General features: G+C 61.1%; 42 protein-coding genes and 6 pseudogenes. 16 read left to right on the top strand and 32 right to left on the bottom strand.

Annotated features, from left to right (window positions below; all coding sequences use genetic code 11):
* Positions 1 to 189: 189 nt before the first annotated feature.
* Positions 190 to 1,596, bottom strand: coding sequence for a 7,8-didemethyl-8-hydroxy-5-deazariboflavin synthase subunit CofH (cofH, locus tag FEJ81_RS22755; RefSeq protein ID WP_229504841.1), 1,407 nt, complete (start codon positions 1,594 to 1,596; stop codon positions 190 to 192).
* A gap of 574 nt (positions 1,597 to 2,170) precedes the next feature.
* On the opposite strand from cofH, the pseudogene FEJ81_RS24075 reads away from it, so the two are divergent.
* The 4 genes and pseudogenes from FEJ81_RS24075 to FEJ81_RS24070 all read left to right on the top strand — a co-directional run.
* Positions 2,171 to 2,385, top strand: a pseudogene (locus FEJ81_RS24075) (zinc ribbon domain-containing protein); the annotation flags it as partial.
* Between the two features lie 158 nt (positions 2,386 to 2,543).
* Positions 2,544 to 3,740, top strand: coding sequence for an MFS transporter (locus FEJ81_RS22745; protein ID WP_138247462.1), 1,197 nt, complete (start codon positions 2,544 to 2,546; stop codon positions 3,738 to 3,740).
* 12 nt (positions 3,741 to 3,752) lie between these two features.
* Positions 3,753 to 3,992 (top strand): annotated as a pseudogene (locus tag FEJ81_RS22740) (hypothetical protein); the annotation flags it as partial.
* 35 nt (positions 3,993 to 4,027) lie between these two features.
* Positions 4,028 to 4,269 (top strand): annotated as a pseudogene (locus tag FEJ81_RS24070) (RNA-guided endonuclease TnpB family protein); the annotation flags it as partial.
* A gap of 99 nt (positions 4,270 to 4,368) precedes the next feature.
* On the opposite strand, the gene FEJ81_RS22730 reads toward FEJ81_RS24070, so the two are convergent.
* Positions 4,369 to 4,815, bottom strand: coding sequence for a universal stress protein (locus FEJ81_RS22730; protein WP_138247461.1), 447 nt, complete (start codon positions 4,813 to 4,815; stop codon positions 4,369 to 4,371).
* Positions 4,816 to 4,941: 126 nt separating this feature from the next.
* Here FEJ81_RS22730 and FEJ81_RS22725 point away from each other — a divergent pair, with 126 nt between their 5' ends.
* Complete coding sequence (locus FEJ81_RS22725) at positions 4,942 to 6,354, top strand: GntP family permease (RefSeq protein WP_138247460.1); 1,413 nt, start codon at positions 4,942 to 4,944, stop codon at positions 6,352 to 6,354.
* Between the two features lie 1,017 nt (positions 6,355 to 7,371).
* Here FEJ81_RS22725 and FEJ81_RS22720 read toward each other — a convergent pair.
* From FEJ81_RS22720 to FEJ81_RS22710, 3 genes are all read right to left on the bottom strand, one after another.
* Positions 7,372 to 8,328 (bottom strand): TIGR03557 family F420-dependent LLM class oxidoreductase, encoded by a 957-nt coding sequence (locus FEJ81_RS22720; RefSeq protein ID WP_138247459.1) that lies wholly within the window; start codon positions 8,326 to 8,328, stop codon positions 7,372 to 7,374.
* Between the two features lie 26 nt (positions 8,329 to 8,354).
* A complete protein-coding gene (locus FEJ81_RS22715) occupies positions 8,355 to 8,660 on the bottom strand; it encodes a DJ-1/PfpI family protein (RefSeq protein WP_138247458.1) in 306 nt (101 codons plus the stop codon).
* A gap of 179 nt (positions 8,661 to 8,839) precedes the next feature.
* Positions 8,840 to 10,558: a thiamine pyrophosphate-binding protein gene (locus FEJ81_RS22710; protein ID WP_138247457.1), complete on the bottom strand. Its 1,719-nt coding sequence runs from the start codon at positions 10,556 to 10,558 to the stop codon at positions 8,840 to 8,842.
* 168 nt (positions 10,559 to 10,726) lie between these two features.
* On the opposite strand from FEJ81_RS22710, the pseudogene FEJ81_RS22705 reads away from it, so the two are divergent.
* Positions 10,727 to 11,291: pseudogene (locus FEJ81_RS22705) on the top strand (AAA family ATPase); the annotation flags it as partial.
* 10 nt (positions 11,292 to 11,301) lie between these two features.
* Here the strand turns inward: FEJ81_RS22705 and FEJ81_RS22700 are convergent.
* Positions 11,302 to 11,937, bottom strand: a complete 636-nt coding sequence (locus FEJ81_RS22700) for an IS6 family transposase (protein ID WP_138247456.1) — start codon at positions 11,935 to 11,937, stop codon at positions 11,302 to 11,304.
* Positions 11,938 to 12,041: 104 nt separating this feature from the next.
* Between FEJ81_RS22700 and FEJ81_RS22695 the strand changes: the two genes are divergently transcribed.
* Positions 12,042 to 12,416: a ribbon-helix-helix domain-containing protein gene (locus FEJ81_RS22695; protein ID WP_138247455.1), complete on the top strand. Its 375-nt coding sequence runs from the start codon at positions 12,042 to 12,044 to the stop codon at positions 12,414 to 12,416.
* 260 nt (positions 12,417 to 12,676) lie between these two features.
* Here FEJ81_RS22695 and FEJ81_RS22690 read toward each other — a convergent pair whose 3' ends face one another.
* The 8 genes from FEJ81_RS22690 to FEJ81_RS22655 form a co-directional block, all read right to left on the bottom strand.
* On the bottom strand, positions 12,677 to 13,012 hold the full coding sequence (locus tag FEJ81_RS22690; protein WP_324618344.1) for a universal stress protein: 336 nt from the start codon (positions 13,010 to 13,012) through the stop codon (positions 12,677 to 12,679).
* Between the two features lie 684 nt (positions 13,013 to 13,696).
* Positions 13,697 to 15,040: an MmgE/PrpD family protein gene (locus FEJ81_RS22685; RefSeq protein WP_138247453.1), complete on the bottom strand. Its 1,344-nt coding sequence runs from the start codon at positions 15,038 to 15,040 to the stop codon at positions 13,697 to 13,699.
* Positions 15,037 to 16,149, bottom strand: coding sequence for a branched-chain amino acid ABC transporter permease (locus FEJ81_RS22680; protein WP_138247452.1), 1,113 nt, complete (start codon positions 16,147 to 16,149; stop codon positions 15,037 to 15,039). Before FEJ81_RS22680 ends, FEJ81_RS22685 begins: the two co-directional genes overlap by 4 nt.
* A complete protein-coding gene (locus tag FEJ81_RS22675; RefSeq protein WP_138247451.1) occupies positions 16,142 to 17,089 on the bottom strand; it encodes a branched-chain amino acid ABC transporter permease in 948 nt (315 codons plus the stop codon). The genes FEJ81_RS22680 and FEJ81_RS22675 overlap by 8 nt, the downstream gene beginning before the upstream one ends.
* A 19-nt stretch (positions 17,090 to 17,108) precedes the next feature.
* Positions 17,109 to 18,341 (bottom strand): ABC transporter substrate-binding protein, encoded by a 1,233-nt coding sequence (locus tag FEJ81_RS22670; protein ID WP_138247450.1) that lies wholly within the window; start codon positions 18,339 to 18,341, stop codon positions 17,109 to 17,111.
* Between the two features lie 96 nt (positions 18,342 to 18,437).
* Complete coding sequence (locus tag FEJ81_RS22665; RefSeq protein WP_175416552.1) at positions 18,438 to 20,063, bottom strand: ATP-binding cassette domain-containing protein; 1,626 nt, start codon at positions 20,061 to 20,063, stop codon at positions 18,438 to 18,440.
* 119 nt (positions 20,064 to 20,182) lie between these two features.
* Complete coding sequence (locus FEJ81_RS22660) at positions 20,183 to 21,163, bottom strand: LLM class flavin-dependent oxidoreductase (protein WP_138247449.1); 981 nt, start codon at positions 21,161 to 21,163, stop codon at positions 20,183 to 20,185.
* Positions 21,160 to 21,534 (bottom strand): nuclear transport factor 2 family protein, encoded by a 375-nt coding sequence (locus tag FEJ81_RS22655; protein WP_138247448.1) that lies wholly within the window; start codon positions 21,532 to 21,534, stop codon positions 21,160 to 21,162. Before FEJ81_RS22655 ends, FEJ81_RS22660 begins: the two co-directional genes overlap by 4 nt.
* A gap of 206 nt (positions 21,535 to 21,740) precedes the next feature.
* Here FEJ81_RS22655 and FEJ81_RS22650 point away from each other — a divergent pair, with 206 nt between their 5' ends.
* Together FEJ81_RS22650 and FEJ81_RS22645 are read left to right on the top strand one after the other, a co-directional pair.
* Positions 21,741 to 23,111 (top strand): MmgE/PrpD family protein, encoded by a 1,371-nt coding sequence (locus FEJ81_RS22650; RefSeq protein WP_138247447.1) that lies wholly within the window; start codon positions 21,741 to 21,743, stop codon positions 23,109 to 23,111.
* A 54-nt stretch (positions 23,112 to 23,165) separates the two neighbouring features.
* On the top strand, positions 23,166 to 24,056 hold the full coding sequence (locus FEJ81_RS22645) for an isocitrate lyase/PEP mutase family protein (protein ID WP_138247446.1): 891 nt from the start codon (positions 23,166 to 23,168) through the stop codon (positions 24,054 to 24,056).
* An 18-nt stretch (positions 24,057 to 24,074) separates the two neighbouring features.
* On the opposite strand, the gene FEJ81_RS22640 is transcribed toward FEJ81_RS22645, so the two are convergent.
* The 7 genes from FEJ81_RS22640 to FEJ81_RS22610 all read right to left on the bottom strand — a co-directional run bounded on the left by FEJ81_RS22640 (position 24,075) and on the right by FEJ81_RS22610 (position 31,835).
* Positions 24,075 to 24,578: a LeuD/DmdB family oxidoreductase small subunit gene (locus FEJ81_RS22640; protein WP_138247445.1), complete on the bottom strand. Its 504-nt coding sequence runs from the start codon at positions 24,576 to 24,578 to the stop codon at positions 24,075 to 24,077.
* The gene (locus tag FEJ81_RS22635; RefSeq protein WP_138247444.1) at positions 24,575 to 25,894 is read right to left on the bottom strand and encodes a 3-isopropylmalate dehydratase large subunit; all 1,320 of its coding nucleotides are present in this window, start codon (positions 25,892 to 25,894) and stop codon (positions 24,575 to 24,577) included. The genes FEJ81_RS22640 and FEJ81_RS22635 overlap by 4 nt, the downstream gene beginning before the upstream one ends.
* 38 nt (positions 25,895 to 25,932) lie before the next feature.
* Positions 25,933 to 26,880 carry a hydroxymethylglutaryl-CoA lyase gene (locus FEJ81_RS22630; protein ID WP_138247443.1) on the bottom strand — a complete coding sequence of 316 codons (948 nt, stop codon included), beginning with the start codon at positions 26,878 to 26,880 and terminating at the stop codon, positions 25,933 to 25,935.
* A complete protein-coding gene (locus FEJ81_RS22625; RefSeq protein WP_138247442.1) occupies positions 26,877 to 28,085 on the bottom strand; it encodes a CaiB/BaiF CoA transferase family protein in 1,209 nt (402 codons plus the stop codon). Before FEJ81_RS22625 ends, FEJ81_RS22630 begins: the two co-directional genes overlap by 4 nt.
* 85 nt (positions 28,086 to 28,170) lie before the next feature.
* Positions 28,171 to 29,565, bottom strand: a complete 1,395-nt coding sequence (locus tag FEJ81_RS22620) for a dihydroorotase (protein ID WP_138247441.1) — start codon at positions 29,563 to 29,565, stop codon at positions 28,171 to 28,173.
* Positions 29,562 to 30,233 (bottom strand): isochorismatase family protein, encoded by a 672-nt coding sequence (locus FEJ81_RS22615; RefSeq protein WP_138247440.1) that lies wholly within the window; start codon positions 30,231 to 30,233, stop codon positions 29,562 to 29,564. The genes FEJ81_RS22620 and FEJ81_RS22615 overlap by 4 nt, the downstream gene beginning before the upstream one ends.
* Before the next feature lie 162 nt (positions 30,234 to 30,395).
* A complete protein-coding gene (locus FEJ81_RS22610; RefSeq protein WP_138247439.1) occupies positions 30,396 to 31,835 on the bottom strand; it encodes an FAD-dependent oxidoreductase in 1,440 nt (479 codons plus the stop codon).
* 216 nt (positions 31,836 to 32,051) lie between these two features.
* On the opposite strand from FEJ81_RS22610, the gene FEJ81_RS22605 reads away from it, so the two are divergent.
* Entirely contained in the window at positions 32,052 to 32,816 is a 765-nt protein-coding gene (locus tag FEJ81_RS22605) for an IclR family transcriptional regulator (protein ID WP_138247438.1), read from the top strand.
* A gap of 1,093 nt (positions 32,817 to 33,909) precedes the next feature.
* Here the strand turns inward: FEJ81_RS22605 and FEJ81_RS22600 are convergent.
* Positions 33,910 to 35,304 carry a CitMHS family transporter gene (locus tag FEJ81_RS22600; protein ID WP_138247437.1) on the bottom strand — a complete coding sequence of 465 codons (1,395 nt, stop codon included), beginning with the start codon at positions 35,302 to 35,304 and terminating at the stop codon, positions 33,910 to 33,912.
* A gap of 145 nt (positions 35,305 to 35,449) precedes the next feature.
* On the opposite strand from FEJ81_RS22600, the gene FEJ81_RS22595 reads away from it, so the two are divergent.
* Entirely contained in the window at positions 35,450 to 36,403 is a 954-nt protein-coding gene (locus FEJ81_RS22595) for an HpcH/HpaI aldolase/citrate lyase family protein (RefSeq protein ID WP_138247436.1), read from the top strand.
* 67 nt (positions 36,404 to 36,470) lie between these two features.
* On the opposite strand, the gene FEJ81_RS22590 is transcribed toward FEJ81_RS22595, so the two are convergent.
* Positions 36,471 to 37,673 (bottom strand): CaiB/BaiF CoA transferase family protein, encoded by a 1,203-nt coding sequence (locus FEJ81_RS22590; protein ID WP_138247435.1) that lies wholly within the window; start codon positions 37,671 to 37,673, stop codon positions 36,471 to 36,473.
* A gap of 254 nt (positions 37,674 to 37,927) precedes the next feature.
* Between FEJ81_RS22590 and FEJ81_RS22585 the strand changes: the two genes are divergently transcribed.
* Together FEJ81_RS22585 and FEJ81_RS22580 are read left to right on the top strand one after the other, a co-directional pair.
* Entirely contained in the window at positions 37,928 to 38,719 is a 792-nt protein-coding gene (locus FEJ81_RS22585) for an IclR family transcriptional regulator (protein ID WP_138247434.1), read from the top strand.
* 167 nt (positions 38,720 to 38,886) lie between these two features.
* Positions 38,887 to 39,450: pseudogene (locus FEJ81_RS22580) on the top strand (alpha-L-arabinofuranosidase C-terminal domain-containing protein); the annotation flags it as partial.
* A 924-nt stretch (positions 39,451 to 40,374) separates the two neighbouring features.
* Here FEJ81_RS22580 and FEJ81_RS22575 read toward each other — a convergent pair.
* Positions 40,375 to 40,668 (bottom strand): PadR family transcriptional regulator, encoded by a 294-nt coding sequence (locus FEJ81_RS22575; protein ID WP_006433200.1) that lies wholly within the window; start codon positions 40,666 to 40,668, stop codon positions 40,375 to 40,377.
* Between the two features lie 668 nt (positions 40,669 to 41,336).
* On the opposite strand from FEJ81_RS22575, the gene FEJ81_RS24360 reads away from it, so the two are divergent.
* On the top strand, positions 41,337 to 41,663 hold the full coding sequence (locus FEJ81_RS24360) for a TRAM domain-containing protein (RefSeq protein WP_138247432.1): 327 nt from the start codon (positions 41,337 to 41,339) through the stop codon (positions 41,661 to 41,663).
* A 296-nt stretch (positions 41,664 to 41,959) separates the two neighbouring features.
* Positions 41,960 to 43,642, top strand: coding sequence for an acyl-CoA synthetase (locus FEJ81_RS22565; RefSeq protein WP_138247431.1), 1,683 nt, complete (start codon positions 41,960 to 41,962; stop codon positions 43,640 to 43,642).
* 74 nt (positions 43,643 to 43,716) lie between these two features.
* Here FEJ81_RS22565 and FEJ81_RS24060 read toward each other — a convergent pair whose 3' ends face one another.
* Both FEJ81_RS24060 and FEJ81_RS24055 read right to left on the bottom strand, forming a co-directional pair.
* Positions 43,717 to 43,926, bottom strand: a complete 210-nt coding sequence (locus FEJ81_RS24060; protein ID WP_229504839.1) for a dienelactone hydrolase family protein — start codon at positions 43,924 to 43,926, stop codon at positions 43,717 to 43,719.
* Positions 43,881 to 44,426, bottom strand: a complete 546-nt coding sequence (locus FEJ81_RS24055; protein ID WP_229504838.1) for a dienelactone hydrolase family protein — start codon at positions 44,424 to 44,426, stop codon at positions 43,881 to 43,883. The genes FEJ81_RS24060 and FEJ81_RS24055 overlap by 46 nt, the downstream gene beginning before the upstream one ends.
* Before the next feature lie 662 nt (positions 44,427 to 45,088).
* Here FEJ81_RS24055 and FEJ81_RS22555 point away from each other — a divergent pair.
* Positions 45,089 to 47,503 carry a PAS domain-containing sensor histidine kinase gene (locus FEJ81_RS22555; RefSeq protein ID WP_138247430.1) on the top strand — a complete coding sequence of 805 codons (2,415 nt, stop codon included), beginning with the start codon at positions 45,089 to 45,091 and terminating at the stop codon, positions 47,501 to 47,503.
* Positions 47,504 to 47,741: 238 nt separating this feature from the next.
* On the opposite strand, the gene FEJ81_RS22545 is transcribed toward FEJ81_RS22555, so the two are convergent.
* From FEJ81_RS22545 to FEJ81_RS22525, 6 genes and pseudogenes are all read right to left on the bottom strand, one after another.
* A complete protein-coding gene (locus tag FEJ81_RS22545) occupies positions 47,742 to 48,221 on the bottom strand; it encodes a hypothetical protein (protein ID WP_138247429.1) in 480 nt (159 codons plus the stop codon).
* Positions 48,218 to 49,060: a ParA family protein gene (locus FEJ81_RS22540; protein WP_138247428.1), complete on the bottom strand. Its 843-nt coding sequence runs from the start codon at positions 49,058 to 49,060 to the stop codon at positions 48,218 to 48,220. Before FEJ81_RS22540 ends, FEJ81_RS22545 begins: the two co-directional genes overlap by 4 nt.
* 987 nt (positions 49,061 to 50,047) lie before the next feature.
* Complete coding sequence (locus tag FEJ81_RS22535; protein WP_138247427.1) at positions 50,048 to 51,436, bottom strand: SLC13 family permease; 1,389 nt, start codon at positions 51,434 to 51,436, stop codon at positions 50,048 to 50,050.
* Positions 51,437 to 51,505: 69 nt separating this feature from the next.
* Entirely contained in the window at positions 51,506 to 54,595 is a 3,090-nt protein-coding gene (locus FEJ81_RS22530; RefSeq protein ID WP_138247426.1) for an FAD-binding and (Fe-S)-binding domain-containing protein, read from the bottom strand.
* 241 nt (positions 54,596 to 54,836) lie between these two features.
* Positions 54,837 to 55,188 (bottom strand): annotated as a pseudogene (locus FEJ81_RS24050) (IS6 family transposase); the annotation flags it as partial.
* 247 nt (positions 55,189 to 55,435) lie between these two features.
* Entirely contained in the window at positions 55,436 to 56,635 is a 1,200-nt protein-coding gene (locus FEJ81_RS22525) for a Cdc6/Cdc18 family protein (RefSeq protein ID WP_138247425.1), read from the bottom strand.
* Positions 56,636 to 57,671: the final 1,036 nt, after the last annotated feature.

Raw genomic sequence — 57,671 nt, 5'->3', positions numbered from 1 at the left:
GTACGGCCCGCTGGAAGAGGCACTGCAAGAGAAACTATCGATGGGGCGCCGCTACGTGACGTGATGTTCGGCGAATCCGGCGCTACCGGGGTGAGGTCCACATTGGAATAATATAAACATCCTTAAGATTCTCTCCAGGGCTGCTCAGGTCCGATCAGGGTGGGCGTGGCCTCTGGGAGCGTGCTTAACTTAATCGTCGTCCACAACTGTAGGCCCACTTGACGAGCCGCTATCCGTATGATTCTCGGTAAGGAGTGGAGTTCCATCCGCTTTCGGGCCAAGTTTCGGCCCAAGCGGAGACTCATCCGGGTCGATTCGCCGTCGCTTGGTGTAGTCTGTTGACCGTTCGACTGGAACGCGGCCGATTGCCGAAATCATCTCGGCATAGTCGACAAACGAGCGGAACTCACCATGGTCGCCGCCTGCACGCTTGGTAATTTCTTCTGATAGAACAGTCCCCATAAAGTCATCAGCGCCGCAATTCAAGAGTTTGAGGCCATGTTCGTCGCCGTACTTTACCCATGAGGACTGGATGTGATCGATATTATCAAGGAAAAGCCGTGATACCGCGATCATCAACTCATCTTCAGCGTTACTCGCACCGCTCGAAACAACTCCGTGTTCATGGAGAGGCGTCTGTTGGTGGATGAATGAAAGTGGGATGAACTCAGTAATATTGTCTGTTTCATCTTGTAGATCCCGAACGCGTTTGAGATGCATCGCACGGTGCATCTCGTTTTCGACGTGCCCGTACATGATCGTGGCTGTCATCGGAAGTCCTACACCGGCTGCAGCACGCATCGAGTCCATCCACTGCTCAGTATCGATTTTCCCCGGACAGATGATCTCACGCACTTCATCGACGAGAATTTCAGCCGCTGTCCCTGGTACGGTATCAAGACCCACTTGTTCGAGTTCACGGTACACGTGTTTGTAGTCCCACTCAGCACCTCGCTGAGCGTGATGCACCTCTTCGGGCGTCATCGAATGAACGTGTACGCCGTCAACACTCATTGCGCGGATCTGTTCTTTATAGGTAGAGGGATCGGTATCGTAGACTGCTGGAGGTTTGTAGTTGAGTTGTGGATCATCAGGATCCAGAAGCGTTCTGTGTTCCTCGTTCAACGCAAGTGCCGGATGAAGGCCTGAGACGGATGTGACTTCGTATATACCGCGTTCAACTCCATCACGGACTATCTTCCGTGACTCTGCGGGTGTCTTGGTGAATCCGGGATGTTCCTGTTCAGAGTCTTTCTCGAACTGATGTGCGGTATCCTTGAAATTGCAGAATAGACAGCCTGTGTTGCAGGCCGTTGTAACGTTGTTATTGAGGTTGGCGATAAACGTCACCTCATCGCCGACCATCTCGGCACGGCGTCGGTCTGCTACTTCGAGGACAGCTTCTTTTCGGTCTGGATCAAGCCCTTCAGAACCTGACCCAGTAGTAAGTAACTCGACGGCATCTGCCACGGTGAGCCGCTTTCCATCGCGAGCCTTTGTGAGTGCATTCTCAAAGGACTGGTTAGTCTCTGGTTGATACTCAAAGTCAAGTTCTGAATTTGCTAAGGCCGCTGCTTCTTTGTCAATCCAGGACACGCATCTGAATTGATTCGAAAGTGCGAAAAAGATTGGTGCTGAGGAAATTACTAAAATGCCAGTCAGAATACGTTGATAACACATATACTTACCAATCATCTGGGCCTAATTCACCCATCAATCCACCTTTCATAATATATGAATATCGTCGAATTCCGGGAGCGATTCTTCACCTTTTGTCGTGGTCGAATAATATGCCACAATTGAACTCTCTTCCTTAACCCGTCGCCGCACATCTGCTGAACAGTTGTTAGATACGATAGCTTCTCTGAGAACAACTCCATTCAGATATGACAAGACCATATGCATTGAGAAAACCAGTCTCGGCTTCAGTCCACATAGCTCTTCCAATCGTCCGTCGCAATCTCATCATCGCCCCATGGCTGAATCGTTGAGTCTGGTTCCAGAGGGATTCGCCGGGCGAACAGCAACCGCGATTGGAGTTCATGGAGGATCCGTATCACATCGGTTCGAAGTGGCTCTTCGAGACGCTGGTCGGCAAACACTGCCTAGGAGAGTTCGGCAACCGTGGCACAGAGCCAATTGACTTCACCATAGCGCTGCTCCCGGGGGATGTGGGGTTACCCACGAGATGATCGGTCTGGAAAGGCGTTCGAGTGTCAAATGTGTGGATACAAGAACCACGCCGACTACAACGCCTCGAAGAACACCGGTTTGCAGTATCTCCGTCGCAGGCAAAACGCAGGTGACGGAGGCGCACCCATAGATGTGCGCTTGAATCGCGGGACGTTGAACATGAGTGGGGAGTACGCCCTCCGCCCCTACTGAAGCATAGAACGGGAGACCACGCGAAAGCCTCGGGTCGTTCGGAAGATCTTGGATCTTCCGTGATGATGAGATGCCGAAGACGTCTCGAACCACTTGACCCTGAGGCGATTTCCCGTACAAATAATAAGACTGAATACTGCGACCAGAAACCCACCACTGTGCGCTACATTCCGGCAGTGGAACGCGCGGTTGGTGAACTCTGGAGTGGTGGACGCGGGAAGATTCTACTCGCCGTTGCCTTCGGCTGGTTCCTATCGATCAGCGTTCGGATGATCTATCCGGCGGTGTTACCACATATTCGCGGCACGTACGATCTTACACTGACGACATCTGGATTCCTCTTGACGGTCCTCTGGATCGCGTATGCGTCTGGCCAACTTCCTGGTGGAATCCTCGCTGACTGGATAGGAGAACGTCCACTATTGATCACCAGTTCGCTCCTCGCCGCGGCGATGCTCGCGCTCGTTATCGTCGCGGACTCGGCGGTCATTCTGTTTTCAGCGACAGCGTTGTTCGGCGCGGGGACAGCACTGTACGGCGTCTCGAGGTTCACGATTTTGGAGAAGACCTATTCCGAGCAACTCGGCACAGCGACGGGTGCGACGATGGCTGCTGGCGATATCGGGAACGCAGTGATGCCACCCGCTGCTGGATTCATTGCGACCGCAATGGCCTGGCAGTACGGATTCGGGCTCACCGTTCCGCTTTTCCTGCTCGCTGCAGTTGGTCTCTGGGCGACGCTTCCAAAACGGATGTCAGCAGCGACATCACTCCGCGAGTCTATCGCGCTCGGAGATATTCTCTCAACGTTGTCTCAACCGATTGTGCTGCGAGGAACCATCTTACTCGTACTCTGGGCCGTAATCATTCAGGCATTCATGGGCTTCTATCCGACGTATTTGATCGACGTGAAGGGGGCCTCAGCACGGATCACAACCGCTCTGTTCGGCTTCTTTTTCGCGCTCGGTATCTTGATGAAGCCCGTTGCGGGTCGGGCCTACGATAGTATCGGCGTTCGAATTCCGCTGTTAGCACTCATGAGTGTGGCAAGTCTGGCTCTTGCCGCGCTTCCGTTCGTCGAAGCAGTGTGGCTGTTCGTCCCCGTGACTGTGCTAGCGAGTAGTCTTCTGGGATTCGAAACAATCGTGATATCAGATCTCACTCGGCGACTTCCGGAGGGAACACAGGGAACGAATTTAGGTGCGCTTCGGACAGTCTATCTCGCGCTCGGCGCGTTGAGTCCGGTCCTCTTCGGGGCGATCGCCGAGCAAGGATACTTCGACGAAGCATTCCTCGGCATCGCCGGTCTGGCTGCTATCGTCGCCCTCACTGTGTTCGCTTCGATCGATTATTGATTGTTCAGGTCGGAGTACATCGAAGAGACCGCTGACAGCGAGATGTTTCAGGAACTCGCCGCGACGAAGTACGACGACGACCAACTCGAGTTTGAGACCGTCAAGCAACTGGTCGGCGCTGAGGCCGCGCAACGACTCTGCCTGCTCAAGGCGGACCTCGAGGATGAACCACTCGATATCTCCGCTCCCAACGATGTCGGCATCTACGACGGGGATGCGACGGCGGTCGACACCGCAGACGACGATCGATGAGCGGTTGCCCGCAGCTCCGAACGGTCGTGGCCGATACTAGCAAGAAGCGGTTCAAGTATCGGGAGTGTGACCATCAAGACCACAGCGATCGTGGTGCAAGCGTCAACATCGCCGTGAAAGGCGTTGAGAAACTGGATTGGAATGTACCTGCTCTCAACAGCCTTCCCCAAGTCAGGAAGGTGCGACGGCAGGCATCGGGGGCCGTGGACGCCCCGACCGTGACCCACGACACCTTCGAGGGTATCAGACCGATGGTATCGCGGGAGTGTCCGACTAATCCACGGGAAGTCTCGGGGTCATTCGGAAGATCTTCGATCTTCCGTGATGACGAGAGAGATTTGCTCCCTCGAACCACTTGACCCCGAAGGCAGTTCACTCAGTTTGTAACGACCGTGACCGGGCCATCATAGTCTAAAAGAACCTTCTGTGTTGCATCCCCAAACAAGGCCTTTCCAGTGGGTGAGCGTTTGCGGCCTGGAAGGAAGATATGATCACAGTCGTATTCTTCGGCAGCTTGAAGAACGACATCACCCTTTTTGCCGACATAGCCGGCGGTTTCGTACTGGATTTTGAATTCAGAAAGGACTTCGTCTGCGATATCTTGTGCGAACTGTGCCGCTCCTTCGCGGGCATCATCGGTCGTATACTCACTCGGTGAGCTAGCGATTGTCGACATCGCTTGCTTGCGAGCGGCGTATTCATCATGGGTCGTCGCATGAATCAGCACAGCAGTTGCATCAACGCCTTCGATAAGCGACCCCGCCTCATGTGCGAGTTCCTTGGCTGCCTCCGTTGGGTCAACTACTACAAGTGCTTGCTCCATATCCTCTATAAAGTCACCGTACACGCAAAGTATGCTGCCCTTCTCTTGCTACTATTGGTCAAATAATTCACTAATGTAGGACTAATCAGAACATATACGTTCTTGACTCTGGAATGGTGGTGGCACATGGGGCCGTTCCCGTTACAAGTAGTTGACTTTGCGCACAGTCCTCTGGTAACGTTTCTCCTGGGACTGTTCATTGTTATCGTATTGCTCGTCTGGATCGACTTTCCTGCGTTCATCGGGTTGATCCTCGCAGCATTCAGTGTCGGAGTGATCAACGCAATATTCGTGGCTGACTTCACACCGGCTGAAGCTGCTACGGCAGTCGCAGAGGCCTTCGGGTCCAATATGACTGGGATCGGTATTCCAATCCTTGCCGCGGCCGTTATTGGCAAATCAATGCTGGAAAGCGGTGCCGCTCAGCGAGTCGTTCGCGGATTTCAGAACGTCCTCGGCGAGGAAAACTCCGATATCTCACTACTCGGTAGTAGTTCCGTGCTCGCAATTCCAGTATTCTTCGATAGCGTGTTATTCCTTATGGCTCCTCTCGCACGGTCAATGCGTGCTCGTGTAGGACGGGATTACACGTTGTTCTTGGTCGCCGTCGGGTCTGGGGCGGCGACTGCTCACGTGTTCGTTCCGCCGACACCCGGACCGCTCGCAGTCGCATCAGAAGTCGGTAGCAATCTCGGTGTGACAATTCTCATCGGAATAATAACAGCTATTCCAGCAGCGATCCTTGCCGGGCTCATCTATGGTCGGTGGATCAATGCCCGTCTCGATATTCCGCTCCGAGACACGATGTCGACGACGACCGAAGAACTTCAAGAAGTCGCCGACCGGCCGACTAGCACGCTCCCTGGGATGGTGGAATCGCTCGCTCCGATCATAGTCGCCGTCGGTCTCATCGGTTCGTACACCGTCGTAGATGCGTTTCAAGAGGTATATCCTTCACTCGAACTGATCGAGCCAGTCGTCGTCTTTCTCGGCGAGCAAAACGTCGCGTTGATGCTTGCTGCTGTTGTCGCTGCATACTCGCTATATCGGCATACTGAGATGACAACGAGCGAATGGAGCGAAGAATTAACGGAAGCATTGAAGAGTGGTGGTAATATCGCTGCGATCACGGCTTCCGGCGGAGCGTTCGGTGCGATGCTTGCAGCGTCTGGCGTCGGCGACTACCTCGCAAATGCTCTCCAAGAGGTTGGAGTTGGACTACTAGTTACAGCTTGGTTGATTGCTGCAATCGTCCGGATCGCACAGGGATCGGCGACTGCCGCGATGCTAACTGCGGCTGGAATTATGGCTCCCCTCGTCGGTCAGCTTTCGGTTAATCCAGCATATCTCGTCATGGTCATCGGAGCCGGTGGCAACATCTTCTCCTGGTATAACGATTCTGGATTTTGGCTTGTGAAGGAAATCGGCGGACTTACGCAGGAAGAGACGTTGCAGACTTGGACTGTACTGACAACGGTTATCTCCGTTTCAGGATTGATCACGACGCTACTCGTCTCGTCACTGTTCCCACTCACCTAGTTCATCTCTCGTGCAGATTTGATTGTACTTGAGCCAGCCAACGTCGATTCTCACCCAGAACGGTACCCGATATATTTGACAGCTTCCTCCCCCGAAGCGCGAGGATTCCTTCGTGAGGTCGTCCAAAACGGCGAAGCCGTTTCACGATGACAGAGAACTCCGTTCTCGTGAACGCCAGTAGCCCTGTCATACCGGCCTAGTTACAAAACAGCAAATATCCCAACCTAGCGGCGCGGTGCCGTAGGAAGCCTCGCCGTTTAGGGCGAGGAGGAGGTTACCTTGCGGCCTTGCTCTCCACTCTTACCTATCTCCGGCGACGATTAGCATGGGTTCAACCCCCAGTGGAGAACCCACGGCTTTAGCTGTGGGAGGATGTCAGTCCAAGTCCGCGGAACTGAACCGCCGATAGCCGATTGCGGGGGTACAACGATCCAGACTGCATACGCCAAGATGGAGAACCACGGTCGGAGGTAGAACAGAACCTTACCATCGACACGTGACCCAACCCGGAGCGGATCCGGGCCGGCCTTGGCGAACGAGACGTCCTCGAGTCCCAACCGGGCCATCGGCCAGACGTAGTCGGCCTACGTGGTGCTGGGAGAAAGGTACTCATCACTCCATCCTCCGAGGTTGTGACTAAATAGCGCGGAATCGAAAGGCGGAGCAGAGATTACCTACATTTGTGTCTCCTGAATCAACGGTCCACGCGGATACTATCCGATCGTAAATACTCTACCCTGAAATAACGCCGCAGAATTTGTCCTCCGCCTGCGAAATAATATTTTACCAGAGATGTGGTTGGAAGGCGGTCATCCCTCCCCCGCCTACAAGCGAAACCTGCGTATTACCCTCGGTGTGCCAATGGAGCAACGAACGGCATCACCCCCGGCTACCGTGAAGGGACGTTTCACAACGAAGGGTGAAAAACCTCTCTTTCAGATCTTTTTCGAAGGTTAGACCGATGGTAACGCGAGCGCGCCGACTCAGTCACGACAGCCTCGGAATCTCTGAAGCCGCTCACGAGAACGACGGAAGGACTTCTTCTCGGTACATCTCCAGGAGGGCGTCCTGGTCGTCCCCGATCTGCATTACGTAGACGTGATCGTACCCAGTGTCGATCGCCCCCTGAATCGCGTCGATGTGTTGTTGGGCGTCCGGTCCGGTCATGATGCTGCTCTCCGCGATATCCTCTTCCGAAACCATCTGTGTCGCCTGCTCGAAGTGTTTCGGCGTCGGCAAGACGGAGTTCAGTTCCCCCTTCAGACCCGCTATCGGCCACTGTTCGTGTGCGGTGGAGACGGCCTCGTCCTCGCTGTCGGCGACGCAGGCTTGGAGTTGGCAAAAACGGGGACCCTCCCCGCCGTGTTGTTCCCACGTCTCGACGACGTCTTGGGGGCCGACCGACCAGAACCCGTCGCCGAAATCGGCTGCCGCTTTCGCGGCGCGCTCGCCGTACGCCGACACGCAGATCGGCGGCCGTTCCTCGGGGAGCGTGAACAGCTTCGCGTTCTCGACGGTATAATGTTCGCCGCGGTGACTGACCTGTTGGCCCGTCCAGAGCTCGTCGATCACCTCAACCGCCTCCTCGAGCATCTCCAGGCGGACTTCGTGCTCTGGCCAGCGATCGCCGAGGACATGCTCGTTGAGCAGTTCGCCCGTCCCGACGCCGGCGAAGAACTGCCGATCGTCGAACATCGCTGCCGTCGTCGCGGCTGCCTGCGCGTAGATCGCCGGGTGGATGCGTACGATCGGCGCCGAGACGCCCACGCCGACATCGATCTCGTCCGTCGCTGCAGCGACACCGCCGAGCGTCGACCAGACGAACGGCGCGTCGCCTTGCGCGCTGATCCACGGGTGGAAGTGGTCCGAGATCGAGAGGAAATCGAAGCCGATCGCTTCGGCCCGCGTCGCGTACTCGACCAGATCGTTCGGGTGGTGCTCTTCGCTCGAAAGGGTAAATCCGATTTCAGTCATGTCTGTGAAGTTCGGGCGTCACGCGGTTACTCAGAGGCCGCTGCGAACTCCTCGACGATCGCGTCCATAAACGCGTCCAGATCGTCGGGGTTGCGGCTCGTCACGACGCCGTCGCCGACGACGACCTCCTGATCGGTCCATTCGCCTCCCGCGTTCTCGACCTCCGTCCGTAGACTGGCGTAGGAAGTCAGCTCGCGATTATCGACGACGTCGGCACCGGCGTCTGAAACGGTCTCTTTTGGTTCGGTGAACTCGACTTCTTCAGTGCCTTCCTGCGCGACGAGAATTCCGACGCTCACTCCGTCGAGGGGTTGCCGGTCAGTTGTACTCATGCAGGTGTATTTGCCACCAGTCTACGGTTAAAGATTTTTCTCACATCGAAGTAAGTGTCGAATGATTAGTTATAGAAGTTATTAGTAGTTCTTCCGGAATTAGCGCTAATCGGAGGACTGGCTAGCCGGCGCGGCCAGTGAGCGTGCGGCGCCGTCGCCGCGAGCGGAGCTCATACGGTTCAATCGTGCACCAGCACGTCGAGCACGTCAATGCCATCGCGGGCGAGTGCGTCCTCGAGCGCTTGTTCGATCTCATCGGGATCCTTCACGAGTTCTGCGCGCCCCCCGTGGCTTTCGGCGTTCTGTACGATGTCGACCCGTGGGTCGAAGTCCATGCCGACGAACTCGTGGTCCTCCTCGTCACCGCCCAGTAGGTCGAGCGTGTTGTCCTTCAGGATCCGGTAGTTGCGGTTGTCGGCAACGACGACGGTGAGATCGAGGTCGTAGCGCGCCGCGCTGTAGATCGCGTTCGGGTAGTAGAGGTAGGACCCGTCGCCGACGAAACCGATCACCTCGCGCGGATTGTCTCGCTGGCGTTCGGCGATCGCCCCGCCGATCGACGCGGGGAGGCCGTAGCCGAGGCCGCCACCTTTGTTGGTGACGTACTGTTCCGGATCGAAGTCCCAGCGCGTTTTGATGGGAAACATCGACGTGACGCTCTCGTCGACGACGTAGGCGCCGTCCGCGACCCGTTTCATCGTGTCGATGAGCTGTGCTTTCGACGGGCGGGGATCGTCCTCGGCGTCTCCCTCGCCGACGCCGGCTAACCTGTCGTCGACTGTCTCTTTGATATCGCGCACCGTTTCGAGTCGCGCCGCGACCGTCTCCTCGGAGATGTTCGGCCGGATGCGTTCGATGAGTTCCTGCAGGACCAGCCCGAGGTCGCCGACGACCGCCGCGTCGGCGGGATGGTTCTTGCCCACTTCCCAGGCGTCGTCCCCGACGTGAACGCAGGTCGTGTCGGGATCGACCAGCGGTTGTTCGTGACGCGTCAGTGTCGTGTTCGTCGATGTCCCGGCAAACAGGATCGTGTCGGCGTCCAGCAGCTCCGCCGCACGCTCTTCGTCCGGCGGAACGTACGAGATCCACTGCTCGTGATCGGTCGCAAAGTCGATCTCACTCGCGTGGATTTCGCCGTAGACATGGGCGCCTGTCGACTCCGCGAGTTCGACCGCAGCGGCGACGGCTTCCTCACCGGAGCGAGCGATCTGATCGCCGACGACGATCGCTACGTCGTCGCTGTCGGCGTCGACGAGCAGGTCGGCGGCGCGCTCGAGTTGCGCCGGGTCGCCGCTCCCCGCGTTGGGAATCTCGCCCAGACGCTCGGGGTCGGCGTCCGTCTCCGCCATCATCACGTCCAGCGGCAGGCCGAGAAAGACCGGGCCGGTCGGCGGCGTTAGCGCGACCCGGAACGCTCGCCGGAGCATCGTCGGCAACGCTTCGACATCGAGCACTTCGTCGGACCACTTGCAGAACTGGTCGGCCAGATCGGCAAGTTCCCCCGCTAGGGCCGGTTCCTCGTGACGGAAATCGGTGCTCTGGTTGCCGGCAGTGACGACGACGGGTGCGCCCGCCCGCTTGGCGGCGTAGATGTTTCCCAGACCGTGCGCCAGTCCGGGCGCGATGTGCAGGTTTACGACGCCGACGGGGTTGACCGAGTCGTCGTGATGCGCGTGGTATCGCCGCGTTTGCGCGTATCCCGAGGCCATCCCGACCGCGACGTCTTCGTGGGCCCCTAGCACGTACTCGAGATCGGTCTGTCCGATCGCCTCCAGTACTGGGAGTTCTGTCGTACCTGGGTTCCCGAACACGTAGTCGACGTCGTAGGACTCAAGCGCGTCGACGAAGAGGTCGGCGCCTGTGTACTCCCACTCGTCTTCGGCCGTTCCATCCGTCATAGGTAATCGCCAATACCCAGTTAATTAAACCCCGGGCCTGATGGTGATAACCATTCTCACAGTCACGTAGTTGGAACCTCCACCAGTAGAGAGTTCTCGGCGGTTCTATCGAACTCCGGCACCTCCGCACCCTCGATCTCGAGGGCGTCGAACATCGCTTTCATCACTATGGGCTTGTTCCAGCCTGACACGGATATCTTTCAGGAGCGAGATGTCCTCCGGGAAGATTACCAACCAGAGGAGATTGTCGGTCGCGATGAAGAGCTACAGCAGTATATTTCGGCCCTGCAGCCCGCCATCAACGACGATTAGCCTGCGAATATATTTCTCTATGGCAAAGCCGGCGTTGGGAAAACCGCCTGTACGCGCTATCTTCTTCGGGAACTCAAAGACGACGCGGCTGAATTCGATGTCGATCTCACGACGATCCGTACGAACTGCGAGGATCTGAGTACGAGCTCTCAGGTCGCGATTCAACTAATCAACGATCTCCGCGACCCAGAGGATCATTTGAAGCCGACCGGATTATCCCCGACGACAAGTCAACGAATGGCTTTGGGAGGAACTCGACGCGATCGGAGGCACCGTCATCATCGTATTCGACGAGGTCGATCACATCGACGATGATTCGATTCTGTACCAGATCCCACGCGCTCGAGCCAACGGAAATCTGGAGGAATCGAAGGTCGGGATCATCGGTATCTCAAACGACTTCAAATTCCGTGAGTCGCTGAGGGTCGTGTTTAGTTTGTAGCATTCTGCCAGACGGCGAAAGCTTGGAGCCACGATTCTGCGGTTGATGGTTTGACGTGACTAAAACAGTTTGAAAACGAGGAGGTACGTCGTTTTATCTCTCGGAAGATACGTTCAACAGCGTTTCGATTTCCATGTTTTTCGTATCGAAATCGGTGCCCATGTCGGCGGAGTGCTGTCTGGAGATGCTGTGCTCCGTCGACGAGAAACACAGCGTCTTCGACATCATGTTTCTCGGGTAATTCTCGTAGAAAGCGTTCAGTCAATGCGGTTGTAGTCGTTGAAAACAGCCGTATATGGAGAATCTTGTTCGTTTCAGGATCGACTGCAGCGTACAGCCAATACTGGTGATCATCGATCCGAATCACGGTTTCGTCGAGCGAAATGTGATTCGGAGTCGTGTCAGTTGCTGGCTGTAGATCAGCTTTCTGTACCCAATCGTGAACAGCCTTCCGCGATCGCTCGACACCGAACCTCTCGAGTTCTCGAACGGTATTCGAAAGAGACAATCCGGCAAGGTGAAGTCGAATACCGAGCCCCATCAGCCGACGCGGTGTCCGTTCTCGCTCCACAACACTCAAATCGATCCAGTCGCTACAACCGTTGAGGCGGTCGATTTTTGCCATAGACCAGCATACAATCGTACCGCCTCACTTTTCACGCTTAACTAAACACGGCCGTGTATCCGGGCAAAACCGTTATCGGCCTGTGTGCGAAGTATATGCGTAGAATGGGCGGGAACGATGAACTCCGACGAGTTCACTTCCAGTCACCAGAATACCTCGTCGAACGACTCGACGCGATCGCGGATCTCTTCGACACGGACCGAACGGACCTTCTCGTCGAAGCCATCTGCGAATACCTCGAGGAAACCACCGGGAGCGAGACGTTTCAGGAACGGGTGGCAACGAAGTACTACGACGACCAACTCGAGTTCGAGACGGTGAAACAGTTCGTCGGCGCCGAGACTGCCCAACGGCTCCGCCTGCTGAAAGCTGATCTGGAGGGAGAACCGCTCGATCTCGCCGCACCCGACACCGACGTCGACATCTGCGGTACCGACGCGACGGCGGTCCATACCGACGAGACTGACGGGCAGGAATGAGCAGGCCGCGTCTGCTGACGGTAATCGTCGATATGAGTGTACTTGTGAGTACCACGGTCCCTGTACCGACATCGATACGACACTGACGTCCGGATCGCCTTCGGTACCCTCCACCTCGTGTGCCTTGCAACTCGCCGGAAGTGACCGCTGAGCTACCGTGAACAGCACTACTTATCACGTCTCTGTGGGGGAACTGGATACTGCCAAAAGGGGTACTCTCTCGAGAACACACTCAAGTCCTTAACCGCCAGAGAAACGCGTTAACCGCGGCGGATGAACGTGACCGGACACGGCGCGTCAAGCATCACTTCCTGTGTCGCCGAGCCGAAAAGCGCCTTCCCGGTCGGCGACCGCTTTTGGCCCCCAATGACGACGCGGTCCGCATCGGCCGCGAGATCGACGATGGTGGTCGCGTGCGGGCCGATGTCGATCCGCAATTCGTAATCGAGTCCTTCGGCGTCGAACCGATCACCGATGGTGCGGAACGTGCCGTGTTGGGTCGCTATTCGCTCGGGCGTGACCTCAGCCTCGTCATCGACACCGAGGCCCATTTTGGTGTTCTCGTATTCGTCTTCCGTGAATACGAAGGCGACCACCACTCGAGCGTGTGACGACTTCGCGACATCGAGTACGGCCTGCGCGAGTTCCGACCCCTGACCTTCGTCGCCGCGCTTACACGCCAGAAGAACCGTTTCGAGAGCCAGGTGTCATTGAGACAGGAGTTGTGAATTAAACGTACTCCTGTGTACGATCATGTCGGGGAAGAACTGAGAGCGTAGTATCGATCTATCCCCCCAAGCTATCACTTTCAAAAACAGTTAGAGAAGTAGAGAGTCTGGCATTGAGAAGAGGCACAGCATGGCTCACGATCTGGTTCACACGCGTGATGTCCAGACCAGAATTGACGTGAATCCGAATCGCGTTGCAGTCGACGAGACGACGATTCGACTCGAGATTCCGCTCGAGTGTCATCCATGTGTCGATCACGGAACGAACAGTAGTCGCTGTATACGGCCCGATTCGGCAACTGTGACCGCCCCCACGGAGTGGTCCACACTCGAATATGTGAGAGAAAATACTCCAGAGGGTGTGGTGTTTCTCGTCGACAGCAGACGACGACTCCGAACGCTACTCCACCGACGTGAACTCGGAGCTCGACGCCAAAAGCGCGGCAACCAGACTATTTCAGAAGTATTTCTCGAGATATGTATTGAGCCAGCTCTCTGATTTCAAACTATTCATCCGCACGAACCGACCCCGAAAACGGAAAGCGAATAGAACTACGCGTCGGAGGCGGGGACGACGGTCCGACAGAGTCGATCGACGTCCCCCGACCAGCAGTCCCGAAGCGTCACCCACGCGTCCGTCGCGGCCTCGCGCCCGAGCGTCGGATCGACGAGCGAGTGGAACTTCTCTCGGAGTCGGTCCTCCGAAAACCGACGCTCCACGCCGCCGCGTGCATGGTCGATCGTTGCGGTTCGTTCGCTCCCGTCGGCGAGTACGACCGTTACGCGTGCTCCTCGCGAGTCGGGCAGTGCCGACGTGAATTTCGGCGTCGAGTCGACCTCGACGAGCCGTGCCAGTCTCTCGGTCGCTGCGTCGAGCGCCGCGGGCTCGAACGCCGACTTGCCGGCGTGTCCGCGACGGAGTCGCGTCGCGACGGCGAACGGAATCGAGAACTTCGCAGCGAGGCGATTCTCGGGGCTCGGATCGGTGAGCGTCGCCGCGGCGGGATACGTTTCGACCGTGATGCGCTCGAGCGCCTCGGGATCGATCGGCTCCGTCGACTCCAGTGCATCGATTGCATCGAGCGTGGGATGGGTGTACCGGCAGGCCGCGTGGATTTTGAAGTAGCCCTCGGTCACCGTCCACCGCTCGCCCAGCGAGAGATCTGCGGGGAACTCGATCGGGCCGTCGCTCGCCCGCTCGAGGTGGCGAGCGAGACCGTCCTCGAGACCGGAAAAGCCACTTCGGGCATGACCGACCACGGCGATCGCGTCGGGCGCGTTCATCCCGGCGTACGTGTCTCTGACAGTCGCTCCTTCGATCGCCGCTTCGAATCGGGTGTGTTGGGCGTGGTTCGCGGCGATACGGAGTGCGTTGGCGGTTTCGTCCGCGTCCAGTCCCTCGTAATTGGCGACCGCGGCGGCCGCGCCGACGACGCCCCAGACGCCGTGCGGGTGGTATCCCTCTGCGAGCGGCCGGCAGGCTTGCGCGACGCGGACGGCCGTCTCGTAGCCGGCGACGAACGCCGTCGAGGCGGCTTCGGCGGTACCGCCATCGGCCTCGGCGACGGCGAGCACCGCGGGCAGGACGTGGATCGCCGGGTGTCCGGCGGCCAGTTTGTGCCCCTCGTCGAGCTCGAGGACGGTTCCGGCGATCCCGTTGAGCGTCGCGGTCTGGTGGCCGGGAAGCGTCGCCGTCGTCCCGAGAACGGTCGCGGGACCGTCTGATCGGTCGGCGTATCTGCGCCGGAGCGACGCGACGGGGTCCGTCGTCGACCCGCCGACGATCGTGCCGACCGTGTCGGCGACGACGAGGCCGACGTGGTCGCGAACCGGCGGGGGAACGTCGTCCGGAGAGAGGGTAGCGACGAACGACGCGAGCGATTCGTCGGCGGTCATTCGTCGTCGTCGGCCGTCGCCGAGGCGTTTCGCTTCGACGGCCCGTACGCGCCGAGCAGTTCGACGGCCCGTCGCGGCCACGAGATCGCCCCCTGCGGACTGTAGAGGACGATACCGACCAGCAACAGTCCGTAGATGACCCGGTCGAAGCCGGTGATGTCGACGGACTGCCGGGCGACCTCGCTGAGCGGAATCACGACGAACGCGCCGACGATGGGGCCGATAACGGTCCCGACGCCGCCGACGATCGCCGGCAACAGGATCTCGACGTTGACGAGCAGTTCGTAGACAGTGTCCGGGCGGATCGTATCGAAATACATCGCCCAGAACGCGCCGGCCCACGCCGTGAAGAACGCGCTCACGCCGATGCCGACGAGTTTGTACCGGAACGTCGGGATACCCACGGCTGCGGCGGCACTCTCGTCTTCGCGGATCGCGAACAGATAGAGGCCGAGCCGCGATTGCTTGATCGCGAGCGAGACGGCCGTGACGACGACGAGGAAGCCGAGGATGATGTAGTAGTACGGAAGCGTCTCCCGGAACTGGAACGCGGCGAACCCGAACTCCGCGCCGTACGACCGGGGCAGCGGCTTGAAGTAGCCGCTCGCGCCCCCGAGTTGCGAGAACGTGTTGAACGTGTGCCGAAGGAGTTCGGCGAACGCGAGCGTCGCGAGCGCGAAGTAGTGCCCGCGGAGGTCGTACCGGAAGCAGAGCACGCCGATGAGCAGCCCGTACAGGCTGGCGACGGTCGCGCCGATCAGCATGCCGAGCCACGGGTTCAGTCCGGCCGTGTTCAGGAGCAGGATCGTCCCGTAGGCTCCGAGCCCGAAGAACGCGGCGTGCCCGAACGAGAACTGGCCGGTGTACCCCGACATCACGTTCCATCCCTGCGCCGCGGTCGCCCAGACGAGCGTGATGACCAGCACGTGAACGCTGATCCACGACCCGAGACTGAACCCGAAGAAGTACAGGTCGAGGACCAGCGGCAAAACGAGCAACAGTCCGAAGATACCCGCGAGTATCGCCGGCGTCGCGTACCACTTCGATTGAAACGTCCGGTACTGTCGGCGGGCCTGATCGAGGCGACTCGAGACGTCGGCGTTACTCACTGACACCACCGCCGAGCAGGCCCTCGGGTTTGAGTAATAACACGAGGATGAATATCAGGAAGATCGAGATCTGGTACCCCGATCCGGGGAGGAAGTACTGACCGAACACGTGGACGAATCCGACGATCAGCCCGCCCAGCAACGCGCCGGGGAACGAGCCGAGTCCGCCGAGAACAACGATGACGAACGCGTTGATCAGGTACGAATCCCCGAGGTACGGATTGATCTGTTGGAACAGCGGGATCACCGCTCCCGCGAGTCCGGCGAGCGCCGCACCGATACCGAAGGTCAGGTAATCGATCCGGGGCACGTTGATCCCGACGTACTGTGCGGCCGTCCGGTCGTCGGCCGTGCCGCGAATCGCTCGTCCCAGCTGCGTCCGCTGAAGGAAGAGCCAGACGACGACCACGGCCGAGATCGAGATGAGCAGGGCGTACAACTGGCCAAGCGGGAGGAAGACGCCGGCGATGGCGACCGAACCCAGTCCGAGGCCGAGGCTCTGCGGATCGGTCGAGAACGTGATCTCGATGGCGCTGATCAGAATCAGCATGATCCCGAAGGTCACGATCAGCTGGTTCTCCTGTGGGGCGTCCATGATCGACGAGATCGTCGTCAAGTGGACGAGGACGCCGATCGCGAACAGGCCGAGCACGGCGAGCGGGATCGACAGGATCGGGTGCAGGCCGAAGGCCGTCGCGGTCCACCAGACCGTGTACATGCCGACGACCATCATCGCCCCGTGCGCGAAGTTGATCACGTCCATCACGCCGAAGATCATCGTCAGACCGAGCGCGACGAGCCCGTAGATGCCACCGAGGAGGACGGCGAAGGCTAGCAACTGGAGCGCGGTCGACGGTTGGATGAACGCCACCGTCGCCGATTCGGTCGCGAGTCCGCCGATCGAAGGCAACGCGGCCACCGAATCGAAACTGAAACCCATCGTTGCGATCATCGAGAGGTTACAGATCGATCTCGGTCTCGGCGTATTCTTCGGGGAAGACGACGCGATCGTCGAGATCCTGGACTTGGAACAGCGGTGCGAGGGCGTTTTCGTTCTCGCCGTTCTCGTCGAACGAGATCGGCGGCATCGCCGCGATGTGGTCGCTGACCTCGATCTCGGAGAGCGCGTCGTTGATATCCTCGGGATCGCTCGAGCCCGCTTCCTCGATGCCCGCGATGATGACCTCCGTCGCCGCGTAGGTCATCGCGACGTTGGCGTCGAACGATTCGTCGAACTCGCTTTCGTACCGCTCTCGAACCTCGCTCGCACGATCGAGAGTGGGGTTGAGCGCGAAGTTCGTCGGCAGCGCGCCCTCGACGGTCTCGCCCATCTCCTCGAGCGCGCCCACGTCGTTGAGCGCCTCGTTCGCACAGCCGGCGATGAACGGGGGCGCGTAGTCCTGGTTGTCCATCGCCCTGACGAGTTCGACCGTCTCCGCCTCGTAGGTCGTCGCGATCACGACGTCCGGGTCCGCGTCGGCCAGTTGCGTGACCGCCGTGTCGGCCGTCTCGCCGAAGTCGATGCTGACCTCCTCGACGATTTCGATGTCTTGGTTCGGCAGTTCCTCCCGGAGGCTGTCCCGGACCGATTGGCCGAAGTCGATGTTGATGTAGTACAGCCCTGCCGTCTGGACATCCCGTCCGGCGTCGCGGATGACCTGTGGCATCAACTCGGCGTGGTCGACCGCCATCTGCGACGCGGGCGGCTGCGGTCGGTAGGCGTACTGCAGGTCGTTGTCTTGGAGGATCGCGTCGTCGACGGAGACGGAGATGACGAACGGAACGCCGGCGCGCTCGGCCGCACGCGTCGCCGCGTTAGTGACTGGGGAGGAGAAACAGCCGGTAATGACGTCGGCCCCGTCGTCGATGAGACTGTCGGTCACTTCGCCCCCGAGTTCCTGATTCCCCTGATTGTCCTCGCTGATGACCTCGAGTTCCGCGCCGTCGAGCGACTCGATGCCGCCGTTGTCGTTCTTCATCATGGCGGCCAGCTGGACCGCGTTGTCCATCCGCGTCCCCGTTCCGCCGAGGCTCCCGCTCAGTGGGTGGTTCGATCCGATGACAACGCTGCTTCCGTCTCCGTCATCATCCGAGGGGTCCTGTCCGACACACCCCGCGAGACCGAGCGTTCCCGCGGCACCGACGTACTTGATAAACGACCGTCTATCCGATTGGCTGGTAGTCCTCCGCATACAATGGTATCTGGAACCAACCCACATATAAGTTTGCCAAACGAGGACATACGACAGAAGCGGTGCGATTGGAAATAGCAGATGGAGGCCGGGGGATCACTCGAGACCGAGATAGAGTTCGACGAGTTCGTCTTCATCGAGCAGTTCCGCCGCCGGGCCGTCGAACTGCAGACGACCCTGTGCGAGAATGTAGACGTAATCGGCGATTCGCAGCGCCTCGCGAACGTTCTGTTCGACGAGAATTACCTGTGCGCCCTGCTCGACGAGCGTCTGGGTCATCTCGAAGACGTCGTCGACGAGCGCCGGGGAGAGTCCCGCCGACGGCTCGTCGAGGAGGAACAGCTCCGAGCCGGTCATCATGGCCCGCCCGAAACTCAGCATCATCTGTTGGCCGCCCGAAAGGGAACTGCCCTTCGCGTCGAGTTTGTCCTCGAGATCGGGAAACGCCTCGAGGACGGTGTCGAGCCGTTCGCGACGAACGTCGCGGTCGACGCGGAATCCGCCGAGCAGGAGGTTCTCCCTGACTGTCAGGGAGCCGAAGATGCCGCCGTCCTGCGGGAGCATCACCATGCCGTGTTGGAGGTTCTCGGCGGCGTTCGTCTCGGTGATATCCGTCTCGCCGAGCGAGATCGAACCCGACCAGACGGGGACCGCGCCGACGAGCGCTTTGAGTAGCGTCGACTTCCCGCTGCCGTTGGGGCCGAAGATGCAGGTGACGCCGTCGTGGCTCTCGACGGAAACGTCGTCGATCACGGTGTGATTGCCGTAGCCAGTGACGATGTCGTCCGCGACGAGTCGGCGCTGCTCGCCGATCAGATCGGCGTCGGTCTCGACGACCTGCGTCGTTGCGCTCGCACCCGTCGCCGCCGCGCTCGAGCCGCCCCCCGACGCCGTCGCCGCGCCGCCGTTGGCCTCGCTCGCGGACGGGTCCGCGGCCGCACTCGAGTCGGAACCGGCTCCGAGTGCGTCACCGAGTCCGGCGTCGGGATCGGTCTCCGCGCCGAGATACGCCTCTCGGACGCGCTCGTCGCTGGTCACCGTCTCGAAGTCGCCGTCCATCACGACCTTTCCCTGATCGAAGACGGTGACGCGGTCCGTGAGTCCGGAGATAACGCTCATGTCGTGTTCGATGATCACGAAGGTCTGCCCCTCCTCGTTGAGTTCGTGCAGATGATCGAGAATTCGGTTCTGCAACGCCGGGTTCACCCCCGCAGTCGGCTCGTCGAGCATGATACACTGGGGGTCGAGCATCAGGATCCGTCCGAGCTCGAGGAGTTGCTGTTGGCCGCCGCTGATGTCGCTGGCCTCGTGGTCGGCGATGTGTTCGATCTCGAGGCGCTCGATGATCTCTTGGGCGCGCTCGCGTTTCCCCTCGGTGATCCGGAGTCCCGAGCGGAGGCCGGCGGTGTAGACGCTCAGCAGGTTCTCCCTGACGGAGAGGTCCCGGAACGGAGAGGCGATCTGGAACGTCCGGCCGAGGCCGCGTCGCGCGATCGCGTCCGGCGACGCGTCGGTGATGTCGGTCCCGTCGAAGTAGACCGACCCCCCGTCGGCGTCGTAGAACCCGGTTACCGTGTTGAAAAACGTCGACTTGCCGCTCCCGTTCGGGCCGATGATCCCGTGGATCTCGCCCGCCTCGACCTGCAGGGAGATCCCGTCGTTCGCGATCAGGTTGCCGAACTGTTTCCGTAACTCCACAGTCTCGAGTATCGGTTCGCTCACGGGCGTATATCAGAGAGTATCCGCTTAAGGGTTTCCCACAGTTCACCGGAGCGTTCCCGGACGATTGTCTCATAAACCACAGCCGGCCGAACCGCCCCGTTCACGCGACGGTCGCGGACTCACAGCGGCCGCGTCGCGCGCAGGAGCCGCTCATCCGCAGCGCGGTCGACGCCGATCGGCGCTCGGACGATCGGTAGATCGACGCCCGCGTCCCTGAGCGCGGTCAGTCGCTCCCTGACGGCCGCTTCGTCGCCGACGACTGCGACGTGGTCGAGAAACTCGTCCTCAACGGCCGCGGCCGCCGCCTCCGTCGTGGGTGCCGCCCGGATCGCGTCGATCATCGGCTCGAATCCCGCTTCCGCAGCCACGCGGTCGTAATAGCCCGGGATGTCGCGGAAGTACGTCGCGACGTGTTCGGCGGCGGCCGCACGCGCCCGTTCCGGATCGTCGGCGACCGACACCAGGACGTACATCGCGACGTCGATGTCGTCGACGGCGCGACCCGCGCGGTCGGCTCCCGTCTCGAGCCACTCGAGCGCCGTTTCGAACCGGGCTTCGGGGTAGAGGTTGGGCAGCCAGCCGTCAGCCAGTTCGCCGGTCAGGCGGACGTTACCCGGGCCGAGCGCCGCGTTGTAGATCGGGATCTCGCTCCGGACCGGATCGAAGGCGTCCCAGAAGGCGGTCCGGTCGGGCGCGAAAAAGTCGCCGTCGAACGCGCCGGGGTCGCCCGCGAGGTAGCGACGGACCAGTTCGACGTACTCGGCCAGCCGCGCGAGCGGCCGGTCGAAGTCGACGCCGTGGAAGCCCTCGACGACGCCCGGATGGGCGACTCCGAGGCCGAGAATCGCGCGACCGCCCGAGTGGGCGTCGAGAGTCGCGATCGCCTGCGCCGTCGCGGCCGGGGTCCGCGAGAACGGGTTGACGATGCCCGTCGCCAGCCCGATCTCGTCCGTGACCGTCGCCCACCGCTCGAGTTTCCCGAACGCGGTCTCGCCCTGCCCCTCGGCGGCCCAGACGCTCTCGAAGCCCAGTTCCTCGGCGGTCCGCACGAGCTCGAGGTCGTCCCGCGTCGAGAAGAGGACCCCCGTGCGCTCGGTCATTCGATGACCCCCTCGGCCGCGAGGTCGTTGTAGATGTCCAGCCGAGCGATCTCGCCATCCTCGATCCGGTAGACATCGACGTACCGAACGTCCTCGAACCGCTCGCCGTCGGCGTCGACGCCGAAGAGAGTGCCCTGACTGACGACGACCGGGCCCGCTTCGATCCAGTCCGCGTACTCCTTCGCCGCTCGCTCGTAGCGGGGTGCGAGCCACTCGAGCATCTCGTCGGCCGCGCCGGGGCCCTCGAACCGCGCTCCGGGGAGGGTGATCACCGCGTTCTCGGCGAAGCAATCGCCGACGGTGTGCCGACGCTCGTCGTCGGCCATCCGCTCGAAGAACTCCTCGACCAGCGCTCTCGGCGTGTCGGTCATACGCGTCGTGCATTCGGCGGCGTGGACTTAACGTTCCCCTCGGACCGGCTGCGGACCACCCCGCTCGGAAGATAGCTTTAGGTGTGCGTCGCCGAAACGAGTGGTATGGTCTCGAATACCACTCGCTCGCAGCGCCGCGAGCAGCGCGAGCGCAGTCCGATTCGTATCAGTCGATCGACCCCCGCCGCGCCGAGGAGGGACGACCCGTGACGACGAGCCCACCCGATCCGGCGAGCCCGTGGGAGGCGTCGATCTTCGACTTCCTCGAGCGGCCGATCCCCGAGTCGGTCCTCGAGCGGGGAGCGATGACCGTCGCCGACGTGCTGGCCGCGACGGTCTCGGGGAGCGCGGTCGAGCCGTACGAAGCGGCGTGGGAGTCCGTCGATCTCCCGGACGGGCCGTCGACGGTTATCGGCTCGAGTCGCACCACGTCGCCGGTACAGGCCGCCACGCTGAACGGGGCGGCGGCCATCGCACAGGAGATCGAAGAGGGCCACAACACCGGCGGTCACGTCGGCTCGGGCATCGTCGTCGGGGCGCTCGCGATGGCTGAACGCGCGGACGCCGACGGAGAGATACTAGTCGAAAGCTGTGTCAAGGCCTACGAGATCTGCGCCCGGCTCGAGGAAGCGATCTTCGCGATGAAAGACCGGCTCAACGAGTCGGTGCCGTGGCTCGTGCGGAACCCCCATGCGACCTGGACCACGGTCGGGCCCGCGCTGGCCGGCGTGCTCTGTACCGACCCCGATCCCAGTGTGGCCCGCGAGGCGTTCCGGTTGGCCGCCAACCGCGCCGTGGTCTCGATGGACGACCCCTACGAGGCGGGCCCGCCGTCGCGGAACCTGACCGCGGGCGCGTCCGCCGGCGTCGGCGTGACGATGGCCCAACTCGCGGCGGCGGGCATCCCCGGCTCGCCGGACGTAATGCGGTCGGTCTACGACCCGTTCGAGGAGCTGTTGCCGGACGGATTCGCCGAGCGGTTCGCTTCGCTCGGCGACCACTGGGCGATCACGGAGAACTACTTCAAGCCGTATCCGTCGTGTCGGTACACGCACGCGCCCGTCGACGCTCTCCGCGAAATCGACGGCCCGATCGATTCGAATGCGATCGATCGGATCGTCGTCGAGACCTACGCGAACGCGGTCGACATGGCCCACACCGAACCGACGACGCTCACCGGCGCGAAGTTCTCGATTCCGTACGTCCTCGCACGATACCTGAGAAGCGGCGAACTCCGTCTCGAGCACTTCCACCCGGACCGAGTCGCGGACGACGCGGTCCGGGCCCTCGCCGATCGCGTGACCGTCCGAGGGGCCGACGAGTTCGACGACGCCTTCCCCGAGAACTGGGGCGCTCGAGTCACCCTCGAGTACGCCGACGGCCGGAGTGCGGTCGGCGAACGGGCGTATCCCGCGGGGGACCACCGCGATCCGATCGCGCCGGCGGCGTTCGACGAGCGATTGCGGGCGCTGCTCGACTACGGCCTCCCGGACGGGACCGCCGAGGACGCGTTCGCCGTCGTTCGCGACCCGCGAGCGGCCGACACGCGGGAGATCGGTGCCCTGTTGCGACCCTGAGCCGGCCGCCGCGGGAACGAAAACCCATTAGCCCGACCGATTCTCAGGGCACCTATGTCCGATTCAGACGCGACGCTCCGAGACCTGTTCGATCGCGACGACCTCCTCCTCGCGCCGGGCGTCGCGGACGCGCTCGAGGCGACGATCGCCGAGCGGGCCAACGCCGACGCCCTCTACGTCAGCGGCAACGCCGTCGCAACGGCCGTCCACGGCGGTCCAGATATCGGCCTGACGACGATGTCGGAGACCGTCGATCGCGTTCGCGAGATCACCGGTGCCATCGACCGACCGGTGTTCTGCGACGCGGACGCCGGCTACGGGAACGCGCTGAACGTCTACCGGACCGTCCGCGAGTTCGAGCGCGCGGGCGCGGCCGGCGTCCACATCGAGGACCAGCGCGCGCCGAAGCAGTGCGGGCACTTCGACGGGAAGCGACTCATCGCGGCCGACGAGATGGTCGGCAAACTCGAGGCCGCGATCGACGCCCGCGAGGACGACTCGTTCGTCGTCGTCGCTCGCACCGACGCGGTCGCAGTCGGGGGGCTCGAGGCGGCGATCGACCGCGCCCGAACGTACGTCGAGTCCGGGGCCGACGGGATCTTCGTCGACGCCCCGGAAACGGAGGCGCAACTGGCCGAGATCGGCGACCGCCTCGCCGACGTGCCGCTGGTCGTCAACCTCCCCTACGGCGGGAAGAGCCCGATATTCCCCGCCGAGCGGGTCGCGGAGATGGGGTACGACGTACTGCTCTTCGCGACGACGGCACAGAAAGCGAAGCTACGGTTGCTCGAGGACGTCTACTCGGAACTCGTCGAAACCGGGAACGAGCGCGGGCTCGTCGACCGGCTCGGCACGTGGGAGGACCGCGACGACGTGACCGACCTCGAGACGTGGCGCGAGCGCGAGAAGCAATACGCCGCGGAGGACACGGACGGGTCGGAATGAAAACGGCTGCCAGCGGCCTCAGTCGGCCGACTCGAGTTTTCGTCTCGTGTACGGTTTGAGCCCGCCCTGATCGACGAGGTCCTGCAGGAACGGCGGCAGCGGTTCGGCGTCGTACCGGATCTCCTCGTCGTGATCGTAGACGAACCCCTCGTCGACGTCGATCGAGATTTCGGCCCTGTCGTCGATCTCGCCGACGCCTGGGCAGAGCAACACCGGCAGACCGAGGTTGATCGCGTTCCGGAAGAAGATCCGTGCGAACGACTGGGCGACGACGCCGGCGACGCCGGCACCGACGAGCGAGAGCGGGGCGTGTTCCCGCGAGGAGCCGCTCCCGAAGTTCTCGCCCGCGACGACGAAGTCGCCGGGTTCGACGTCGTCGGCGAACTCGGGCCGGAGGTCATTGAACGCGTGCTCGCCGAGTTCGTCCGGATCGCTCGAGACCAGAAACCGCGAGGGGGTGATCTGGTCGGTATCGATGTCGTCGCCGAAGACCCACGCGCGTCCGGTTCCGTCGACGCTCATCGAACCACCCCCACGTCGGAGACGGCGTGATCGTCGTACCGCGTCGTCTCGATCTCCCGCGGATCGGTGATCTCGCCGTACAGCGCCGTCGCGGCCGCGGTCGCCGGACTGCCGAGGTAGACCCGACTCTCCATCGACCCCTCGCGGCCGGGGAAGTTGCGGTTGGCCGTCGCCAGCGCGACATCGCCGTCGCCGAGCGCGCCCTGGTGCGTACCGAAACACGGGCCGCAACCGGCGCTCTGGAACGTCGCGCCCGCGTCGACGAGCGCCTCGAGCACGCCTGTCTCGAGACACCGCTGATACACCGCCCGGGAGGCCGGGACGACGATCAGGCGGGTGTTCGGGGCGACCTGCTCGCCCGCGAGGGCGTCCGCGACGACGCGGATGTCCTCGTAACGGCCGTTGGTACAGGTACCGACGAAGACCTGATCGATGCCCGTGCCGGCGGTCTCGCCCACGTCGACCGCGTTTTCCGGGTTCGACGGCTTCGAGACCTGTGGCGCGAGGGCGTCGCCGTCGTAGGTGTAGACGGCCTCGTAGCTCGCGCCGTCGTCGGCGGCGAGGTCGGGATCGACCCCGACCTCGAGACCGGCCTGCTCCTCGAGGTAGGTCGCCGTTCGGTCGTCCGGTTCGACGATGCCGGCTTTGCCGCCCATTTCTATCGCCATGTTCGAGAGCACGAGCCGCTGGTGAATCGGCAGGTCGCGGATCGCGCTCCCGCCGTACTCGGCCGTCTTGTACGTCGCACCGGCGAAGCCGACATCGCCGATAAAGCGGAGGATGAGGTCTTTCGCGTAGACGCCGTCCGGCAGGTCGCCCTCGACCTCGAAGCGGATCGTTTCGGGGACACGGAACCAGAGTTCGCCCGTGGCGAAGGCGGTCCCGAGGTCGGTCGATCCGACGCCCGTTCCGAGCGCGCCCAGTCCACCGTAGGTCGTCGAGTGGGAGTCGGCCCCGATGACGAGATCGCCCGGTTCGACGAACCCCTCCTCGATCATCACTTGGTGGCAGATGCCGTCGCTGATCTCGTACTGGTTCGCTCCGTACTCGGCGGCGAATTCCCTGACGATGTTGTGGTTGTTCGCGGCCTGTACCCCGTCCGCGGGAGCGTGGTGGTCGAGCGTGAAGACGACGTTCTCTGGCGCGGCGAGCGCTGCGTCCTCGCCGGTTACGTCCTCGAAGACATCGATGGTCAGCGGTCCGGTCACGTCGTGTGTGACCATCGCGTCGACCGTCGCCTCGACGTAGTCGCCGGCGGTCGCGTCTTCGCCCGATTTCTCCGAGAGGATCTTCTCCGTTATCGTTTTTCCTGTCATAGCTGTGGTGGCTGTGTTGAGTGTCTGTTTCGTGTCGATTAGTCGGTCGTCGATTCGCCGGCGGCGGCCTCGAGCACCTGCTCGCGGGTCCCGCCCAGTAACGCGCGGCTCGGCGTTCCCAGCTCGAGCCGGTCGGCGACGTCTTCGGCGACTGCGAGCAGCCGGTCGAAGTCGACGCCGGTTTCGATCCCCATGTCGTGAAGCATGTTGACGAGGTCCTCCGTCGGCGTGTTGCCGACGTCGCCCAGTCCGCCGGGGAGGATCGTCCCGCCGCCGAGGCCACAGACCGAGGTATCGAACCGCGAGACGCCACACTGCATGGCCGCGAGCGTGTTCGCGAGACTCATGCCGTTGGTGTCGTGCAGGTGGACCCCGAGGTCCGCGTCCGGATGCTGCTCGGAGACGGATGTCAGCGTCTCCGTGATCCCGCACGGGTCGGCCATCCCCATCGTCGTCGCGAGAGTCACTTCGTCGACGCCGGCCTCGAGGACGCGGTCGACGACGTAGCGGGTTCGCGCCAGCGGGATCCGGCCCTCGTAGGGACAGAAGAAACTCGTGCCGAGTCCCGCCTCGACTTCGATCCCCGTCCCCTCGGCCATCTCGACGATGGCCCTGACCTGCTCTAAGTTCTCCTCCAAGCTCATCCCCTGGTTTTTCTCGCGGTAGGTGTCGCTGATGACGACCAGGGCGTTGACCTTGTCGACGTCGGCCTGGATGGCCCGCTCCATCCCGATATCGTTCGGCACGAGCGCCCGGTAGGTCACGTCGTCGCGCCGGTCGATACGCTCGGCGACCTCGTCGGCGTCGCGAAGTCCGGGAACCGCCTCGGGATGGGTAAACGAGGTGAACTCGATCTCGTCGACGCCCGTCTCCGAGAGCGCGTCGATGATCTCGACTTTCTCGTCGGTCGGGACGAACTCCGGATAGCGCTGGAAGCCGTCCCGCGGGAGCATCTCGACGATCGTCGCGGACTCGGGGAGGGTCATCGGATCACGCCCTCCGACTCGAGTTCCGCCAGCACGTCGTCGTCGTAGCCCAGATACCCACCGAACACGTCCTCGTTGTGCTCGCCGAGGTCCGAGCCGAGGTGATCGACGCGACCCGGCGTCTCGCTGAACTTCGGAATCGTGTTCTGGACGGCCGCCTCGCCGAGATCGTCGTCGTCGACTCTGACGACCGCCTCTCGGGCCTCGTAGTGATCGTCCTCCATGATATCCGCGACGTTGTACACCGGCGCGATCGTCGCGTCGTGTTCCTCGAACGTCTCGAGGATCTCCTCGCGGGTGTGGTCGGCCATCCAGTCTCCGATGATCTCGTCGAGCTCCTCGACGTTCTCGAGGCGGCGCTCGTTGTCGGCGAATCGCGGGTCGTCTTTCAGGTCAGGTCGGCCGATCGCGTCGAAGGTCCGCATCGCGAGCGGCTGTGCGCTCGCGGCGAGGGCGACCCAGCGGTCGTCGCCGGTTCGGTAGACGTTCCGCGGGGCCGACGAGGTCGACCGATTGCCCGAGCGACGGGCGATCTCGCCGGTCTGATCGTAGGTCAACGGGAACGGGCCGATCAGGTTGAAGATCGGCTCGATCAGGCTCACGTCGATGTACTGCCCGGTGCCGCCGTTGACGTCGCGGTGGTACAGCGCGAACATCACCGAGAACGTCGCGTACAGTGCGGCGATGTTGTCCGCCAGTCCTGTCGGCGGCAACAGGGGCGGCCGGTCCTCGAAGCCGTTAACATAGGCGAAGCCGCTCATCGCCTCCGCGAGCGTCCCGAAACCCGGCTTTTCGGAGTACGGCCCCGTCTGTCCATAGCCCGACATCCGCAGCATGACGAGCCCCGGGTTCTCCTCGGAGAGGGCGTCCCAGCCGAGGTTCCAGCGCTCGAGCGTGCCGGGTCGGAAGTTCTCGATGAGCACGTCGGCTTCCGAGACGAGGTCGACGAAGACGGTCTGTCCCCGCTCGGAGGAGACGTCGAGCGTCACGGACTGCTTGTTCCGGCTCAGATACTTGTGCCACATACCGATGCCGTCCTTCTGGGTCCCGAAGTTGCGAATGTGATCGCCGTGTTCGGGGTGTTCGACCTTGATCACCGTCGCGCCGAAGTCGGCGAGGAGCCGACCGACGGTCGGCCCGGAGATCATCGATCCGGCCTCTACTACCGTGAGTCCGTCAAGCGGACCCGGAGTGTCGTCTGTCATCGAAGTCGTGTGTGTCGTCGTTCAGTCGCGTGTGTCATCGTCGGGTTGGGTCGCGTATAACGCTGTTCGTGGCGGGGTCGATCGTTCAGACCGGGCGATCGACGTGGGTGCCCGTGCCGGGCTCGGCCAGCACCTCGCCGTCCGCGTAGGCGAGTTCGCCGCCCACGACGGTGTGGGTCGGCCAGCCGGTCACGTCCCGCCCCTCGTAGATCGAGTAGTCGGCGACGCTCTGGAGCAACTCGGGCGTCACCGTCTTCGTCTCCTCGAGGTCGACGACGACCAGATCGGCGTCGCTGCCGACGCGGATCGTCCCCTTCTTCGGGTAGAGGTTCCACGCCTTCGCGGTGTTCGTGCTCGTGACCTCGACCGCGCGCTCGAGGTCGATCCGTCCCTCGTTGACCCCTTCCGAGAGGATCAGCGGGAGCATGGTCGCCGTCGAGGGGAAGCCGAGTTTGCTCTCGCGGATGGTGTCGCCGATCTTCTCGTCGGTCGTGTTCGCGCAGTGGTCGGTGCCGATACAGGAGATGGTGCCGTCGGCGACGCGCTCCCAGAGCGTCTCCTTGTCGCTCTCGTGGCGCACGGGCGGGTTGACCTTCATGCGGTCGTCGCACTCCTCGGCGGTCAGCGTCAGGTAGTGGGTGCAGGTCTCGCCGGTGACCTCGTAGCCCGCGTCCTGTAGCGTCGCGAGTTCGTCGGCCGTCCGCCCGGCGCTGACGTGGACGGCGTAGAAGCTGTCGTCGTAGTCGTGTTGCTTCGCGAGGCTCGCGCCCGCGACCATGCTCTGGGTCTCGGCGTAGTCGGGGAACTCCTCGACGAAGACCTCGTACTCCTCCTCGTCGGCGTCCGCGTCGGCCTCGGTCTCGACGTAGGGGTTGCCGCCGGCCAGCGCGTTCGTAATCTCGACGTTCTCGGAGTGGTAGCCGAGCGTCGTCTCCACGTCCTGGTCGGCGAGCGTCTCGATGAACGCGTCGCCGAAGTCGTCGCGCATCTCGCAGTCGACGCCGAACTTCTCCGCGGCGGCGTACTTGTAGTTCATGTACCACTTGAACGTCGTGATCCCGAACTCGTCGATGATCGTCGGGATCTCCGCGACGTGGTCGAACGAGAGCAGTCCCAGCGAGAAGAAGTAGTCGTGGCGGTAGTTCGCTTCGGCCGCCTCGACGTAGTCGCCCATGATCTCCTCGTAGGCACCCGGCCGACGGAAGAAGTTCCCCGTCGTCGTCACGCCGCCGACGAGATCCGACCGGCTCTCCGTGTTCGCGTCCTCGGCCAGCGAGTTGTAGATCCCGTGGTGAGTATGGGGGTCGATCGCGCCCGGCAGGACGTGGTCGCCGCCGGCGTCGATCGTCTCGTCGCCGTCGAGCGAGTCGCGTTCGCCGATCGCCGAGATCCGGCCGTCGGTCGCGGCGACGTCGGCCTCGAGCAGCCCGTCTTCGGTGACGAGAGTGCCGTTTTCGATCACGAGGTCGTGACCCGTCACGCCGACTCACCCATGTTCTCGAGGTAGTCCTCGACTTCGTCGGTCTCGAGCACTTCCGCGTACTTCATCCACATGTCGAGCAGGCCGATCTTGTGCGAGGCTTCGATCCGGTCGAAGATGCACTCCTGTGGCAGGACGACGTCGAAGCCGTGTTGCTGGGCGTCGACCGTCGTCGCCCGCACGCAGCCGCTGGTGGAGTTGCCGACGACGACCAGCGTGTCCACGTCGTTCCGGTTCAGTCGGGCGAGCAGGTCGGTGCCGTAGAACGCGCTCGCGTAGCTCTTGTCGACGACCGTCTCGCCCGGTTCGGGCGCGACGGGATCGACGATCGCGAGATCCTCGTGGTCCGGGTCGTCGTACGAACTCGGGACCACCCGCGTGTACCCGACGGGGATGTCGTTCCCCCGGGCGAACTCGAGGAAGTCCGCGATCCGATCGACCGCGTCCCACGCGATCTCTCCCATCGCGGTGCGGTGTTCCTCGACCGCCTCGAGGATCGGCACGTCGTCGCCGACGATCAGTTCTTGGACGTCGATGACGAGGACCATCGGGTTCTCGCCCGCGCCGCGTGACTCCCACGAGGACGCGCCGTCCTTGTCGTAGCCTGCCTTCTCGATGACACGTTTGTCCTGCTCGGATAGCAGGTCTTCCCAGACACGATCCGTCATATCTTGACACGTGTGATCGAATGACTATAAAGCTGCGTACTCGCCTCCGAAACCCGATAGGTTCCGGTGGCCCGGCGAGAGAGCGCCGCGCGGAGACGCGGAGAGACGGGCCGTCCCGTCGACGGACCGACCGGCGAGGGGGTGTGAGCGCGCGGCATCGAATCACACCTCGAGGGAGTCGCCAGCGTGTCTACCGGCGAGTCGGCCGAGTCCGAGCGCGGTGGTCAGCCCGTTGCCGCTGAGGTAGCCGTCCGCGCCGTGACCGCTGATCCCCGCCGCGGTGCCGCCGCCCGCGTAGAGGTTGTCGACGACGCTCCCGTCGGACTGCAGGACGCGGCCGTGTTCGTCGACGAGCAAGCCGCCCTGCGTGTGGAACAGCGAGCCGACGATCGTCGCGCCGTAAAACGGTGGCTCGAGGACGGCGCGGCCGTCGACGCGGCCGACCGAGTCCGGTTCGCCCGCTCGAACCGCATCGTTGTACGACTCGAGGGCCGCGGCGGTCGCCGACGGGTCGCACCCGAGTTCCGCGGCCAGCGTCTCGATGTCGGGCGCGCTGACGTACGAGCCGAGATCGACCGCCTCGTCGAAGTCGTCGAACTCGCCGCGGAGTTTCTCGAAGATCCGCTCGTCGAAGAGTTCGTAGCCGACGCCGCCCGGCTGGTCGACGACGTCGATGGCGAGCGCGGAATAGCCCTTGGCTTCGTTGCCGAACCGCTCGCCGTCCTCGTTGACGAGGACGCCGCCGTTCATGATGACCGCGTACGTCGAGAGCGCGCCGGTTCCCTGCACGACGGTCGCGTGCCCTTGGAAGGAATCCATGTACGCGATTTCGGCGTCGAGCGCCGCCCCCCAGCGGATACCGTCGCCGGTGTTGCCGTCCGAGCCGAAGTACAGCGCGTCCGCGATCTCCCCGCAGTTGTTCTCGACCATCCGCCGGTTGCCGGCGAAGCCGTCGGTCGCGAGGACGACCTTCCCCGCGCCGATCACCTCCTCGTGCGTTTCGCCGGCGACCGCACCCGCGACCGCGTCGCCGTCCGCGACGAGTTTCGTCACGGGCGTGTTCGTGAGCAGTTCGATGTCGTCGTCGGCCTCGATCCGCGCCGCCAGTTCGTCTATCAGATGCTCCCCGTTCCGGCCGGGCGGCGCATGCATCCGATAGGCCGAGTGTTGGGGGTACTTGAAATCGTCCACGAGTCGGAGCGTGATATTCCACTCGTCGACCAGCCAGTGGACCAAGTGCTTGCTCTCAGCACAGAGGTGTCGCACCATCTCCTCATCTGCCTCGTAATCGTTCTTCTCGAGGATGTCCCGGGCCATGTCGTCGGCCGTTTCCTCGATGCCCGCGTCGCGCTGAAACCGCGTCCCCGCCGCGGGGATCATCCCCGTCGACAGCGACGTATTGCCACCCAGCCGGTCCGACTTCTCGAGGACGGTGACGGTCCCGTTCGTTCGTTCAGAAGCCGCGAGCGCGGCGACTAGCCCCGTTCCACCGCCGCCGGCGACGAGTACGTCGGTTTCGACGTCGATCGTCACGTCGTCGACGGAGACGACTTCGGGCGTGGCATCTTCGATTGTCCGTCGGCTGTAATCGGGAGTCGACATACCGTGTGTATCGGTGCCACCGATACGTAAAGGTATTCACTCCGCTGATTCCGCGGCGTAACGTCGAAACGGCGGCCGATTCGCCACCCCGGAATCTCGCCGCTACGCGCTCATATACGGAGGCAGGGATCCAACGGACTGATCGTCTCGTTCGGGGGTAGCGAACCGCCGTTCCCCTAGAAAGAACTTTGCGGGTCGGCCGAGTAGGTGTCTGCAATGACAGCCCACGAATCCGAACGCATCCAATCGGTCGAGACGGCCTTCGAGATTCTCGATTACCTCCAGCACAACGAGGGGGCTGGAGTGACCGAGATCGCCGACGCGCTGTCGGTGTCGAAGAGCACCGCACACGGTCATCTGTCGACGATGGAGTCGATAGGACACGTCGTCAAAGTCGACGGAACCTACCGCGTCGGACTGCGCTTCCTCGAGCTCGGCCACCACGCGCGGTCGCGGTACAACCTCTACGAGTCGGCGAAGGCGGAAGCCGACCAGCTCGCGGAGATGACCGGTGAGCGGTGTCAGATAATGGTCCCGGAGGGCCACCACGGCGTCTACATCTACCAGACCGCCGGCGAACAGGCCGTCCGAACGGACTCCCACATCGGCAGCACCGTCGATCTCCACTGTACCGCGGTCGGCAAGTGCTACCTCGCCAACCTGCCCGAAGACGAACTCGAGGCCTACCTCGACGATGTCGGACTCGCAGAACAGACCGAACACACGATCACGGACCGAGAGGCGTTCCGGGACGAACTCGAAACGGTTCGCGAACAGGGGTACGCCCTGAACCGCGAGGAGCGGATCATCGGCATGCGAGCGGTCGGCGCACCGATCGTCACCGATCAGAACGACGTACTCGGGGCGATCAGTGTCTCGGTGCCGACGACCCGCATCGACGACCGCGCCGCGGAAGACGAGCTGCCGAAACAGGTTCAACGGAGCGCTCGCGTCATCGCGATTCGGACGACCTACAGCTAACTCGTTCGCTCTTACGGAACGATCCGTCGGGGTGGAGCGATATGACGCCGCGGAACCGACAAATTCACTCAGACGCTATTTCTATTTACACCCATATCCCTGTAATTCATCTGCGTTCGTCGTTCGGTCGTTCACCACTACGGAACGCTCACGGCTTCAGGATACCAACTCCCGAACGTGAGACGGCTGGATTGTAATTCAGGCTGTGCAGTACACGACAGTGCTCGGACGAACCGTTCGCCGGAACATTTCAAAATAGTCTTAGATCCGATAGGAAGTCTCTCGTATAACTTATCGCAAATATTTGCTAGGATCCAGCCCATGCGGTATCCGTATCGACGCCAAAGCCCGCGGTCGGAGAGTTCAACGTTGCGGTAGAGTGCTATCTCAGCGAGGGCTGTGCCATCGTCAGTGTGGTATGTTCCTCGTCGTGTAGCAATAATATCGAGGTAGCTTCCATCTTCGAGCCGAATAAAGCGGTAGAACTGTTTGGTCGATGCTGGATCAAGAGAAATGGACACCCGTACCGGCGATCGACACGTCGGGCACGCTGGTTCATTGACTGCAGTGCGGTCCGATTCGGCTCCAGTTGTCGGCCAGATACCGCCCTCTCATACCGAACTCTGGACGGCAGCCGTACTCGAGCGATACTGAATTACTATAGATAGTGAGTAGTGTAGTAAAGTGATAACTATCCTAGTAACTATTCTGAACCTCTTCGAAATCGGTCGTCGAACCACGGCCGAACTCAAGCACCGAAGGTGTCGGTTGGCAGCAGCAGTACTCGCGAAGAAGGGACATACCAAACTATCGGTCGTGCCGGTGTGTTCGTGTCGCTCAAGTCATCGGCGGCGAGTGCCGACCACACTCACGGCGTAGCGGTCACTGCTCAAATCGATTCGAACAGGATGATCAGATGTCGCCCCGGACAGAAAAACGGCGAACTAAACGTACGGTTGCCGATCAATACCTACGGGCCATCACCCGGCCGATATCGGGTCTCGAACGAATCGAGCGGCAGAGCTGGAAACGATTGGTATCGTCTGAATCAGCCGAAATCCGTATCAATACCGACGGAGAAAGGGTACGTGGTTCAGAACAGCGGAATCGCGCCCGTGAGGATGGCAACCGTCAGCATGACCAGCGACACGACCCACGCCCAGAGGAAGGTGAACTTGATGTGTTCGCCGAGGTCGACGTCGGCGAGTCCGATCAGCAAGTACGTCGCACCGGTCAGCGGCGAGATCGGGAACCCGACCGTCATCTGCCCGATCAGCGACGCGCGAACGACCGCGACTTCGGGGATACCGTACGCCTGAGCCGTCTCAGCTAACACCGGCAGTACGCCGAAGTAATAGGCGTCGGGGCTAAAGACGAGGCTCGCCGGCATCGCGATGAGTCCGACCAGAGCGGCCATGTACGGTCCCATCCAATCGGGGACGATCGAGACCAAGATGTTCGCCATCTCGGTGATCATTCCGGTCTCATTGAGAACGCCGAGCAGGACGCCCGCGGCGAGGAGAATTCCGACGTAGGTCATCACGTCCGAGGAGTACTCCTCGAGGATGTTCCGTTGTTCTTCGTAGTCCGGAACGTTCACGACGAGGGCGATCACGAGTCCGATCATGAAGACGATTGCCGGACTGGTGATGTCGAGCATCAGGAGCGCGATAATCACGACCGTCACGAGGACGTTGAAATACCAGCGCCGGTTCACTCCGGTCTCGAGTTCCGTGCCGCCGTCGGTCCGAAGATCGGTGTCGTCACCGGCGAGCGCTTCCGTGACGAGCCGCTCCCGTTCGTTCTCGGAGAGTTCAAGGTCGGTGTCGATCCGTCGGCTGAAGTAGTACGCGATCAGAAGGATCGTCGCGAATCCTGCGATCTGTGCCGGTATCAGCGGATTGTAGACGTTTCCGACGGTCGCAGCATCGACGGAGCCGATCGCTCGAACCGTGACACCGCCCCACGGGACGAGATTCATCGTCCCCGCGCTCAACGCCGCCAGCGCGGCTAGAATCTTCGTATCGACATCGAGTGCCGCGTAGATCGGCAGGAGCGCCGGAATCGTGATGAGGAAGGTCGTCGCACCGGCCCCGTCGAGGTGTGATGCGACCGCCAAGACCACCGTTCCGAACGTCAGCAGCGCGGGCCGATCCAGGACGACGTGGATGACTCGCCTCACGAGCGGATCGAACAATCCTCTGTCCCGCATGATCGCGAAGTACCAGACGGCGAACGCGAACATGGCGGTGATCTCGACGATCCCACCCAACCCGGAGGCCGCGAACTCCCCCAGTTCCGACGGCCCGAATCCGGCGACGAGCGCGCCGAGGACCGGGACGATGATCAGGGTCGGCACCACGTACGTAATCTTCCCGATGATCAACACCAGAATGAGTGCAATCACCAGATAGCCGATGATACCGAGCCCGGTCCCGTCGAGTTGCAACGGCACTACTGGCAGCGATTGTGTGATGCTAACTAACATCCTGTGGGACTATCCCATCTACCCTCATAATTATTTTGGTAGTCATTCACTCACTGAGGATAGCGACGCCCCGAGACGGGAATCTCCCGCCGATATCGTCCCCACCGAAGTACATATGGGCTAACGAATAGATAGTTCGGAGCGTATGAAACCGACCCGCTCAGCGCTGTTCATACCCGGTAATCGTCCGGAGTGGATCGACGATGCAGCGACTAACGGAGCCGATCTCGTTATCATCGACCTCGAGGATGCCGTCCCGCCGGCCGAAACGGGCGCGGCCAGAGACGACGTCTCGGACGCAGTCCCGACGCTTCGAGACGACGGCCAACGCGTCTTCGTCCGTATCAACGGACATCCGAACGCGTCGGCCGACAGTGTCACCCGAGATCTCGAGGCGATCGTCCCCCGAGAGCCGAACGGGCTCGTCGTCCCGAAGGTCGCGACCGCCGCGGATATCGAGGAACTCGAGGCCGTCCTCACGCATATCGAGCGGCGCGAGGGGCTGGATATCGGGAGCACGGAACTCCTCGTGACGATCGAAACGGCACGAGCGATGAAACAGTGCTACGAGATCTGTCTCGCGTCCGACCGCGTCACGTCCATCATGTGCGGGGCCACGAAGGGAACGGATACGAACCGTGCACTCCGGTTCGACTGGACGGGGCCGGGTCGACAAGGCCTCGAGACAGTACACATGCGGCAGAAGGCGCTGCTCGACGCGAGAGCCGCGGGTATCGATTACCCGCTCGCCGGTCCGTACGTCGATATTGACGATCACGACGGGCTAGTCGAGGACATCGAATTCGCTCGCGAAATGGGATACGAGGGATACGTCGTCGTTCACCCGTCGCACGTCCAGTACGCGAACGATCAGTTCACGCCCGACAACGAGACAGTCGAGTACTGGATCGACCTCTACGCAGCGTTGCAGGACGCGATCGATCTCGGCGAGAGCGCGATCCGTTACCGCGGCGAGATGATCGATACGGCGAACCTCGAAACGGCCCGGGAGCACCTCCGGCGTGCGGTCGCGTTTCGGGACGAACTGGACGACGATGTCGCGGAGCGACTAAACGACCTCGAGTACGCGTCGGACTGAGCAACGATGCCGGATCGCGAGCAGCACAACCAGTAGAAATCATCACGACCGAAGGACCGGTTCGACCCTATCGGTCGGGGTGAGCCGTCTCCGGTGACCCGACGACGCCGCGCTCGATCAACGCCGCGACTTCCGCCTCGGTGTATCCCATCCGCTCGAGCGTCTCGTACGTGTCTTCGCCGACGCGAGGAACGCCTCGAGTGATCCCCGTCGTGTCGTCGTCGTACTTCACGGGATGGTCGATCACCGACAGTTCCTCGTCGCCCATCCGTATCTCGGAGCGCAGTTCTCGGTGTTTCACGTGCTCGTCGTCCCAGACCTCCTTCGTATCGTAGATCGGACCGCTCGGAACGCCGTGATCAGCCATCACGTCGAACCACTCCGTCGTCGACCGTGCGGTTAGTTCGTCTTCCAGAATCGACTCGAGTTCGTCCCGGTTCGCACGCCGCTGTTCGGTCGTCTGGAAGCGGTTGTCCGTTGCGAGTCCGGGGCGATTGATAGCGGCGCACAATTTCTCCCAGTGGTGATCCTGCACGACGACGATCGCGAGATGCGAGTCCGCCGTCTCGAAGACGCCGTAGGGGACGAATTCGTCCAGTTTGTTTCCCATCCGCGGATACGGTTCATCTGTCGCGAATGTGTAGCCGGCTCGAACGGTCAGCCAGGAGAGCATACAATCTAACATCGAGATATCGATGTACTGTCCCTCACCGGTCCGTTCGCGCCGGAAGAGCGCGCCGAGAACGCCCTGTACCGCGTACATCGAACCGGCGATGTCGGCGATCGGGATGCCCGAGCGATACGGTTTCGAATCCGGCGGTCCCGTGATGCTCATGTTCCCCGACATCGCCTGTGCGATGATGTCGAGCGCGGGGTACTCGGCGTAGGGACCGTCCTGCCCGAAGCCGCTGATCGAGCAGTAGACGATTTCCGGATTCCGCTCGGCGACTGTCTCGTAGTCGATTCCGAACCGCTCCATCGCCCCCGGCCGAAAGTTTTCGACGACCACGTCCGCTTCCTCGGCCAACTCGAGAAAGAGCGCCGCGCCCTCGTCGCTCTTGAGGTTCAGGGAGACGGATCGTTTGTTCCGATTGACGGATGCGAAGTAGGAGCTGAAATCGCCGACGTAGGGCGGGTTGTGACGGCCCACGTCTCCTCCCGTCGGTCGTTCGATCTTCACGACGTCGGCACCCATGTCAGCGAGCGTCATCGACGCGAACGATCCCGAGACGACTTGCGTCACGTCTAAGACGGTGATAGTATCGAGCATGCGTTTCGTATCCTCCAGTAGTCAGGCCGCCTGAACGTGGAACAGGGACGGTAATAAACGTTTGTGCGAATCGATGGATTCGAACGATATCGTCCGGCTTCCGCCGAGGGAACGGCGACTCCGTAGCCGATCCCAGCACGCTCGTTCGGTATCGTCGCTCCGACGACCGGCCACGTTTCACGCTGTGAATTATATATCGAATCGATCAACTGGGAGTAACTCATAAATAGTCGGCGACGGAAGTCCGGGACGATATGGGAACGGACGATCCGGGCCGAACCGGCGATCGAGACGGCAGGAACACGATCAAAGCGGTCGATACGTCGCTTTCGATCGTCGAGGCACTCAAACGAGAACGGACGGCGAAAGTTAGCGAACTGGCCCAATTGACCGGGCATTCGAAAGCGAACGTGTACAAGCACCTCAACACGCTCAAAGCGCAGGGGTTCGTCGAGCGGAACGACGACGAGTTCCGTCTTGGACTCGGCTATCTCGATCTCGGCGGGCTGGTTCGGGAGCAACTCGAGGGCCAGCACATCATCAAGCCGAAGATCGCCGAAATCGCCGACAAAACGGAGGAGGTCGCCCAATACATGGTCGAGTCGAACGGGAAATCGGTCATCGTCTTCAAGGAAGTCGGGCATCAGGGCGTGTCGCTCCGAACGAGGGTCGGCGCGCAGCTCCCGATCCATCAGGTCGCGTCGGGGAAGGCCATGCTCGCGTTCATGCCCGACGCTCGCGTCGACGAGATCGTACAGCGCCACGGGCTGCCAGCGGCGACGGAAAACACGATCACCGATACAGAGACGCTCAACGACGAACTAGCAGAAATCCGAGAGCGAGGATACGCGACGAATCGGTCGGAGAGTACGAAGAAGCTATTCGCCGTTTCCGTCCCGGTGATGTCCGTCTCGGAGAACGTCATCGGAGCATGTACCGTTTCCGGACCGACTCATCGTATGAACGATACCGGAAAAACGTCACAAGTGGTCGAGACACTGCGAAGTGTGACAAACGAAATCGAACTGAATCTCGCTCATTCTTGAATTCCTTGCCATTCTCGGGTACCGACTCTCTGTTACTATTATGAATTGCCCGCGATTCAGCTATCGGCCCCCCATTACATCCATATGAGAGTAAAAATAGCATTCAATCTCCGCCGTTTGCCGCCGGAAACTCGAGCGGCAACCGACGGAGATGGAGAAGACGGAACGCCGACAACGGACTCGAGCAGCCGGGGACCGTCCTCGACGCACTCTCCGCGGCGGCCGTCCTCGATATCTTCAACCACTACAGCGACATCTTGACGATGTCGAACATCGCACAGACGGTCAACGTCCTGCAGTGTCTCATCGAGACCGACGCGGACGAGGCCTGGGCGCGTCCGACCTACCGCGTCTTCGACCTGTACGCGCCGCACAAGGGGAACGAGGCCGTCCAGACGTCCGTCGAGACGCCGGTGCGCGATCTCGAGGACGATCAGGAGCGGCCCCTCGTCGGAGCGTCCGCATCGACCGCCGGTGACGAGGCCTACGTCACCGTTACGAACCTCGACTGTCGCGAGACGCATACGGTCGAAGTGTCCCTCGAGGGAATGGCACTCGAGCCCGATGCCGTCGACGCGGAGATACTGTTCGAGGATCAAGCCCCCGAAACGGAAGTCGACGCCGACACCGCGGCGACGGACGCCGCCGACAACCTCGACGTGACGGCCGACAGCGGGTCGCTGATAGCCGATCTCCCCTCCTCAACGGTAGCCGGCATCTCGATTAAGTAGCTCACAACAGATCGCTAACGATCGCCGAGCCGTCCGTTTTCGGTCGTCGAAATCCGATGAGGGGGTCGGATTCGGTCGTGGCATCGACCGCTGGGAGCAGTAAGACCATCGCGGACGCTCATCCGTAGACGAGCTATCGGTTGTCATACAGAACGAGAGACAGATAGAGAGATCGAACGGACCGACGGACCGGTTGACGAATGCGGCTAGGCATCACGCTGGATCTCCGTATCGATGATCGAAAGACGAGTGATTCTATAGAGGTAATAAAACTGGTAGTTATAGGATACTATTTGGATATGAACCGTTACAGTGATCGTCGGTATCCGGAGTTTTCATCTCGAAATCAATGCCGGTAGCGACGGCGGAAGCGACTGAACTGCAGTATCGAATCGACGAGAAACGGCTGGCATCGGCATCGCATTGGTTATGGAATTTCTGATTGGTTTCTCGAGTAAGCACCACAATCGAAGTTTTATAGCCGCTATACACCCACATTTCATTCGTTCCAATATCGACAGCGACGGACGAGCGGTAGCGCTCTCCACTGGAAGGATCCCCGAGTTATCGATCGCAACACAATCGAACAACGGTCAGTCTCGAGTTGTCGATCGGCTTCGAAGAAGCAGTCATGGCCGATCACGAAGGCCGCTTGATCCACCAACACTCAAATATTACAATAGTATTTCAATCTGGTAGTTAGTCAGGGCAGACTGCAGTCGGAACACCGCAACTGGTCGAAATAATGCACCGGTCCGGAGCTGCGACCAGCTGCGAAGGAGCTACGGATCGAGTCGGCCGCGAGGTCCCTCGAGGAGACCGTAGAAAAGACGCGATCAGCGGTCCCGATTCGATGCTGACCACTGCAGATCGGCGTCCGAGAGACCCGACAGTGTCCCACCCCGGGACGAACAACGCCCTCTCTTACTCGGAGTCGGCGAGTAACTCGCCGACGTAGCTGTCTTCCCACTCGCGACGAGCCTCGAGTTCCCGTCGCCCGCGGGCCGTGACCGTGTAGTAATTCGTTCGCTGGTCGAGTTCGCCTTTCTCGACGAGCCCTTTATCGACGAGGGTGTCGAGGTTGGGGTAGAGTCGTCCGTGGTGGATCTCCTTTTCGTAGTACTCCTCGAGTTCCTCCTTGATCGCGAGTCCGTGCGGTTCGTCCTGTCCGGCGATCGTGTATAGCAAGTCTCGCTGGAAGCCAGTGAGATCGTACATATCGGAATTTCTGTCTATCGACGGATAAGGATTCCGAGAACAAGTGAACGGAAGATATCATGGACTAAACTAGTATACGGCTCGAATATGACTGGTTGAATGAGTCTCAGAAGATCGAGTCATGCAGTCAACTACTGTTATATCGAAACTGCTCGAGAGTCGCTCTCGTGCGTCGTATCGGTCTCGTTCTGAAGAATAGCTGCGCTCGGGGCAACGAGTTTCGTCACCCATCGAGGAGAGGCCGGCGGCGCTGGGAAACTGTGCCCTCGTTTGCGGACAGAGAGTCGATTCGAGCAACAGCGGCTCCCAATTCAGTAGTCGCACGGGAACGAAACGGGACACATCACGGTCTATAGGAGAGAAATTCGAGTCGGTAGCATCGTGTTACCTCAGTACAGAGCCAGTAGCATTAATTATCACTACGTCCGACGTGCCAACGGCGGGGGACGGATACGGTTGTCTCTCCAGCACCGATCCGCTCCGAGACAGGCCCTCGCCTTCTTGAGAGATACCACCGTAAGCTGATCGCCGACATCGTCGCTCACCTCAATCTCAGGCTTGTCAGATACTGATGGGCAAGGTTCGAGACCGACTTCGTTCGAATGAGACCAAATCCGGCGTCGTTGAACGAGCGGCATGCTTTTAGGAGACGGTACAGACGAAGTACTGTGGGACGCTACCAGCCGAGAAAACACGACTCGTTCATCAAATGCGATACGCGTCGCTGCGGGGCAAACAACGCTCCTGAAGGGGCCACGGAGTACGATCCCGACTGTTGGCGATGCGGGGAATCCTTGGGTGGAAAGCCCGAACCGGGTGACGAGGTGACCGTAGATATCGTCGACGAGAAAGCCGACGGCACGCTCGTCTGCAAGACAGAAAGCGGGTTCGTCCTCTTCCTCGAGGCGGACATCGCGGCGATCGAGGCGACGGTCCGTGTGACGACCGTCGACGAGACGTATGGGGAAGCGGACCTCGTCGAAACGGGGTCGTAGCTGGCACGGTATTCGCGACAGGCGGGCGAGACAGCCGATCGCTCTTGCCAATCGAGAGCCAAGCGACGAGACGGGACGTGCCTTCGAAGCGATCAGTCGGGAATTCGAGTCGACGGACAAACGGCGACCGCGAGCAGTGACCTATTTTCAGTTGTAGCCAGTGTTCTCGAGACTGCCCTCACCCGCGGAAACCGGGCTTTCGAAGCGGGGTCGCCACTCCGCGAGTTTTTCTCCGCAGAAGCGAGTGTGCAACCATCCGGTGCAATTATTGCCGAGAACGAAGCCACCCGTAGTGTATGCCACAGAGTCACAATATGGCCGATTACGAGGACACTCGCGAGGCGTTCTCGTGGGACGAGATCTACAACGCGGCGGACTGGGACGCTCCCTCGTCGTTGAATATCGCACACGAGGTGTGCGACCGCCACGCCGAGAACAAGGAGAAAGTCGCGCTGTATCAGGTCGGCACGGACGGGGAGCTGACGACGATGACCTTCTGGGAACTCGCCGACCGAACCGACCGGTTCGCGAACGTCCTCGAGGGGCTCGGCATCGAACGGGGCGACCGCGTGTTCTCGTACATGCCACGAATCCCCGAACACTACGTGGCGCTGGTCGGGACGCTCAAGCGAGGTGCCGTCTTCGGCGGTATCAACGAGCGGTTCGGTCCCGACGGGATCGCCTACCGGCTAGACGACTGCGACGCGAAGGCGATCGTCACCACCGCTGCGAACCGCGAGACGGTCGCGGACGCGCTCGAGGATGCCCCGTCCGTCGAACACGTGATCGTCGTCAGCGACGACGGGACGGGGATCCGTCGCGGCGATGCGAGCTACCGGAGCGAAATGGCGAACGCGAGTCGCGAGTATGAGCCGGCCGACACCGGCGGCGAGGACGACGCATTGCTGTACTACACCAGCGGGACGACCGGACTGGCGAAGGGAGTCCTACACAGACACCGGTGGGTCGCCGGTGTCGCTGCTACGCAGAAGTACGCGGTCGATCTACGGGAAGGCGATTGCTACTGGTCGACCGCGGACCTCGGCTGGCTGACCGGTCCGATCAACACCCTCGGTGCGTGGTTCTGGGGGACCGCACTGTTCACCTACGAGGGCGAGTTCGAGACCGAGGCGTGGGCCGAACTCCTCGATACCTATCCCGTCACGGTCCTGTTCTCGGTCCCGACGGCCTACCGCATGCTCCGCGAGCACGAATCGGTCCTCGAGGGGGTCTCGCTCGATCTCCGCCACGCGCTGTCGATCGGCGAACCGCTCTCGGCGGGCGTCGTCGAGTGGGGCGAGGAGACCCTCGGCGTCACGATCCACGACACCTACGGCCAGACGGAGACGGGGAACATGATCATCAATAACTACCCGACGATGGCGGTCCGGCCGGGATCGATGGGCAAGCCGCTGCCCGGGATCGAAGCCGCCGTCGTCGACCCCGAAACGGGAGAGGTGCTCGAGCCCGGTGAAACCGGCGAAATCGCCCAGCGCGGGGACTACCCCTGTTTCTTCGCGGAATACTGGGAGAAGTCCGACAAGACCGCGGACTGCTTCGTCGATGGACCGGACGGTAAGTGGTACCTCTCGGGCGACCTCGCACACAGGGACGAGGACGGGTACTTCTGGTTCGAGGGGCGCGCCGACGATGTCATCCTCTCGTCGGGGTACCGGATCGGCCCCTTCGAGGTCGAGAGTTCGCTGGGCGAACACGAGGCCGTCGCCGAGGCGGCCGTCGTACCGAAGCCCCATCGAGAGCGGGGCAACATCGTGAAGGCCTACGTCGTTCCCAGCGAGGGGACGACGGTCTCCGAAGGCCTCGCAGAGGAGATCAAGACCCACGTTCGAGAAGAACTGTCGGCACACGAGTACCCCCGCGAAATCGAGTTCCGGGAGGATCTCCCGAAGACAGTCACCGGGAAGATCCGCCGGACGGAACTCCGAGACGAGACGGCAGACGACGCCGAGACGGCGTGAGACGTACCGGTCGCGGCTCGGGACTCCAGTGACCACATCCGGCGTCCGAATTACGGATCGAGCCAGCGGTCCAACTAGTCGTAGGCGCTCGAGCGAACGTCGGCGGGGAACTCGTGGCCGCCGTCGAAAAAGAGCGTCTCGAACCGCTCCGAAGCGCCGGCGTCGTGGGCCTCGGAAACGGTATCGGCGAGGGTGTGGACGGAGTCGGGCGGGAAGATTCGGTCCTCGGTGCCGTGGGTCACCAGCAGCGGCGTCGGGGCGACGTCCGCCAGTACGTCCACCATATCGCGACGGTCAACAGGCCGGGGACGTACAGCGCGAAGTTGTGGGTGATTCGCTCGCGCTGGACGGCGGCGAGTTGTGCCGTGCCGCTGGAGACGACCGCAGCGGCGATCCGGTCGTCGAACCACGACAGCCACGCGGCCTCTTGCCCGCCCAACGAGTGACCGAGGACCCCCATAGCGTCCGGGTCGACCAGTTCGTGGCCCGCGAGAACGTCGAGCGTGCGGCGAGGTCCGAGAGATACTTCGCTTGGAGAAGAGCCTCGCAACAGGCGCTCCATCGCGACGAACTTCTCGTAGTCAGCCCCCGAGGGGGTCGTCCCGGCCGTCCGTTCGCGTTCGGACGGGCGTCGGTCCTCGAAACAGAGCAGATCCGGACAGCAGACGACGTGTCCGCGCTCGCAGAGTTCGACGCCGTAATGGTATGCTTTCGTGTCGCTCAGGCCGGCGGGATCCGACTTCCCAACGGCGAACTCGCCCGCGTGAGGGTGAACGGCGAGCACCCAGGGCGCTCACCGTCGATACCGTCGGGAACGAGCAGATAGGCCGGATTCGGTCCCCCGGTTCGACCTCGTACTCGAGGAGGCGGCGCTCGAACCCGTCGGCGGACGAGACCGAGACGGTCTCGACGGCCGGATCGGGGCGGTCGGGGAACGACCCGAGACAGTCCAGAACCGCGTCGCGAGTGGCGTCCATATCGGGGCGACGGACGAGGGCATCATAAAGACAGCCGTCGGGTCGTCAGTGCTCGGGTTCGTATCTGAGATACGTTCCTAGTAAATAGTACAATCTCTGTATTCGGAAAACGCCTGAAACGCGATCGGATAGTTCGGTACTACGTCTGCACACCGAACTTTTGCGCTGTCGTTCGGAAGACGCATAGCGTCTTCCGTGATGACGAAAGGCGCGAACACCTTTTGATCCACGGGCGCGACTCCGTCTCGTCCCGGCAAAATCTCGAGAGAGCGACGCTCTCTCGGACCTCGCGGGAACTTCGCTCCCGCTTAGCTTCGGTGAAAAGCACGGTCGTTCGAGGCGGCGGCGCCGTCTCGTGATGACGAAAGAGTTCCGTTCGCTCGCGACTGCTGGCGGCAACGCCTCCGCCGATACTGAGCATACGTCTCTCCGCCAAGGGCTTATTAGTTCACACCGTAAGTAGAGGACAATGGAAACCTCGGACTCTTCGTCGGATATCGCTATTGACGATATTCGGTTATTCTTTAATCAATTAGAACAGCCGGAAACCCCGGTATCGGTTGAGGAAATTACCCAAGAACTGGACTGTCCCCCACAGACGGCACGCGGGTATCTGGGGGATCTTACCGAACAGGGAGAGTTGCGAACGAAACAGATCAATGGTTTCACCCGGGTGTGGTGGTCCACTGAGAGAGGCGAGGTGGATCGTCACGATCCGGACAGTGAGCAGTTCAGTGCCTTCGTGAGAGCGGTCAAGGATTACGCCATCTTCATGCTCGATCCCGAGGGCACGGTCGTTAGTTGGAACGAGGGAGCCGAGCGAATCAAGGGGTATTCCGCCGACGACATCATCGGCCAGCACTTCTCGGCGTTTTATACCAAGGACGATATCGCCGCTGGCGTTCCCGAGCAGAACCTCGAACGGGCTGCGGCCGAAGGCCGCGTCGAGGACGAAGGGTGGCGGATTCGGAAAGACGGATCGCGCTTCTGGGCGAACGTCACGATCACTGCCATCAGAGACGACGGAGAGCTTCAAGGATTCACGAAAGTCACTCGAGACATGACTGACCGGCGCGAGTACGAGCAACAACTCGAAAAACAGACTGACCAACTCGAACAAGAACTCGATGATGTCTTCGAGCGAATTGACGACGCCTTCTACGCACTCGACGAAGAGTTCCAGTATGAATATGTGAACGAAAAAGCGCAAGAATATATCGGGAAGTCGGCCAGCAAACTCGTTGGTCAGAAACCGTGGGAAGTGTTTGATGTTGACAAATCTGACCCGATCTTCGAACGGTTTGACGAGGCCTTAGCAACACAGGAACCAATGAGGTTTGAACGGTACTCGGAGCCACTCGGCACCTGGTCGATGGTTCGGATTTATCCTTCCGAGTCTGGACTCTCCGTGTACTTCGAAGATATAACCCAGCGCAAAGAGCGCGAACAGGAACTCGAACGAGTGTACGATCTGCTCGAGCGTGCGGAGCGTGTTGCGGATATCGGCGGGTGGGAAATTGACCCAGACACGCACGATGTCTTCTGGACAGACCATCTTTTCGAGATTTTAGCGATTCAATCCGATGAAGAGCCGCCATTGGATGAAGCATTGGACGTGTACCACGATGAAGATCGACCGAACGTTGAGCGTGCTATCGATGAGGCGATCCAATCCGGCAAGTCCTTCGACATTGAAACCCGGTTCCAGACGCCTACTGGCGAGGTGCGATGGCTCCGAGTCATCGGTGAACCCGATCTCGAGGATGGGGAAATCGTGTCGCTCCGCGGCGCTGTCCAGGACATCACTGAACGGAAAGAACGCGAACGAGAACTCCAGCGTGTCCGGGAGCGGATGGAGTTCGCCCTCGACGCCACAGATGCGATCGTCTGGGACTGGAATATCGACGAGGATCAGACGTCCTTCTATCCCTCGGCGGAGTCGTTATACGGATCCACAGTCGAAACCTGGGACGATTTCATCGGGATCGTCCACCCCGACGACCGAGAGATGATCGAAGAGAAGATCAGAGAATCACTCGACACTGGCGAGCCGAAATACGAAGAGATTCGCATTGATCGGGACGGGGAAGAGCGCTGGATCGAAGCCCCAGGTCGGCCCATTCAAGACGAAGACGGATTGACGCGGATGGTCGGTGTGGCACGGGACATCACCGACCGAAAGACCTTCGAGCAGAAGTTACAGGAGTCAAATGAGCGCCTCGAGCAGTTCGCGTACGCGGCCTCCCACGATCTCCAAGAGCCACTGCGGATGGTATCCAGCTATCTCCAGTTGCTCGAGGAACGCTACAGCGACGAACTCGACGAGGATGGCCGTGAATTCATCGACTTCGCTGTGGATGGCGCGGACCGAATGCGAGAGATTATTGACGGCTTGCTCGAATATTCCCGGGTCGAGACCCAGGGAGACCCCTTTGAACCAATCGACCTAGAGATGGTTCTGGACGGTGTTGTAGATAATCTCCAGCTTCGGATCGAGGAGCACGATGCGGAGATTACGAGTGAGGACTTACCCGAGGTTGAGGGTGACGCCAGCCAACTCCGTCAGGTCTTCCAGAATCTACTAGAGAACGCCATCGAATATAGAGGCGATGCGCCTCCCCAAGTCCATATCTCGGCCGAACGAGCCGGTAAAAAGTGGGTCGTATCGGTCAGCGACAACGGGATCGGCATTGACCCCGATGACCAAGACCGGATCTTCGAGATTTTCCAACGCCTTCACTCGCGTGAGGAGCACGACGGAACGGGTATCGGACTCGCGTTGTGCAAGCGAATCGTCGAGCGTCATGGGGGCGAAATATGGATCGATTCGGAACCGGACGATGGAACGACGTTCTCAGTCTCACTCCCCGCAGTAGATAAGTAAATTACCTCCTCCCCTCCCCCTACTCGCTCACGGCGGGGCCGTTCGCTTCGTTGAGGATTCCATCAGACGAGGTCTGATGACGTACAGACTGTGAGTCTACACTGGCTTTCGCGTGGACTTCCGTTCTGGCCGCCGTCGGCGGCAGGCACGTAATCCCCGTTCCGGTCAACGTCCCGCGATTCAAGCGCACGTTTACGGGTGCGCCTTCACCCGAGACTCACGGTGGCAACGGGCGGTGTCAGTCCTCCGATTCGAAGCCCCACGCCTCGAGTCGGTCGACGACTTCGTCGACGTTGTGCATCGCCGCCTCGTAGGCCGCTTCCCGAACGTCGGTCTTCGAAACGTCGGTCCCGAGTCGGTCGCTGACCGCATCGACGAAATCGTCCTCCGCGTCGACGACGTAATCCCGGAGATAGAACTGGACCATCTCGCGGTCCTGCTTGACCGTATCCCGGACGTAAACCCACGGAACGCCGCCGTCGTCAGCACCGTTTTGGGGCGGCTCTCCGATGACCGCCTCGCTCGAGTCGGCGGTAGTCTCCTCGTTCTGATCGCCATCCGTCTCGGACTCCGCTTGAGAGTCGATGTCTTCAGTGACCGGCTGGGCCGGTTCGGAATCGGACTCGTCGTCGACGGCCTGCTCTTCGTTCGCGTCCGGTTCCGATTCGGCTTCCTCCTGGACCTCCGCGAACGGATCGCTCCCGGAGCCCTTCTTCATCGGTCGTCGACCTCCTCGATCTCCGTCGCCAACTGATCGATCTTCTCGAGCGTTTCCATCTCGTGGTCGCGCTGCCGGTCGCGGTATTCCTCGACGTAGTGTCGCGGGGTACACTGTTGATCCCAGCAGCCTTCGAAGAGCGACGATCGCTCGCGGATCGCAACCGGGGCGGGATAGCCCCGATCACGGATCTCCGTGAGGTACCGCTCCTGATCGGACGTTCGGCCGACGCCGTTCGGGACGGCCGCGAGGACACCGATCTCGGCTTCGAGTCGATCCTCGAGGCCGTCGACGAGCTCTTCTAACCCGAGGACGCTTTGCATTCCCTTGCCGGTGGGCTCGACCGGGATCACTAAGCTCCGTGTGGCCGACACGGCGTTGTAGAGGTGGGGGCCCGCGGTGGCCGGGGGATCGACGACGATCACGTCGTATTCCTGTGGGATGCTGGACTCGAGGAGCACCTGCCGAAGTCGGTCGTAGGGATCGAAGTCGTCGCCCTCGCCGAGATCGTCGGCCATCTGCTGTGCGCGATTGAGCAGATCCTCGAGGTTCTCGAGCATGTTGTGGCTCGGGAGGAGATCGAAGCCGGATTCGGTTTCGTGAATGAGATCCTCGAGCGGACCCTTCGGTCGGTCGATCAGGTGTCGAACGATGTTATCCGCCTGACTGTCGTCGCGGGGAGCGTCGACGTCGAGGAGGTAGGTGAGCGAGCCGTTTTGCTGGTCCATATCGATCGCGAGCACGTCGAGTCCGTGATTGGCGTGAGCCTCGAGCAGCGCCGCACCGATCGTCGACTTGCCGACGCCGCCCGCCTCCGAGTAGGTCGTATATGTGAGCATACGAGTTAGTTAGCCTTCCCGAATATAATACTTCACCATACGCACTCAGTAGGCCATTGAGTTAGGCCAACCAGTTAGACTAACTAACTAGTGGGTTTGGCAAGCAGTTGCCCCGCCAGCCGGAAGATGAGGGCAGAGACAGACGGGTAAAGCCGAGTAGCCTACACGGAGAGGAGTAGCAGTCGGCAGGCTCGACGAAGCTAACCGAGGGCCCGAGGAAGGGGTTCTAAATAGGCTATTCGGCCCACCTATTCGGTTAGGCCGACTGGGGAGACTAACGGAGTAGCCCACAGAGAGGGTTCGTACCCGGCCCTCGGCTCGAGAAGTCCGTTCGGTTGGCCTATTCAGTAGGCCTAATCGAAATGCAGACGGGCCAGCCAGAATAGCTAGCTGACCTAACCAGTGGGACTAACTTTGAAGCCTAACAGCCAGGCCTGCCTACCTATCCCAACAGGCATTTCGATCAGGGAAATCGAATCGGGTAGGCTGCATCGGTGTGCCAGCGGTAGCAGATTGCTAACCAACCCTACTCGGAAGCATAACTAGTTGGCCTAACGAGATAGCCTAATCGTTGTACTCGCGATCGAGTGCACGTTTGATCGGTGCTCACGTCGAAAGCACCGATCGATGCGAACGAGGGACCCAACTCGCCGAGAGAACAGGAGGTCTCGATGGGTGGGCGAGTCCGCGCATCTGAATCGGCTGATTCGATCGGTCATGGACCGGGACACAATCCTCGCTCTTCGGTAACGCTCGCTGCTCGAGTTCCTGCAGAACGCGCACCCGGAGTCGCCGATCGATAGCTTCGGAAGCAGCTGGTTCGGAGAGAGGGACCACCTTACAAGGAAGGCTAATGAATTAGGCTGATCAGTTAGCCTGTCTGGATAGGCTACAGGAATAACCGAAACAGAACGCTATGAACTCCGTCGGGGGATCGAGTCCTCACTCTCGCTCGATCCGAACGCGAGCCCGCTCGAGGAGTCCCTCTCAGTAGAAGACGCTAAACAGACCGAACTGGATCGGAAGCAAGACCACGATCGTCGCGACCGAACACGCGACCGTCGTGACGATCAGTTCCCGCGTCTCGAGATCACCCTCGGTCAGAATGACGATGAGGACCGCCGACTGGTAGGGAAAGAAGTACGAACTCAGCGCCAGTACCTCGGCCAACAAAACGGGCGTGAACGGAAGTCCCGCCGCGTCGATGTAGGGGATCAGGATCGGAGTGAGAACGCTCGCGACGGCCAACCCCTCCATCAGGAAGGTGAGTGCGAACGTGATGAAAAAGACGGAGGCGAGTATCACCGCGAGCGAGCCGTCCGTCGGGATCAACTCGAGCAGGTACGTCGCCGAGCGATCGGTGAATCCGGTCTCGGTCAGTCCGTCGCCGATGGCGAACACCGCGGCGATAAAGAACAGGATCGAGAAATCGACATCGCGACCGGCGGTGTCGAAGTCGGCGACGCCGACGGTCGGCAGGAACGCGAGGATGACGACGACGACCGCACCGATCACCGGATGGAACCCGTGGACGAAATCCGTCGCCCAGATCGACGCGCCGACGAGCAGGAACGCCAGCATCCGTCGTTGGGCGGCACCGTCCGTCGGCCCACTCTCGGGGAGCGTGAAACTCGAGTCGGCTGACGGCCGAAAGAAGGCGTAGACGATCCCGATGACCAGTAACACGCGGGCGAGGCCCATGACGGGGTACATGTGGAGCCACCACTCGGACCACGAGATGGTGTGTCCGGCGATCGACTGACTGAAGCCCGAGATGATGATATTCGGCAGGTCCGCAGTCAGGATGCCCGCGGAGCCGTAAAACGTCGCGAACAACGGGCCGAGATAGAGGCCGACTCGAGCCGCTCGGGAGTCGAAAAGCGAGCCGAGTTCGCGGAGGATCGGTGCGAGTGCGAGGATGCGGACGAGCGCCGAGGGGACGAGAAAGGCCAGCGCGTGGGCACCGATCGAGAGCGCGAGCAGCAGTCGGCGGTAGGTTCGGACCGAATCGGCCTCGGTCGGGTCGCCGATGGTTCTGGTCGCGAGCCACCGTCCGACCCCGCTCGCGAGACCGCTCTGGCGTGTCGCTTCGCCCATCAGTAACCCGAACCCGATGAGCCACGTCGCCGGTTTCTGGAAGCCGACGAGCGCCAACTCCGTCGAGAAGGTCACGGCGATCAGCCCGAGGCCGATCAGCCCCGTGTACGAGGGCGGAACCGGCGTCAGAACCCAGAGGACGATACAGAAGAGCGTGATGGCGAGCATCGTCGCCGTCGACCCCGAGGCGAGCAGCCACGTCGCGACGGCGACAGCGATAGCGAGGGAGAACGCGAATATTGGTGACCGAATCGCCTCGACCGCTTCCGATCGATTCATTGACCGATGCTCGGCAACACAACGGGAAAATTGTCGTGATTCGTGAATTCAACGGCTAGTACCCGACCACTAGCGTGGAAGCGCGTGTGCGAGCAATTCGATCGGCGTCGGGGGCGCCTCGCCGTCGAGCGAGGTCCCGGCGAGCGAGCTGTCGGCGGGGACCGATTCGATCCGACTGTCGCCGAGCTGGGTCCGGCAGGACGTCCCCGGCGCGGCGACGACCTCGGCACCACTGTCTTCGATCTGGTCGAAGAGGATATCGCCGATGGACTGACTCAGCGAGTAGTGTTCCGCCTCGTACCCGAACGTGCCGGCCATGCCACAACAGCCCGAATCGAGCGGGTCGACGGCGTAGCCGGCCCGCCGGAGTACGCCGACGGCGTGGTGGTCTTTCTTCTCCGCCTTCTGATGGCAGTGACCGTGGTAGACGACCGAGTCGGCGGGTGCCGCCCACTCGACGGCCTCATCGAGCCGGAACGTATCCAGATACTCACAGAGGCCGTAGGCGTTCGCGGCGAACGACTCCACAGCCTTCCCCGACCGCAAGTCGAGGGCGTCGGACTGGAACATCACGACGTCGGACGGTTCCGCCACGACGATGTCCCAGCCCTCGCGAACCCGCGGCTCGAGCGCCGCCACGTTCTTCGCGACGGCGTCGCGGGCGGCGTCGACGAACCCCTTCGACAGGGCCGGCCGGCCGCTGTCGGTCCGGCCGGCCACGTCGACGTGAACGCCCGCGGCCTCTAAGACGCGCACCGCCGCCTTGCCGACCTCGGGATGGCTGTAATTCGTGTAGGTATCGGCGAACAGGACCGCTTTTCGCTCGGCCTCGGCTTCGGAAACGCGCGAACCGCCTCGCCCCTCGAACCAGTCCTGGAGCGTCTCGCGGCTGAATTCGGGGAGCGACCGCTCGCTCGCGATTCCGACCGTCTTCTCGGCGAGCACGTCCGAACCGGGAAGCGACTGGGCGAGGTTCGAGACCGGTGCTAACGCGCTGCCGACTGCGGCGAGCGTATCGAAGTTAGCGAAGAGCCTGTCCCGGAGGCTCGCGCCGTGTTCCTGATGACGCTCGTGCATGACTTCGGTCTTGAGCTTCGCCATGTCGACACCGCTCGGACAGTCCCGCTTGCAGCCCTTACAGCCGATACAGAGGTCGAGCACCTCCTCGGCGAACTCGTCGTCGGTCGGGTCGTCCGGCAGGTCGCCGCTCATCGACTGTCGGAGGAGGTTCGCCCGGCCGCGGGTCGCCGTGATCTCCTCGTCGGCCGCCCGGTAGGTCGGACACATCACGCCGCCCGTGGTCTCCTGCTCGCCGCGACAGCCGCCACAGCCGTGACAGAGTTCGACCATCCCCTGCATGCCGTTCTCGTTGTCCCAGTTCAGCGACGGCTCGAGTCCCGCGTCGTACTCGTAGTCGGCGTCGTACCGGAGGTGTTCGGTCATGTCGTGGTCGCCGCAGACGTTGCCCGGATTGAGCAGCCAGTCGGGGTCGAACGCGGTCTTCAGATCGCGAAAGGCCTGCCAGAGGTCGTCGCCGTAGAGCTTGTGATTCCACTGGGTGCGGGCCCGACCGTCGCCGTGCTCGCCGGAGACGCTGCCGCCGAACTCGACGACCATGTCGGTGACCTCGTCGGCGATAGCGACCATGTCCTCGCGGTCCCGGTCGGCCTTCGTATCGACCAGCGGGCGGACGTGGAGCACCCCCGGCCCGGCGTGAGCATAAAAGGCCGCGTCGTCGTCGCGGCCCTTCTCGGCCAGCAGCGACTGGAACCGCTCGACGAACTCGGGGAGGTGTTCGGGCGGGATCGCACAGTCCTCGATGAAGCTGATGTGCTTCTCGTCGGAGGTCCGCGAGAGCAAGATTGGCAGCCCGGCCTTGCGCAGCGTCCAGAAGGTCTCGCGCTCGGCTTCCTCGTGAGCCTCGAGCCCGGCGAACGCGATCGTCTCGTCGATCGCCGGTCGATCCTCGGCCGGCGTCGCCTCGGTCCCGGTCCCCGGAACCCTATCCGCGAGGAGGGAGGCAGTCTGCTCGCGGCCGTGATCGTCGTCCTCGGCGTAGAACTCGACGAGTAACCCCGCCTCGGCCTCGTCGGGGACGAGCGACGCTGCCGCCTCGAACTCGGTCGTCCCCCGGGCCAGCCCGAGGAGCACGTTATCGATGAGCTCGACCGCGGCCGGTTCGTGCTCGAGGACGTGTTGCACGTCGGTTACGGCCTCGAGGACGCTCTCGTAAAACAGCAGGGACACAGCCTTGGTCTCCGGGACGGGCTCGAGGGACACCTCGGCTTCGGTGACCACAGCGAGGGTCCCTTCGCTGCCCGCGAGCAGCCGCGCGAGGTTGACAGTCCCGGTCTCGGCTTCCTCGACGAGTACGTCGAAGTTATACCCCGAGACGTTACGCTTCAGATCCGGGAATCGCTCCCGCACCTCGTCACCTTCCTCGTCGATGATCCGGACGACTTCCGCGTAGATCCGCTCGAGGAGGTCCCCCTCGGAATCGGCGGACTCGCGGAGTTCCGCGACGGATATCTCGCCGAGCGTGGCGACTGTTCCGTCGGCCAGTACGACCTCGCACTCCTCGAGATAGGCGTCGGTCTTCCCGTAGACGAGCGAGTGAGCGCCGGTCGAGTTGTTCCCGATCGCACCGCCGATCGCGCTTCGGTCCCCCGCAGCCGGGTCGGGCGCGAACTTCAGATTGTGCGAAGCGAGCGCCTCGTTGAGGTCGCCGAGCACCGTCCCGGCCTCGACGCGGGCCCGTTGCTGATCGGGATCGACGGTTACGATGCCGTCCATGTGACGGGTGAAATCGAGCACGACGGCCTCGTTGACCGCCTGTCCCGCGAGGCTCGTCCCACCGCCGCGCGGGAGGACCGGGATCTCGCGGTCCGCACAGTACGCGACGGTCGCGGCGACATCGGCGGTCGACTTCGGGTAGACGACGCCGATCGGTGTCAGTTCGTACGCGCTCGCGTCAGTCGCGTACAGCTGCCGCGTGTAGGTGTCGAATCGGACGTCGCCGTCGACACGGTCGCGGAGCTCGTCGACCAGTGCGGGTCGATCCACGTCGTCCGAGACGAAATCATACGCGGCCCGCTGATCGTCGATTTCGGCCTCGGTATCGCCCCCTGCGTCGAATGCGGTGTTAGATCTCGCAGTCATCCTCAACTGAACCTTCGAATGGGTCGTCATACGGTTCACAACGATAAAGCGTTCGACAATGCGCCGCGGCGTGATGGCGACGTCGTTCAAAGTAGGAGTTTCTGGCAGTATAGATGTCACTGGTAGTATATTTTATCGACTGTCAGATTCGCGTTCCCAAACGGTCTTCAAAATTTGAGATACGTGGCACAGTCTAGTTTAGTACCTCCGATAGAATCTCTCCAGTGAGTGACTAATGTAGTCATTGTGTATTGTAGTAGTGTGCAAACTGTTCAATCCATTCGCTGATTCTTGCCCAACTTTCCCACGAGTTATGGAAGCGGTCAACCCGCATTTTGAAGCCATAAAACCACTTTTCGATCAGATTTCTCTTGACATAGTTGAGTTGACCGTTCAATCCTTCCGGGAGAGTGCAGTTAGATATTTGTAGCCGTTAATGAGAAACACTGTGCCGTCGAGATTGTGTTTCTCGATCAAATGATGCAGAACGCAGCGGCTGGGCCGGGGCCTTGCCGTCCGAACACTACGACATCGAGAATTAGCCATGTTTCTATATCTATTGTAGAGTATACCCAATACCACTCTCCATCAATTATGGCAGTTATTTTATCAATGGTGGCCCGCGACGGCGACACCGTCCGCAGAACACTTTGCGTTCTGCTGTCGAGGTAAATCTTCGATTCGCCGACCATTGGAGCGCAAAGCGATCCAAGAGGCGCAGAAGAGCGAAACCCTCGTAGACGTCGGCGAGTCTAGCGCGCTGTCAGCTAGCCGATTTATCTGCCGTTTGCGACCGTCTATCAAGACAGTCACACGGATCGATCATTCCGAAAAGTGCTGTCACTCAGATTCGTTACAAGCAGCGATAATGACCTGTGGATCGTCAATCAATCTGTTCTCCATATAGTTCCCTTTGCCCTTCCCCGCCCATTTACGCTCTTGCTTAATTATCGATAGGAATTCAAGCTCAGACAGAATATCGCGAACACGGCGCAGTTTGATATGGTCAGAGCCATCACGGTCGCAGAGGCTCTTATAGAGATCAAACACTTCGTTGGTCGTGATCGGTGCATCATCGCCACCTTTCTGTTGAGACAAGAAGGCCATTGCTTCAAGCACCAGTTTCGCATGGCTCGGACTCTTCGAGATTAGTTCAGCGAGACGGCTGGTTTCCTCACGTTCATGGGCCTGTTCAACGCATTCCTCAGCGACGGCATCGTGATCATTTTCCTCGGCAATCTCTCCAGCAAATCTGAAAATGTCGATCGCCTTTCGCGCGTCACCATGCTCGCGAGCAGCGAGTGCAGCTACTCGAGGGATAACGGCTTCATCGAGGACACCTTCATGAAAGGCATCAGACCGCGAATGTAGTATCTCTCGGATCTGATTCGCATCATATGGTGAGAAGACATATTCGCGCTCACAGAGACTCGACTTGATTCGCTCGTCAAGGGACTCCTTGTACCGAACCTTATTCGAAATCCCGATCACGCCAATTGTGCTTTTGGTGAGTTTCCCCGACTCAACCGCTCGAGAGAGTTGCATAAGAATGTCGTCGTCCTCAATCTTGTCGACTTCATCGAGGATTATCAGGGCAACATCGTACCGGTCGTCAACAATTCGCCAGAGGCGGCGATAATATTCCGATGTACTAAGACCGGAATGAGGAATTGATACGTCAGTTTTCGTCGGCTCGTTCAGTTGATAACCGATAGATTGGACGGCCTGCGTTTCCGTTGATTCCTGCAAACAATCGATATAGGCGACACCAATCGAGATATCATTGCTTGCGGCCTGATTCACAGCCTGATTCGTGATGAACTTCGAACAAAGAGATTTTCCAGTTCCCGTTTTTCCGTAGACGAGGACATTGTTCGGCGTATTCCCACGCGTCGCAGGCTTGATCGCGTTCGCTAAATTTGTGAGTTCATCTTCGCGACCGATGATTCGATCACCATCCGGTAGATGAGAAACTTGCAACAACTCCTTGTTTTGGAAGATTTCATTTTCACTTCCGAAATAGTTGGTCGGGCCCGACATTCGCTTGATGGCACGTCACACTCATCTGGCATAAACGTTCGGAGCCGAGTTGCCGCTGTATGGATGGTAATTCAAGGGTGTGAGTCGCTATTGGTCGCGAGTTACACCCCGGAGTGCCGCTGTATTGGGATCAACGCCACCCCGAAATTCCGCTGTATAGATCATCGACACCCCGGAATGCCGCTGTATACGAGTTGAACTCAGAGTTCCCAGTGGTGCTGATCAAAACAGGATCGGAAATGAGAAGACGCACCGCATTTCCGCTGTATAGATTCGGATATAGGGAAGAGATACGCTCATTCGAACAGTAGTGAGTGCGGAGTGCCGCTGTATTAGGAGACACACACCCCTCGTTGCCGCTGTAACGATCCGATGGTCCACGCAAGTTGAAACAGTCCGGCGACCGTAGGACCCAATGAAAAACAGCGTGACAGCAGAAATTAGACCGAGAAAGTTGCGGTACAGTTCGTCTCGAGCAGAAATCTGCGTTCAATACCGCTTGAACGATTTTGCGTTCAATTCACTTAGTGGTCGTTTTGAAGCACTAGTATTTAATCGTAATGGTAACTCGGCATTCCTTCCTCACAAACTGACAGCTAGATCAGCCGGATAATTACATCTCAGGACTTCAGTCGGTAGAAGCAATTTCAAGCAGCTATACAGCGGCAACGAGGGGTGTGTCTGCTACGACGGGATAAGCTCCAGTTCAATATAAACGGTCAGCGTTACGTTCGGTGTATATCTCGAGTCATCCTGCTGTTCTCATCGGACGTCTCTTGCTTGTATCAGTCTAACACAGCGTCTGGAGGATTGATTCATCGAGTGAGGACTCCGTCAACGATCCGTTCGATGTGGTCGACATCCGTCTCCCGCTCTCGAGTGAGTCCGCTCCATGGTCTCGCCTCGAGATCCACAACCGAGACTCGAGGGCCGCTACGAGAGTCGACGAGGTGGTTAAATATCGGCAGTGACACCAAAATAGGGCCGACTCATTTTCGGATGATATCCGAACTGTTTCTCTGGTGGCTGTCGCAAC

The organism is Natrinema versiforme (genome assembly GCF_005576615.1).
Taxonomy (GTDB): domain Archaea; phylum Halobacteriota; class Halobacteria; order Halobacteriales; family Natrialbaceae; genus Natrinema; species Natrinema versiforme_A.
This window is presented reverse-complemented; position numbering and strand designations above follow the sequence as displayed.

Excerpts from the sequence above, each read along its gene's own strand:
- FEJ81_RS22660 (WP_138247449.1), bottom strand. The coding sequence starts at position 21,163 with ATGACCGAGCGCACGGGGGTCCTCTTCTCGACGCGGGACGACCTCGAG.
- FEJ81_RS22600 (WP_138247437.1), bottom strand. The coding sequence starts at position 35,304 with ATGTTAGTTAGCATCACACAATCGCTGCCAGTAGTGCCGTTGCAACTC.
- FEJ81_RS22725 (WP_138247460.1), top strand. The coding sequence starts at position 4,942 with ATGGGGCCGTTCCCGTTACAAGTAGTTGACTTTGCGCACAGTCCTCTG.
- FEJ81_RS22595 (WP_138247436.1), top strand. The coding sequence starts at position 35,450 with ATGAAACCGACCCGCTCAGCGCTGTTCATACCCGGTAATCGTCCGGAG.
- FEJ81_RS22585 (WP_138247434.1), top strand. The coding sequence starts at position 37,928 with ATGGGAACGGACGATCCGGGCCGAACCGGCGATCGAGACGGCAGGAAC.
- FEJ81_RS22555 (WP_138247430.1), top strand. The coding sequence starts at position 45,089 with ATGGAAACCTCGGACTCTTCGTCGGATATCGCTATTGACGATATTCGG.
- FEJ81_RS22710 (WP_138247457.1), bottom strand. The coding sequence starts at position 10,558 with ATGACGGATGGAACGGCCGAAGACGAGTGGGAGTACACAGGCGCCGAC.
- FEJ81_RS22675 (WP_138247451.1), bottom strand. The coding sequence starts at position 17,089 with ATGGGTTTCAGTTTCGATTCGGTGGCCGCGTTGCCTTCGATCGGCGGA.
- FEJ81_RS22730 (WP_138247461.1), bottom strand. The coding sequence starts at position 4,815 with ATGGAGCAAGCACTTGTAGTAGTTGACCCAACGGAGGCAGCCAAGGAA.
- FEJ81_RS22615 (WP_138247440.1), bottom strand. The coding sequence starts at position 30,233 with ATGACGGATCGTGTCTGGGAAGACCTGCTATCCGAGCAGGACAAACGT.
- FEJ81_RS22645 (WP_138247446.1), top strand. The coding sequence starts at position 23,166 with ATGTCCGATTCAGACGCGACGCTCCGAGACCTGTTCGATCGCGACGAC.
- FEJ81_RS22695 (WP_138247455.1), top strand. The coding sequence starts at position 12,042 with ATGGGCGGGAACGATGAACTCCGACGAGTTCACTTCCAGTCACCAGAA.
- FEJ81_RS24060 (WP_229504839.1), bottom strand. The coding sequence starts at position 43,926 with ATGGTGGACGTACTGGCGGACGTCGCCCCGACGCCGCTGCTGGTGACC.
- FEJ81_RS22625 (WP_138247442.1), bottom strand. The coding sequence starts at position 28,085 with ATGACAGACGACACTCCGGGTCCGCTTGACGGACTCACGGTAGTAGAG.
- FEJ81_RS22565 (WP_138247431.1), top strand. The coding sequence starts at position 41,960 with ATGCCACAGAGTCACAATATGGCCGATTACGAGGACACTCGCGAGGCG.
- FEJ81_RS22655 (WP_138247448.1), bottom strand. The coding sequence starts at position 21,534 with ATGACCGACACGCCGAGAGCGCTGGTCGAGGAGTTCTTCGAGCGGATG.
- FEJ81_RS22540 (WP_138247428.1), bottom strand. The coding sequence starts at position 49,060 with ATGCTCACATATACGACCTACTCGGAGGCGGGCGGCGTCGGCAAGTCG.
- FEJ81_RS22535 (WP_138247427.1), bottom strand. The coding sequence starts at position 51,436 with ATGAATCGATCGGAAGCGGTCGAGGCGATTCGGTCACCAATATTCGCG.
- FEJ81_RS22575 (WP_006433200.1), bottom strand. The coding sequence starts at position 40,668 with ATGTACGATCTCACTGGCTTCCAGCGAGACTTGCTATACACGATCGCC.
- FEJ81_RS22670 (WP_138247450.1), bottom strand. The coding sequence starts at position 18,341 with ATGCGGAGGACTACCAGCCAATCGGATAGACGGTCGTTTATCAAGTAC.
- FEJ81_RS22530 (WP_138247426.1), bottom strand. The coding sequence starts at position 54,595 with ATGACTGCGAGATCTAACACCGCATTCGACGCAGGGGGCGATACCGAG.
- FEJ81_RS22545 (WP_138247429.1), bottom strand. The coding sequence starts at position 48,221 with ATGAAGAAGGGCTCCGGGAGCGATCCGTTCGCGGAGGTCCAGGAGGAA.
- FEJ81_RS22635 (WP_138247444.1), bottom strand. The coding sequence starts at position 25,894 with ATGACAGGAAAAACGATAACGGAGAAGATCCTCTCGGAGAAATCGGGC.
- FEJ81_RS22610 (WP_138247439.1), bottom strand. The coding sequence starts at position 31,835 with ATGTCGACTCCCGATTACAGCCGACGGACAATCGAAGATGCCACGCCC.
- FEJ81_RS22590 (WP_138247435.1), bottom strand. The coding sequence starts at position 37,673 with ATGCTCGATACTATCACCGTCTTAGACGTGACGCAAGTCGTCTCGGGA.
- FEJ81_RS22715 (WP_138247458.1), bottom strand. The coding sequence starts at position 8,660 with ATGAGTACAACTGACCGGCAACCCCTCGACGGAGTGAGCGTCGGAATT.
- FEJ81_RS22700 (WP_138247456.1), bottom strand. The coding sequence starts at position 11,937 with ATGGCAAAAATCGACCGCCTCAACGGTTGTAGCGACTGGATCGATTTG.
- FEJ81_RS22525 (WP_138247425.1), bottom strand. The coding sequence starts at position 56,635 with ATGTCGGGCCCGACCAACTATTTCGGAAGTGAAAATGAAATCTTCCAA.
- FEJ81_RS22720 (WP_138247459.1), bottom strand. The coding sequence starts at position 8,328 with ATGACTGAAATCGGATTTACCCTTTCGAGCGAAGAGCACCACCCGAAC.
- FEJ81_RS22605 (WP_138247438.1), top strand. The coding sequence starts at position 32,052 with ATGACAGCCCACGAATCCGAACGCATCCAATCGGTCGAGACGGCCTTC.
- FEJ81_RS22640 (WP_138247445.1), bottom strand. The coding sequence starts at position 24,578 with ATGAGCGTCGACGGAACCGGACGCGCGTGGGTCTTCGGCGACGACATC.
- FEJ81_RS22685 (WP_138247453.1), bottom strand. The coding sequence starts at position 15,040 with ATGACCGCCGACGAATCGCTCGCGTCGTTCGTCGCTACCCTCTCTCCG.
- FEJ81_RS22630 (WP_138247443.1), bottom strand. The coding sequence starts at position 26,880 with ATGACCCTCCCCGAGTCCGCGACGATCGTCGAGATGCTCCCGCGGGAC.